Raw genomic sequence first — 54,194 nt, 5'->3', positions numbered from 1 at the left:
GTCTCGACGCACATATTGGTCTGGATGCCGCACAGCACGATCTCGCCGATCCCCCGCTCCCCCAGCCACGCGTGCAGGTCGGGGTCGCCGTAGAACGCGGAGTTCACATTCTTCGTCACCAGCAGGTCCGCCGCGGCCGAAGCGACCGCCTCGACGAGCGCATTGCCCGGATTCGACGGATGCAGCGGCGAGGACTCCGACCGCGAGTCGTGCCGCACGACGACGATGGGCTCCTGCGCGCGCGCCCATCGCTCCACGAGCGCGGCGACGTTCGCCTCGCACCCCGGATTGGTCGTCGGACCCCAGAAGTCCAGGTCGTCGAAGCCGCGTTGCATGTCGATCACGATGAGAGCTCGGGTCATGGCATCCATCCCATCACCTGCCGCAGATCGATGGATGCCTCATCCCGCCCTCATCCCGCCATTTCGGGCGACTCGCCACGAAGTCGGCGATCGACCCGCGCTTGTCGGCGGCTCGCCAGCGCCTCAGGCGGCCAGCGCCAGGTACGGCTCCCACCGCGGATCGGTGCGGTCGGTGCCGCGCACGGTCCACTGCGCCCCCCGCGGCGGATGCGGTGTGAAGCGCAGTTCCCACCCGATCTCGCCCGGCGTGCGGTCGCCCTTGAGGTTGTTGCAGCGCAGGCAGCATGCGACGAGGTTCTCCCACGAGTCCGCGCCGCCGCGCGAACGCGGAAGGACATGGTCGATCGTCGCCGCGGCCTTCGCGCAGTATGCGCACCGGTGGCTGTCTCGTCGCAGCACGCCGCGACGGGTGACGGGTATGCGGCGCGCGCCCGGCACTCGCACGTATCGTGTGAGCAGGATCACCGCCGGGCGTTCGTACGCCCGGCGAGGTCCCCGCACCGGTTCATCGTCGACCTGCTCGACGATGGTGGCCTTCTCGTTCATCACGAGCACCAGTGCCCGCTTGAACGACACGATCGCGAGCGGTTCATACCCCGCGTTCAGCACCAGAGTGCGCATTCGTCTTTCCTCTCGAACGGCCCGGGACGGCTTCTCGGTTATTCGACTGCCGACGTTCGAAAGGCGGAAAGGGCATGAAAAAAGCGCTGTCAGAAGACAGCGCTACGACGTCACGGTCAGACCGTGGCTCCCGCTCATGCAATGCCGAAGGACGTGGCGTCCGAGCGCATCCATGGTTCGAATGCGTGGTGAACTGCCCATCGGCTCTCCCTCCGCTTCTCTCAGCGTCGGGTTTCAGGCTAATGCACGCAGAACCGGCGCGGGTCGCGCACGTGTTAACGCCTCGTGGCGTGTCGGAGAACGGATGCTGCGCCTCGGCCCGCCAGGAAGGCCCGCGAAAGGTCAGCCGGCGTTGGCGACGAGCCACGCCCACGGGTCGACGACCGACCCGTTGATGTGCACCTCGAAGTGGCAGTGATTGGCGGTCGAGCTGCCCGTGCTGCCGACGAAGCCGATCAGCTGGCCGGCTTCGACAGTCTGCCCGGCCTCGACCTGGCGGGTGCCGTATGTCATGTGCCCGTAGAGCGTGTTCACCTGCTGGCCGCCGATGACGTGGTCGATCGTGATGGCGACGCCGTAGCCGCTGTAGCTCTCGGTCGAGACGCGCACGACGCCCGCGGCCGCCGCGTAGATCGGGGTCATCGCCGGGGCGAGCAGATCGACGCCCTGGTGGTAGCCCGAGTCCCACAGACCGCGGCCCTGGGTGAAGGTCAGAAGTGGCCACCGCACCTCGCCGCTGCCCGGTGAGACCATGGTGAGGTCGACGGGAAGCGAGGCGACGGTGTTCGCGAGTTCGGCGGCGCGGGCGGCAGCGGCCTCCTGCGCCTTCTTCTTGTCGATCTCTTCCTGAGTCGTGGCCGCATAGCTGCCGCGCGAGAGTTCGACCGGGACCGCGTCGGAGGCGACGAGGAGTGATTGCGCGTCGCCGGCGGCCACCTGCTGGAGGGTCACGGCCTCAGCGCTGGGGCGCAGCGCCCCGTAGGCGGGCAGTGCAACGGTCGCGACGAGTCCTCCGACGACGGTGAAGATCGCGAGGCTGCGGACCGGGCGTCCGGGTTTGCGGGACGGCTTCGGCGCGGTCGGGGCCGGTCGCGGTGCGGATCCGGTCGCACGACGCTCGGCGACGGGTCGCCGATCCCGATTGCGTCGGGTGAGACCCGCCGTGTCGGGCGCGGTCCCGTTCGAGATCGAGTCGTTTGCTTCGGCCAAACTTACCTCCGGCGCCTCTGCGCCGGAGCGCTGGCTCGTCGGCACTCGGTGTCGGGGCACGATGTGCGGCTTCACCACGTGGACGACGAGCCGGTGAGGCAATCCACGCGGGGTCCGCGGCGGGCTTCTCGCCGGTTGGACTGTTCGAGGCTACCCGAAGGTCACGATTCTGTCACGCCCAGAACCTGGCAGGTTGCTGATCGCGTCCGGCAGGTCAGGCGGATTCGTCGACGAGGAAGATGTGCGAGGCGACCTCGATGGGCAGTTCCAGGCCCTCGTCAGAGCCGTTCATCTCAACGAGGACATACCCCTCGGCGAAGCGGAAGTCACCCTTCGCGCCGGGCACGACGCCCGCCGTCTTCAGCTGCAGGAGCAGCTCGGGGTCGACCTGCACGGGTTCGGCGAGGCGGCGCACGGTTCCGGTGATCGGCGCGTTGCGCTCGTTGAGCAGCCGCACGAGTCCGACCACGCCCTGCTCGAACTGTCGCGCCGGCACGTCGCCGAGCTGGTCCAGTCCCGGAATGGGGTTGCCGTAGGGCGACTCGGTCGGATGCCCCAGCAGCTCGACCAGGCGCCGCTCCACCTGCTCGCTCATCACGTGCTCCCACCGGCAGGCCTCGTCGTGGACGTAGGCCCAGTCCAGGCCGATCACGTCCGAGAGGAGCCGCTCGGCGAGCCGGTGCTTGCGCATCACGTCGACGGCCTTCTGACGGCCGTTCACGGTCAGCTCGAGCCGACGATCGTCGGAGACCACGACGAGTCCGTCGCGCTCCATCCGGCCGACGGTCTGCGACACAGTCGGCCCGGAGTGCCCGAGCCGCTCCGAGATGCGCGCGCGCAACGGCACGATGTTCTCCTCTTCGAGCTCGATGATCGTGCGCAGATACATCTCGGTGGTGTCGATCAGGTCGGCCATATGCGGTGTCCTCGCCGTGAAGAAGGTGCTCCTGCCAGCCTATCCCGCGGTATCCGTCGCCCGGCCCGCGCCTCCCTAGAATCGAGGCATGCCACACATCGAACTTCCTCGCGAACTCCTGCCCGCCGACGGCCGATTCGGCTGCGGCCCCTCGAAGGTCCGCCCCGCCCAGGTCGCGGCGCTCGCGGGGGTCGGAGCGACGATCCTGGGCACATCGCACCGGCAGGCGCCGGTGAAGGATCTGGTCGGTCGCGTGCGCGCCGGCGTCGCGGAGCTGTTCCGCGCCCCGAGCGGCTACGAGGTCGTGCTCGGCAACGGCGGCTCGACGGCATTCTGGGACGCGGCGGCCTTCGGCCTCATCGACAAGCGCAGCCAGAACCTCGTGTTCGGCGAGTTCGGCGGCAAGTTCGCCGCCGCAGCCAAGACCCCGTGGCTCGAGGCGCCGGACGTCCGCAACGCCCCCGCCGGTCAGAGCACAGCCGCCGAGGCCGTCGAGGGCGTCGACGTGTACGCATGGCCCCACAACGAGACCTCCACGGGCGTGGCGACGACGATCCGGCGCGTGAACGGCGACGAGGGCGCGCTCACGGTGATCGACGCGACGAGCGCAGCGGGCGGCATCGACTTCACGCTCGGCGAGGCGGATGTCTACTACTTCGCTCCGCAGAAGAACCTCGGCTCCGACGGCGGCCTGTGGCTCGCGCTGATGTCGCCTGCGGCGATCGAGCGCATCGAGCGCATCGCCGCGTCCGGGCGCTACATCCCCGAGTTCCTCAGCCTCAAGAACGCGATCGACAACTCGCGTCTGAACCAGACGCTGAACACGCCGGCGATCTCGACGCTGTACCTGCTCGACGAGCAGCTCTCGTGGATCAACGACAACGGCGGGCTGCAGTGGGCCGATGCCCGCACCCGCGAGTCCTCGAACGCGCTGTACGACTGGGCCGAGGCATCCGCCGTCGCGACGCCCTTCGTCGCCGACCCCGCCGACCGCTCGTGCGTCGTGGTCACGATCGACTTCGACGAGTCCGTCGACGCCGCCGCGATCGCGAAGAGCCTGCGCGCGAACGGCATCGTCGACACCGAGCCCTACCGCAAGCTCGGCCGAAACCAGCTGCGCGTCGCGACCTTCGTCTCGATCGAGCCGGACGACGTGCGCCAGCTCATCCGCTGCATCGACTACACGCTCGAGCGCCTCTGACAGAGGCTTCAGGCCTCGTCGCGGTCGTCGTCCTCGTCGGCCGCGACGGGGCCTTCGTCGTTTTCGACCTCGTCGGCCGAGTCGTCGTCGCCTTCGTCGGACTCGTCATCGTCGGACTCGTCATCGTCGGACTCATCATCGTCGGACTCATCATCGTCCGACTCATCATCGTCCGACTCATCATCGACATCGTCATCGTCATCGTCGGACGGGTCTTCGTCATCCGAGCCCTCGTCGAACTCGTCGTCGGCCCCGGCGGCCAGCTCGAGGTCGACGCCGTCGACGTCGCCGGAGTGGAGGATCGCCGATCCGTCGACCTCGAAGTCGTCGATGTCGATGTCCTCGACGTCGGCCAGCTCGTCGTCGAGGTCGTGGTCGGTCTCGCCGGCGTCTTCATCTGCGTCCTCGCCGGCTGCTCGCAGCGCCGCCTGCGCGGACTGGTAGTCCGCGAGCCGCACCGCCCACGGCACCCACTCGGGTGCCAGCAGCGCGTCGTCGCCGGGCAGCAGCTCGACCTCGAGAACGGTGGGAGCGGCATCCGGAACCTGAGCGAGGCTCACCGTCCAGAACCACCCCGGATACCCCGCCAACAGGTTCTCGAAGCGCAGCGACAGCACGCCGTCCTGCGAGCTGTCGGCGGCGGCGAGCGCGCCGACCGTGGCTTCCGGGGTCACCTCGCGCAACGCGGCGAGCGCGAGGTCGAGCACGACGGTCTCGTCCATGGGCTCAGGCGTCGAGCTCATCCGCGACCTTGCGCAGCACCGCGGCGACCTTCTTCGAGTGGCCCGCGCTGGGGTAGCGGCCGCGACGCAGATCGGTTCCGACGTCGTCGAGCATCTTCACGACGTCCTCGATGATGATGGCCATGTCGTCGGCGGGCTTGCGGCTGCGCTTGGCGAGGCTCACGGGCGCCTCCAGCAGTCGCACGGACAGCGCCTGAGGGCCGCGCTTGCCGTCGGCGATGCCGAACTCGACCCGCTGGCCCTGCTTCGGCGCCGACGATCCGGCTGGCAGGGCCGTGGCGTGCAGGAAGACGTCCTGACCGTCATCGGTGGAGATGAAGCCGAACCCCTTCTCGTCGTCGTAGAACCTGACCTTGCCGGTGGGCATGCGAACCTCGCTTGAAAAGACCGCGAATTCGCGGGCATGACGGAATGAGGGATCCCTGCGATCCCACACCCCCAGCCTAGAGCACGCGCCGCCGCGATAGGCTTGCGTGGATGAGCACTCCCACCCCCCGCGAGGATGTCCCGATCCGCCGTGTCGATCGCATCCTGGCCTTCATGTCGCTCGGCCTACTCGTGCTCTCGGTCGTGTGCTTCTTCGCGATCATGATCGGCTCCGCGTCGGGGGCCGACTTCTCGTCCGGCGTCTGGCCCGTGCTCGGCGTGGTGGTGTACATCGCGCCCATCCTGGCCTTCCTTCTGCTCCTGACCGTGCTCATCATGAGCTTCGTCCGGAGGGCGCGCGCGAACCGAGGGGGCTGAATGCTCTCCGACGAGCGCACGCTCGCGGCCCGGCTGGCCTCTTTCGACGATGCCCGCCTCGCCGACACGCTCGTCGCGCGCGGCGCGTCCCCCGGCGCACCGTGGCTGGGCTTCTTCGACGCGGCCGCCGCGATGCTGGAGCCCGCATCCATCGATCGCGCGCTCACCCGTCTGCCGCGCGAGACGCTGCGCGAACTGCGCCGCGGCGCCACGCCCTCGCCGCTCGCGGACCGGTTGGCCCTGGTCGATGAGTCGGGTGCGCCGTTCGCGTCGGTGGCCGAGCGCCTCGCGGCCGCCGCGGCGGCCGACCCGGGGGCCTTCGAGCCGGATGCGACCGCAGAGGCTGTGGCGGCGAGCCAGACCGACGCGGACGCGGCTGCCGAGCGCGCCTTCACGAACCTCGGCGCGATGGCAGACCTCGTGCTCGCGGTCTCGGCGATCGCGCTCAGCCGCACCGGCACCGGCAGCGTCAGCGCCATCGATCGCCGGCGCCTGGTCGAGGCCGGTGCGATCGTCGACGCCGACGAACTCGACGATCTGGTGACGGCGGCCGCGGATGCGGGGCTGCTGCGTCCCGACGGGCGCCGATGGGTCGTCAGCGACGCCGGCCGGCAGTGGCTCGAGGCGAGCACCGCCCAGCGGTGGGTCACGCTCATCGCGGGCCTTCGCGACGCGCTGCCCCGAGCGCTGCGCACGCCGGGCGGCGGCATCCGCCCCCCGTCCGCCTGGCCGGGAGCCTTCCCGTTCGATCAGGCCTGGCCGGAGCGGGCGGCGGCGCTCGGGCGCATCGCGGTGCGGTTCGGCCTGCTCACCCCCGGCGGCGCCGAACCCGAGTGGACCCGTGCGATGCACGACGACGGCCAGATCGATCCTGCCGCTCTCATCGCGCGGATGCCCGCCGAGATCGACCGCATCTATCTGCAGGCCGATCTGACCGCGATCGCACCAGGCCCGCTCGCACCGCGACTCGACCTGCGGCTGCACCGCATCGCGCGGCGCGAATCGCGCGCGCAGGCATCCAGCTACCGGTTCAGCGCCGCCTCGATCGCCGCGGGCATGACCGAGGGTGAGACCGCCGAGTCGATCCGCGAGTTCTTGGCGGGCCTGTCGCTGACCGGCATCCCCCAGCCGCTGCAGTACCTGATCGACAGCACGGCGGCGCGGCACGGCCTGGTGCGCGTCACAGACGACCCGGGCTCGAGCGGAACCAGGGTGTCGTCGACGGATGCCTCGGTGATCGACGCGGTCGCGATCGACCAGGCGCTGCGCCCGCTCGGTCTCGTGCGCGACGCGGAGGCCCTCGTCACGCGCGTGTCGCGCGACGCCGTCTATTGGGCACTCGCCGATGCCCGCTACCCCGTCATCGCCGTCGACACGGAGGGCGCCGCCGAGTCGATGCACCGGCATCCGCCCCTGACATCGATCGAGGACGACTCACCGCTGGTGACCTACGCACGGCTCATCGCGGCGCTGCGCGCGGGCTCCGAGACCGAGTCCGAGGGTGCGTGGCTGGCGCGCGAGCTCGAGCTCGCGGTGCGGGCCAGGGCGACCGTCGTGGTCGTCGTGCGCATGCCGGACGCGAGCGAGCGCACGTTCACGCTCGAGGCGTCGGGGCTCGGCGGGGGGCGCCTGCGCGGCCGCGATCGCGGCGCCGACATCGAGCGCACCCTGCCGGTGGCGAGCATCGTCGAGGTGCGGCCCGTGAAGGCCGGCGAGCAGCGCTGACCCTGCCTCGCGAACCCGCCCGCGCGCCACGCGGGTAAACTGGGCCGTTATGGCTGACGGACCCCTCATCGTGCAGAGCGACCGGACCGTGCTGCTCGAGGTCGCGCACCCCGACGCGGAGTCCGCGCGTCACGAACTGGCGATCTTCGCCGAGCTGGAGCGGGCACCCGAGCACATCCACACGTATCGCATCACAAGGCTCGGCCTGTGGAACGCGCGCGCGGCGGGCCATGACGCGGACGACATGCTCGCCACCCTCGACCGCTGGACGCGGTTCCCCGTGCCGCCGTCGGTGTCGATCGACATCCGCGAGACGGTGGGCCGGTACGGGCGCCTCGTGATCGAGCGCCAGAGCCTTCCGGACCACGGCGACGGCACCCTGGTGCTGCGGTCGACGGATGCGGCGGTGCTGACCGAGGTCGCCAAGAACAAGCGCATCCAGCCCCTGCTGATCGCCCACCCCTCCCCCGACGTGTACGTGGTCGACGCGTGGGCGCGCGGTCACATCAAGCAGGAGCTGCTGAAGATCGGGTGGCCGGCCGAGGACCTCGCCGGGTACACGCCGGGGACGCCGCATCCGATCGATCTCGCGGAGGACGGCTGGAACCTGCGCCCCTATCAGCGCAAGGCGGTCGACACGTTCACCGAGGGCGGCTCGGGGGTCGTTGTGCTGCCCTGCGGTGCGGGCAAGACGCTCGTCGGGGCCGGGGCGATGGCCGAGACCAAGACGACCACGCTGATCCTCGTGACGAACACCGTCAGCGCCCGCCAGTGGCGCGACGAGCTGCTCAAGCGCACCTCGCTCACGCCCGACGAGATCGGGGAGTACTCCGGTCAGTCGAAGGAGGTCAAGCCGGTCACGATCGCGACCTATCAGATCCTCACCGCGAAGCGGAAGGGCCAGTACGCGCACCTGGCGCTGCTGGACGCGCTCGACTGGGGCCTCATCGTCTACGACGAGGTGCATCTGCTGCCGGCGCCCGTGTTCAAGCTCACCGCCGACCTGCAGGCGCGCCGGCGCCTGGGCCTGACCGCGACCCTCGTGCGCGAGGACGGCCGCGAGGGCGACGTGTTCAGCCTCATCGGTCCCAAGCGCTTCGACGCGCCGTGGAAAGAGATCGAGGCACAGGGCTTCATCTCGCCCGCGGTCTGCTACGAGGTGCGCGTCGACCTGCCGGCGGGCGATCGCCTCGAGTACGCAGCGGCCGCCGACGAGGAGCGCTACCGCCTCGCGGCGACCGCGCACGCCAAGATCGGCGTCGTGCGGCGGCTGGTCGAGCGCCATGCGGGCGAGCGGATCCTCGTGATCGGTCAGTACCTCGACCAGATCGACATCCTCGCCGAGGCGCTGGACGCCCCGAAGATCACGGGCGCGACCCCGGTCGACGAGCGCGAGCAGCTGTATCAGGCGTTCCGTGTGGGCGAGATCTCGCTGCTCATCGTGTCGAAGGTCGCGAACTTCTCGATCGACCTGCCCGAGGCATCCGTCGCGATCCAGGTGTCGGGCTCGTTCGGCTCCCGCCAGGAGGAGGCCCAGCGCCTCGGGCGCCTGCTGCGGCCCAAGCAGTCGGGGCACACCGCGAGCTTCTACACCCTCATCGCACGCGACACCGTCGATCAGGACTTCGCGCAGAACCGCCAGCGCTTTCTCGCCGAGCAGGGCTACGCCTACACGATTCTCGACGCGGACGGCCTGGCCGCCTGACGGGCTGACCGAGCGGGCGGATGCCTCAGCCCGCGGTCGCTGCGATCGTGGCGCCGATGCACACGCCCAGGCACGTGAACCACACGACGGGGCTGAACCACGTGTGGAAGGCCACGTTCGGCGGGAACCGCCCGCGAAGCGTGCCGATGATCGCGACGCCGTACGCCTGGAGTGTCGTGGCGGCCTCGGGCGCCAGGCGGCGCGCACGCGCGAGGAGCATGGCGTCGCCGAACCCGATGAACACGGTGATGATCGCGTAGGCGCCCCAGGCGGCGATGAGCGAGCCGCTTGCGATGAACCAGATCCAGCAGGCGAGGCCCGCGAGCATCATCGCGACGTGCGTGACGACCAGCTTCGCGCCCCGGCCGCGCGCATGCCGCAGCCAGCCGACGAAGAGCGTGACTCCGACGGCGCCCTGGATGAGCCACAGGATCAGCACGACGAACGCCATGGCGCCGACAATACTACGTCCGTAGTAGATTGTCACTACGAACGTAGTGCCCGATGGTAGGGTCGACGTCGTGGCCACCACCCGCGACCGTTCGCTCGCCGCCGCCGTCGACCTCGTCGGAACTCAGGGGGTCCGCGCGCTCACGCACACACGCGTCGACTCCGCTGCCGGGCTGCCGAAAGGGTCGACCTCGAACTGGTTCCGAACGCGCGACGCGCTCGTCGCCGGTGTGCTCGTGTGGATCGCCGAGCAGGAGCGCGCCGACCTGACTGCGGCGATGGCGCCCGCCCACACCCCCGACGAGGTGATCGACGCGCTCACCCGGCTGCTCGACGACGCGACGGGTCGAAACGCCGTGCGCACCCGAGCCCGGTACGCGCTGTTTCTCGAGGCGGCCGCGATGCCGGAGGCGCAGCCGACGATGCGGCAGCAGCGGTCGCTGTTTCAAGAGCGGGTGCGAGAACTGCTGACCGGTCTGCGCGCCCCCGACCCCGACACGGCCGCGCGCGCGCTCCTCGCCGTGGCCGCCGGGCTCATCGTCAATCGGCTGACCGTGGCCCCCGACGCGCCGCTGCGCCCGATCGTCGACCTCGCCGTGCGCGGATGTCTCGCATACTCACAGGGCGATGTCGCTGGGGCGGAGTAGACCTGTCGCATGTCAGAGCACAATCGCATCGACCTGATCGAGCTCCCCGCCGCAGACCAGTCCGCGCTTGAGGCGGCCCGCACGTTCTACGAGACGGCCTTCTCGTGGCAGTTCACCGACTACGGCGCCTACCTCGACACGGCCGACAGCGGCACGACGGCCGGGATCAACGCGATCGGCGACGACCACCAGCAGCGCATGCCGCTTGCGGTCGTGTACGTCACCGATCTCGAGGCTGCCAAGGCGCGGGTGACGGATGCCGGCGGCACGATCCTCCACGACAGCTACGCATTCCCGGGCGGGCGCCGGTTCCACTTCGCCGATCCCGCGGGCAATGAGCTCGCCGTCTGGTCTGAGGACCCCGACGCTCAGCGCGCGTAGCGCGCCGGCACGAATCCCTCATCGTCGGTGAGCGCCCCGGCGAGCGCGAAGCGCCGGTACCCCTCGGCGCGGACGGTGCCGGCGCCCACGACGAGCACGTCGGCCATCGTGCGCAGCACTGCATGACGGCCCGGTCGGTCTCGCCGCCCAGCGGCGCGCCGCTGGGCGCCGAGCGCCACCGCGCCGTCGGTGCTCTGCACGAAGCTCGCGCGCACGCGCAGCGCGGCCGGGCAGCGCGCACGCGGCGAACAGCACGTCAGGCGTGGGCATCAGCGTTTCCCTCCGGCCGCGTGTTGTGCAGCAGGAATGCCGGCTCGCGCCAGCCGAGGATCGCCTCGACCATGCGCATCGCCTCGACGGTCTCGCGCACGTTGTGTGCGCGCACGATGCGCGCCCCCTGCAGGACGCAGTACACCGCCGCCGCGAGCGAGCCGGGCAGGCGATCGCCGCGCTCGCGATCGAGGGTCTCGCCCACGAAGTCCTTGTTCGACACGGCGACGAGCACGGGCGCCCCGAGTCCGGTCAGCTCGCCGAGGCGCCGGGTCAGCTCCAGCGAGTGCCGCGTGTTCTTGTTGAGGTCGTGGCCGGGATCGAGGATGATCCGTTCCGGCGCGATCCCGTGCGCCAGCGCGCGCTCGCGCCGCTCGACCAGGAACCCGGCGACCTCAGCGACCACGTCGTCGTACTGCGGGCGCGGATGCTGCGTCCGCGGCTCGGCCAGGCTGTGGGCGATCACGACGCTCGCCCCGCCTTCGGCGATCACCTCGGCCATGCGCGGATCGCCAAGCCCCGTCGTGTCGTTGACGATGCTCGCCCCCGCCTCGATCGCCGCGCGCGCCACCTCGTGCCGAAAGGTGTCGACGCTCACCGCGATCGCCGGGGCGAGCGCGCGCACGACCGGCACGACGCGCGCGATCTCGACGTCCACGGGCACGGGCTCACCGGGAGCGAACTTCACGCCGCCGACGTCGACCATCGCGGCGCCTTCCTCGACCGCGGCCAGGCCCGCCGCGACGGCCGCGTCCAGGGCGAAGGTCGCCCCGCGGTCGTAGAACGAATCCGGCGTGCGGTTCACGATCGCCATGACCGCCAGTCGGCGGGAGAGCTCCATCGGCGCGCCGCGCGGCTCGACGGTGCTCTCCCAGGTCGGCGCCACCGGGTCGAGGGCCGTCACTGCAGGAGGCTCTCGAGCGGCACGTCCGGATCCGCGAGGGCGGCGGCATCCACGCGCTGCCCTGACCGGATCAGCTGCTGAACGGTCTCGCCTGCGTCCCACACGTTGACGTTCATGCCGCCGACCACGCGCCCGTCATCGGTCCACAGCGCGATGAACTCGCGCGCGCTGAGGTCGCCGCGGATCACCAGGCCCGCGTCCGACATGAGCGGCGGATACCCCGACAGCTCCATGCCGAGGTCGAACTGATCGGTGTAGAAGTACGGGATCGAGTCGTGCGACGCGCGGATGCCGAGCAGGCTCCGCGCCGCGACCGCACCGGAGCGGCGCGCGTTCTCCCAGTGCTCGCTGCGCAGATGCCGCTGGATCACCGGGTGGTACGCGTTGGCGACATCCCCTGCGGCGAACACGTGCGGGGCGCCGGTGCGCAGAGCGGCGTCGGTGAGGATGCCGTCGGACACCGCCAGGCCGGCGGCCTCGGCGAGCTTCGTGTTCGGCACGGCGCCGACCCCGATCAGCACCAGATCCGCGGGGACCGTCTCGCCGCCTGCGACGACGCCCGTCGCGCGGTCGGTGCCCGCGATGCGCTCCACGCCGACCGACGCGCGCAGGTCGACGCCGTGCTCGAGGTGCAGCCCCCGGAACATCTCTCCCATGCGCGCGCCGACTGCGGCGGCGAGCGGCACCGCGTCGCGCTCCAGGATCGTCACCTCGTTGCCGAGCGTGCGGGCGGATGCCGCGACCTCCATGCCGATCCAGCCGGAGCCGATCAGCACGAGGCGCCTGCCGCCGTCCTTGAGTTCGGCGCGCAGCGCATCCGCGTCGTCGAGCCGGCGCAGGGTGTGCACGCCGGGAAGATCCGCGCCCTCGATCGGCAGGCGCCGCGGTGACGCGCCGGTCGCCAGCAGCAGCGCGTCATAGGGCAGCGTCGTCCCGTCATCGAGGGTCACGGTCTGCGCCGCGGGGTCGAGCGCGGTCACCGCCACTCCCGTGGACAGGTGAACGCCGTTGTCGGCGTACCACTGCGCGGGATGCAGGATGACGGCGTCCGTGCCCTCTTCGCCCTGCAGGTAGCCTTTCGACAGCGGCGGGCGCTGATAGGGCGGATGCCTCTCCTCGGTCACGACCGTCACGTCGCCGTCGAAGCCCTCCTCGCGCAGCGTCTCGACCGCGGTTCCCGCGGCGAGGCCGCCTCCGACGATCACCAGATGAGTCATGAAGACCCCCTCTCCCGCATGACGGTACCTCTCGCATCACCCGATGGCCACGGGTTCGGGACCGCGCGGGCGCGCAGGCGGCGCAAGCGCCGACCCGTGCGCTTGGCGAGATCTCGATACACCGCCTTCGGCGGCCCGGTTGTCGAGTTCGCGCGAAGCGCGAGTATCGAGACACGATCTTGCGTCGGCACGCCTCAACGCGCGCTTCGCCCGCATTGACCCGTACCGACGCAATAATGGGCCTATGAGCGCACCTCGTATCCTCGTCGTGGACGATGAGCCGAACATCCGCGACCTTCTCATCACCAGCCTGCGATTCGCGGGCTATCAGGTTCGAGCAGTCTCCAATGGAGCGCAGACGATCTCGGCGGTGCTGGAAGAGGAGCCCGACCTGATCATCCTCGATGTCATGCTCCCCGACATGAACGGGTTCAGCGTCACCAAGCGGCTGCGCGGCGCGGGCTACACCGCGCCGATCCTGTTCCTGACCGCGAAGGACGACACCGAGGACAAGATCACCGGCCTCAACGCCGGCGGCGACGACTACGTCACCAAACCCTTCAGCCTCGACGAGATCGTCGCGCGCATCCAGGCGATCCTGCGGCGCACGATGCAGGCCGACGAGGAATCCGTGATCCGGGCGGGCGAGCTCACCATGGACCAGGACACCCACGACATCCGCGTGGGCGACACCTCGATCGACCTGAGCCCGACCGAGTTCAAGCTCCTGCGCTACCTGATGCTCAACCCCAACCGGGTGCTGTCGAAGTCGCAGATCCTCGACCACGTGTGGGAGTACGACTTCAACGGCGACGCCGGCATCGTCGAGAGCTACATCTCGTACCTGCGACGCAAGATCGACCCGCACTCGACCGAGCCGCTCATCCAGACCAAGCGCGGCTTCGGTTACATGCTCAAGGCCGGAAAGCCCGCCTGAGCGGCTGAAAGGGACGGTTCTGGCGCAGAAGACCGACACGATCACCCGGGTCTGGCGCGGAACGAGCCTGCGCGCGAAGGTCACCGGGGTCACCGTCGCGCTCCTGGCGATCGGCCTGCTCGCCGCGGGAGTGGGCACGATGGGATTCCTGCGCAACGCGCTGCAGGTCAGCCTCGACGCGCAGCTGGAGTCCCTCGCGCCCACCGACATCGCCAGCGGGCTCATCGACATCGAGGTCCAGAACGGCCAGGCCACGTTCTCGGCGAAGCCCGACGCGCCCAACACCCAGTACTTCGTGGCGATCTACGACGCGGAGGGCTCCCTGCGGGTCAAGGCGGGCGGCGACGGGCGCCAGACTCCGGTGTTCCGCGAGACCTTCACCCCCGCCGACCAGACCAGGCGGGGCACGGAGCCGTTCTGGCTCCCTGCCGAGGGCGGCGGAGCACCCTTCCGCGCGAGTGCCGACACGTATCCGATCGATGGGGTGAGCAGCCTCTTCACGCAGGTGGTCGCGCTGCCGACGGCATCCATCAACAGCACCGTCGCCGCGTTCTCGGGCATCTACACTGTGCTCGCGATCATCATCGTCGTCGCCAGCGCCTTCCTCACACGGTGGCTGGTGACGCTCACCTTCCGCAGCCTCGGTGAGGTCGAGACGACCGCCACCGCGATCGCCCAGGGCGACTTCCGTCAGCGCATGACCGACATCGAGCCGACGACCACAGAAGTCGGCCGCCTCAAGACAGCGCTCAACGCGATGCTCGACAGGCTCGACTCCGCGCTCGAGCACCGGGATGCCACGGTGCGGCAGATGCGCAGGTTCGTCGGCGACGCGAGCCATGAGCTGCGCACCCCGCTCGTGACCGTGCGCGGGTACGCCGAGCTCTACCGGATGGGGGCGATCTCGGGCCAGGACGAGACCGCGCAGGCGATGGACCGAATCGAGAGCGAGGCCAAGCGCATGGGCCTGCTCGTCGAGGACCTGCTCTCGCTCGCGCGGCTCGACGAACGCCGCGACGTGGTGATCGCGCCGGTCGATCTGCGCACGATCGCGCGCGACGCCGCTCTCGATCTGCGCGCGGCATCTCCGCAGCGACCCGTGACGATGATCGACACGACCTCGCTCGCCGCGCCCCCGGCGACGAGTCGGGCCGCCGAGCCGCCGACGACCACGGCGACGGCCGCGCGGCGCGTCGGCAGCCCGTCGGCGATCGCACGGGCGGGCGCGACGCTGTCGCTGCTGCGCCGAAAGCCCAGGCCCCTGCCCGCCCCGCGCGCGGACGGCACGCCCAGGCCCCCCGTCGCGCCGGTCGGCTTCGACCTGGCGCCGGATGCGGGTGACGGCATCCCGCCTATCGTCCTGGGGGACGAGAACCGTATCCGCCAGATCATCGCGAACCTCATCGGCAACGCGCGCCGCTTCACGAACGACGACGCCCCGCTCGAGCTTCGCGTGGGCATCGACGCCGAGTCCGCGGAGGGCTGGATCGAGGTGATCGATCACGGCGAGGGCGTGCCCGACCAGATCAAAGAGAAGATCTTCCAGCGATTCTGGCGCGCCGACACGTCCCGCGCGAGAGAGACCGGAGGCACCGGGCTGGGCCTGTCGATCGTCGCCTCGATCGTCGAGACGCTGCAGGGCTCGGTGCGCGTTCTCGACACCCCGGGCGGCGGCGCGACGTTCCGCGTCGGCTTTCCCCTCGATCAGCAGCGCGCGGCCGCGGAGCACCTCAACATCCGCACGCAGCCGCTCGAGCGCCTCCCCGGCCCACAGGACTGACTCCTCCTCCCCAGGCGTGCGTGCGTGGGCGGCATCCCCAGATCCACCCGAGATGACCGGCGGATGCCTCGCCCGCGCGTACCGTTGCCGACAACGATCCCCACCGAACCAGAGGAGTCACCACAATGGCAGTGTTCGCCGTCGACAGCGACGCGGTCCTTTCCGCCACCACCTCCGTCCGAGGCACCATCGACCGCCTGCAGGGCGAGACGCAGGCGATGATGTCGCAGCTCACCCACCTGCAGTCGACGTGGACCGGCGCCGGCGCCGCCGCGTTCCAGACCGTGATCGACGAATGGCGCACGACGCAGCGCCACGTCGAAGAGAGCCTCTCCGGCATCAGCAACGCCCTCGGCACCGCGGCCCGGCAGTACGCCGAGGCCGAGCAGTCGGCGATGAGCCTGTTCCGCTGACCCGCGGCGACGCGCTTCGCGCGAGAACGACGGATGCCCCGACCCAATGGGCCGGGGCATCCGTTCGTTGTTCGACTTGGCGTGGACCGGGTCTCGATACGCCGCCTTCGGCGGCTACTCGACCTTGACCCGAGCCGCATCAACGCCGCTGCGCGGCATTGATCCGTCTCGCGTCAAAAGTCCATGCCACCCGTGGGGTCGCCCGCCGGAGCGGCGACCTTCTCGGGCTTGTCGGCGACGACGGCCTCGGTCGTGAGGAACAGGCCGGCGATCGACGCGGCGTTCTGCAGCGCCGAGCGGGTCACCTTGGCGGGGTCGATGATGCCCTGCGCGAAGAGGTCGCCGTACTCGCCGGTCGCGGCGTTGAGGCCGTGACCCGCGGGCAGCTCCGACACCTTGTTCGCCACGACACCGGGCTCGAGACCGGCATTGAGCGCGATCTGCTTGAGCGGGGCCTCGATCGCGACGCGGACGATGTTCGCACCGGTCGCCTCGTCACCGACGAGCTCGAGCGCAGCGAGCGCCTTCTTGCCCGCCTGGATGAGCGCGACGCCACCACCGGCGACGATGCCCTCCTCGACGGCGGCCTTCGCGTTGCGGACGGCGTCCTCGATGCGGTGCTTGCGCTCCTTGAGCTCGACCTCGGTGGCCGCGCCCGCCTTGATGACGGCCACGCCGCCGGCGAGCTTGGCGAGGCGCTCCTGCAGCTTCTCGCGGTCGTAGTCGCTGTCGGTGTTGTCGATCTCGCGGCGGATCTGGGTCACGCGACCCTCGATCTGTGCGGCCTCACCGGCACCCTCGACGATCGTGGTCTCGTCCTTGGTGATGATGACCTTGCGCGCACGGCCGAGCAGGTCGAGGGTGGCGTTCTCGAGCTTGAGACCGACCTCCTCGGTGATGACCTGGCCACCCGTGAGGATCGCGATGTCCTGCAGCTGGGCCTTGCGGCGGTCGCCGAAGCCGGGGGCCTTGACGGCGGCCGACTTGAAGATGCCGCGGATCTTGTTGAGCACGAGCGTCGCGAGCGCCTCGCCCTCGACGTCCTCGGCGATGATGACGAGCTCCTTGCCGTCCTGGATCACCTTGTCGACGACGGGCAGAAGGTCCTTGATGTTCGAGATCTTCTGGTTGGCGATCAGGATGTACGGGTCTTCGAAGACCGCCTCCTGGCGCTCGGGGTCCGTGACGAAGTAGGGGTTGATGAAGCCCTTGTCGAAGCGCATTCCCTCGGTGAGCTCGAGCTCGGTGCCGAACGTCTGCGACTCCTCGACGGTGACGACGCCCTCCTTGCCGACCTTGTCGATCGCCTCGGCGATCAGCTCGCCGATGGTGGCGTCGGCGGCCGAGATGGACGCGGTCGCGGCGATCTCCTCCTTGGTCTCGACCTCCTTGGCCGAAGCGAGCAGCTCGTCGGAGATGGCCTTGACGGCCTTCTCGATGCCGCGCTTGAGGCTGATCGGGTCGGCGCCGGCGGCAACGTTGCGCAGGCCTTCCTTGACGAGTGCCTGGGCGAGGACGGTGGCCGTCGTCGTGCCGTCACCGGCGACGTCGTCGGTCTTCTTCGCGACCTCCTTGACCAGCTCGGCGCCGATCTTCTCGTACGGGTCGTCGAGCTCGATCTCCTTGGCGATCGAGACACCGTCGTTCGTGATCGTGGGAGCGCCCCACTTCTTCTCGAGCACGACGTTGCGACCACGCGGGCCCAGGGTCACCTTGACGGCGTCGGCCAGGATGTTGAGTCCTCGCTCGAGACCGCGACGGGCCTCCTCATCGAAAGCGATGATCTTTGCCATGTGTGTGTCGTCCCTCCCGGACGTGTGTCTTACGGAATTAGCACTCAACGAAGCCGAGTGCTAATCCATTCTGGCACTCGCCCATGGGGAGTGCAAGCCACGGGAGGCGCGCGGTGAAACGCGGCGACCACAACCGGCGGATCGGGCTACGCGAGGACGCGGACCGACTCCGCCTGCGGGCCCTTCTGCCCGGTGCCGACGGTGAACTCGACCCTCTGGCCCTCTTCGAGAACGCGGAACCCGGTCATATCGATGCTCGAGTAGTGGACGAACACATCCTGGCCGTCGACGACCGTGATGAAGCCGTACCCCTTCTCTGCGTTGAACCATTTGACGGTGCCCTGGGTCATGCGAAATCTCCTGTGCTGCGCGGTGACTGGCCCCAATAGTAGGCACGCAGAGCCGGGCCGTTCCGTCCGGTGGCCCACTGTTGACACGGGTGAACCCAAGTGTTTACCGCGCTGAAACACACGGCCGCGACGGCCCTTCCCGCAGGCTCAGGGCGCGGGCGTATCGCCGGGCGCAGGAGCGATCCGGTCCAGGCCCAGCACGACCACCAGCTGTCGCATCTGACTCTCGTCTTCGGGCGTGTTCGGGTCGTCCGGCGGCTGATAGGTGGCGTCGAGCACCGTGCGCGCGCCGCCGATCACGCCCGCGAGGCCCGCCGCTGCGGCCTCGTCGCCTGGGAAGGCGTAGTACACCGTCGTCTCGGGGAAGTCCGTCGACCCGGCGCCGCTGGCCTGCACCGAGGCGGCCGGCCAGCCCGCGGCGACGATGTCGTCCTTCACCTGGGTCGCCAGGCCCGACTCGGGAGTGGCGTTGAGCACGACCACCTGGAAGGTCGTGTCGATGACCGGGGTGACCGCCGGTGTCGGCTCGACCGTCGGCTCGGGAGTGGGGAAGAGCACGACGCGCCCCTGCATGATGAGGGTGCCGAAGATGCCGAGCACGACGAGCACGACGGTGGCGAGCACCGCCCACAGGAACACGACCCACCCGCGCATGCGGGGGTTCTCTGCTCGATGGGCGCCGACGCGGCTCGAATCCGCCTGAAGTTCGTCGAAGCGATCCCTCGGGTAGGTCGTTTTCGGCATCCCCCGATGCTACCCGGCGACCCTGAAGCATCCCAGCGCGCACGCCGCTCCCGCGGGACCCGGCGCCGCAAGGGTCAACGGGCGACCACGCGCGGCGCGCGGTGCGCGTCGCGCATGCGCCGCAGGCGCCCCACCAGCATCGGGTCGTGCTCCTGCGCGGCGGCGTCGTCGATCAGGCGACCGAGCAGCTGATAGTACCGCGCGGGAGACATGCCGAGCTCGGCCAGGATGGCCTCCTCCTTCGCGCCGGCGTGTCGACGCCACTCCGCCTCGAAGTCGAGGATCGCTCGGTCACGGTCGGTCAGGGCCACCGTTCCACGCTACGTCGTCGCCGCGCTGCCGCCCGCGCGCCACGCCACCCACGCCCCGAGTGGGTCGACCGCGGCCAGCGCAGCGCCGTCCAGGGCGAGCACGAACCCGTCCCAGGCGGTGGGATCGACACGCGGCTCTCGCCCTCGCAGCGCCTCGAGGTCGGCGTGCAGCGACGGCGGGTCGATCGTGATCCAGCGGGCTCCGGCGGCTTCGATCGCCTCGGCCAGCGCCAGGCGGCCGGCGCGCGGGATGTGCGGCAGCACCCCCGGAGTCGTCACCACGAGCGTGGCCTCGCGCGGTGCGCGGGCGGCGAGGTCGGCGAGCACGCCCGGGGCGGTCGCATCGCCCCGGACCAGGAGCGCCGGCTCCTCCCGCGCGACCTCCAGCGCCGCCTCGATGCGCTCCGCGCGCCCCTCCTCCCCCGGCCACACGAGGGTCGTGAGAAAGCGCCGATCCGCCGGGTCGGCCGCGTCGAGCGGGTCGAGGTCGATGCCGGAGCGCCACACGATCTCGGGCAGCGCGAGGCGCGGCATCCGCTCATCGAAAGAGAGCCCGCTGGACAGCACCGCGCGCGAGGGGCCGGATGCGGGGTCGAGCGACACCGCGACTGCGTCGCCGCGATAGCGGTACGAGTAGCGGTCGGGAAAGAGGCACAGCCCTGCGCTCGCACCGACCTCGACGAGCGCGATCGGACCGTCGATGAGCGCCAGCGCGGGCAGCAGCGCCGCGCACCGCAGGGGCTCGTTCGTCTGCAGCCGGCGCCGCGCGCACTCCCCGACCACCGCGTCGGCGTGCGCCGACACCCACTCCGCCCACTGCGCGAAACCGCCTTCGGGCGCGCCGAGCAGGCGCGTGACGGCGAACACGAGGGGCGGCTGGCGGTGGCCTGCGGGGATCCGGGACAGGATGCCGCGCACCCGCGCGTCACCGGCGACCCCGCGCGCCCACTGCTCGTACAAGGCCGAGCGTCCCGCCGCCTCGTCGCGCGCGAAGCGCTCGAAGCGCTCGGCGACGGCGGCTGAGGCATCCGGATCCATCGCTCCATTGTCTCTATTCACACCCCGGGTCTGTCGCCGCCGGACCGCATGCGCGCGCAGTCGGGTTGAATAGAGGGGAACCAGGAGGAGACATGACCTACGCGGTGGACAAGTCCGACGACCAGTGGCGCGCCGAGCTCTCGCCCGACCAGTTCGCGGTGCTGCGCGAGGCCGGCACCGAGCGCCCGTGGACGGGCGAACTGCTCGACGAGAGCCGCGCCGGCCTCTACACGTGCGCGGCGTGCGGCGCGGAGCTCTTCCAGAGCGGCACGAAGTTCGACTCGCACTGCGGCTGGCCGAGCTTCTACGAGTCGATCCGCCCCGAGGCGGTCGAGCTCATCGAGGACCGCAGCCACGGCATGCTCCGCACCGAGGTGCGCTGCGCGAACTGCGGCTCGCACCTGGGGCACGTGTTCCCCGACGGCTTCGGCACGCCCACCGGCGACCGCTACTGCATGAACTCGATCTCGCTCGCGTTCACGCCCGAGTCATGACCGGCTCCGCTCTCGAGGCGGTGCGCGCGCGCCGGTCCTGGTCGAAGGTGACAGATGCCGCGCCCACCCACGCCGAACTGCTCACGCTGGTCTCGGCGGCCGGTCGCGTCGCCGACCACTCGTCGCTGCGTCCGTGGCGGCTGATCGAACTGCGCGGCGCCGACCGCGAGCGGCTCGGCCGCGCGATCAACAAGGCGAACGACGAGAAGGGCTCGTCGTCCAAGCCGCTGCGCGCGCCTCTGCTCATCGCCGTGGTCGCCAGCTACAAGAAGAGCGGCAAGGTGCCTCGCTGGGAGCAGGAGGCCGTCGCCTCGGGCGTCGCGCACGTGCTGAGCCTGCTGCTGGACGAGGCCGGATGGGGCGTCATCTGGCGCACCGGCGACTACACCCGCTCGAAGGCGGTCGCCAAGGCGCACGGGCTGGAGGCGAGCGAAGAGCTGCTCGGCTGGCTGTACGTCGGCGGCAAGCCCGCCCGCGAGCGCCTCGGGCGGCGCAAGGCCGTCGATGCGCGGCGGCACGTCTCGCGCATGCCCGGGGGCAAGGGCACCAAGCGCGCCTCGGGCGCGACCGTCGAGCCCGAGGGGCTGTAGCGCTCAGCGCGCCAGGCGCCGCCACGGCACGGTGGCGACCACGACCGACAGCAGCGCGACGGTCACCATCAGGACCTCTTGAAGGATGCCGGCCGCGCCCGCTCTCGGCCACACCGCGTCGAGGACGACCGAGGTCACGAGCTGCCCGCACACCGCCGCGAGGCCGAACAGCAGCACACCGGTGTGCGCGACGAGTGCGGCCGACAGGAAGATGTACACCACGCCGACGGCTCCGCCGGTGTACAGCCACGCCTCGGTCGGCACGGAGCGCGGCGGGCCCACCGATGAGACGTGCACGAGGGCGGCGGCCACCAGGATGAGCGACCCGCCGATGAAGTTCACGAGCGTCGCGGTGAGCGCAGTGCCGACGCGCTGGCGCAGTCGGCCGTTCGTCGCCTGCTGCCAGGCGATCCCGATGCCCGTGACGAACGGCATCACCAGCATCCAGAGCGGGATGCCGGCCACGCCGTCGCCGACGAGCGACAGGGCCACCGCGGCCAGGGCGAGCGCACCGCCGACCAGCCGCGGGACGGTGACGGCGACGACCCCGGCCGGTCCGTAGCCCACGCGGTCCAGCACGAGTCCGCACAGGGTCTGGCCCGCGACGACGCCGACCGTGAACAGCGAGACCCCGATCACCGCGACCGCCAGGCCCTGCGTCGCGACGGTGAAGGCCCCCGCGGCGCCGCCGACCAGCATCCACCACGGGATCGTGCGCTCGCGCATGCCTGCGGCCAGTCGCGCCGCACCCCGGCGCCCGGCAGGCAGGATCGCGGACAGCACGATCAGCAGCACCAGTCCCGAGCCGAACGAGATCGCGGCCGCGACCAGTCCGTCGCCCAGGCGCAGTCCGAGCTGCCCGTTGATCCGCGCCTGCACCGCCGTCAGCACGCCGACGAGCGCGGCCCCCGCGAGGGCGAGCCCGGCAGGGAGGCGGTGCGAAGTCATCCTTCCATCTTGCCCGTCGCGGCGCGCGGCCCCGACCGCGTGAGCGACGTGGGATGCCCCGGCTACCCTTGTCGGATGGCTCGATCTTCCCGCAGGACGTGGCTGCTGGCCTGGCTGCCGGCAATGGTGCTCGTGATCGTGATCGCAGGGGTCGTGTTCACCACGATCGCCGTGCAGAACTCGTGGTGGGCCGAGGAGAAGCCCGAGGCCTCAAGCGAGCAGAAGGCGTCCGACGGCTCCACGATGCTCACCGACGCGGGGTTCGACTACGCGAACGTCGAAGGCGTCGTGCGCGTGCGCATGGGCGCCGGCGGGCCGTCGGCGACCGACCTCGGTCTGCCCGCGACGGGCCAGAAGGACGCCGAGTTCCGGCGACCCGTCCGCACGGTCGTCGCCGCCGGCGACGACGTCTTCGTCGTCGACGACGTCGCGACGCTGTCGGCCTCGTCGCGAAACGACGAGCTCACCTCGGTGTCGATCCGGCTGGACCGCGTCTCGACCTGGCAGAACGCGCTGACCGCGCTGCGCTCAATGGCGGACGGGCTCGGCTGGAACCCCGCCGAGATCGACGCGCTCGACGACGGGCTCGCCGAGTTCAACCGCGACAGCGACGGCGACACGTTCACCGCGGTGATCACCGCCCAACACGACGAGGTGACCGTGACCGCAACGCTCGTGTTCGACCGCGCGAGCGGAGCGACGCCGGTGCTGATCACGTTCGCGCTGCGGGAGTGACGCGTCCGCGCGCTGCGGGAGTGACGCGTCCGCGCGCTGAGCGGCCGCCATGGAGCCGACTACGGGACTTGAACCCGTAACCCCCTAATTACAAGTTAGGTGCGCTACCAATTGCGCCAAGTCGGCAGGTGACCCAGTCTAGTGGGCCACCCCGGATGCCCCCGTGCCTACGAGCTCGGCGTCGGCGTGGGGGTGGGCGTCGCGGTCGGGGTCCTGTAGTACGCGTCGCTCGAGATCGTGAGCACGAACTGCGCGAACTCCTTCGGGTCATCGGGCGCGCCGACGTAGGGCGTGCCGTTGACGAGGATCATCGACGTGCTGGTCAGCGCGACGCCCTTGGTGTCGGGAAGACCCTGGAGCGCGCGTTCGGTCGCGGACTTGACCCAGCCGACGTACTTCTGGTTCTCGATGCAGTCGCGGACCTGCTTCGCCGGGACCGCTCCCGTTCCTTGGGCGAGGTCGGCGAGCTCCTTGTCGGAGAAGCCGCTGGCGTCCACCTCGGGCTGTTCGGTGAGCAGCTCGTTGTTGAACGCGAAGAACGAGTCGGGCGAGTAGGTCGCCACGCAGGCGGCCGCGCTCGCAGCGCGCAAGGAGTACTTGGTCCCGTTGGACTTGGCCGTGAGCATCGCAACCGGGTAATAGGTGAGGGTCGCCGCGTCCTGGTTCACCCAGTCGGTCAGCTGCTGCACGTTCGCGACTTGGAAGTCGCGCGCACCCGTGGCGAGGTAGTCGACGTACACGCGGATGTCTACCGTCGGGCGCGCGGTGGGCGAGGCATCCGGCGTCGGCTCGGCGACAGGCGTCTGCACCTCGAGGGTCGCGGCGCTCTCTTCGATGGACTCGGCCGCGGCTTGGGTGTCCGAGGCGACGCCGGTGACGGACGACACGGTGAACCCGTCGTCCTTCACGTTCGCAGGGCTCGAAGTCGGCTTCGAGACCGACGTCGACACGACCCAGGTCACGACCACGGCCGCGGCGGCGATGACGGCGACCAGCAACGTCACCAGCGACACCCGGCGAATGGCCCGGGCCCGCGACTGCTGCGCCTGCACCAGTTGAGCCTTCTCTCGCACAGCATGGCGGCGATCGCGCGTGGCGGGCACGTTGGGTGTTTCGTCGTTCGACATAGAACCTCTTGAACGCTTCAGGAGCCTGGGGCGGGCGGACCGCCCCGGTGAAGCGGTCGAGACCGATGCTAGTGAGCCACCCTGGGAAATGCCCAGAGAGTCTCTCCGTCCTACCCGTGCGATACTGTGTGAACGCCCGACGTCGGGCCGCGGGACAAGCCCCCGCTCATCCTCACTACGGATCGTCCGGCACGTACCTGCCGGTGAAGGAGAAGAAACAATGGCGTCCGTCACGTTCGACAACGCAACCCGTCTGTACCCCGGGGGCACCCGCCCCGCCGTCGACAAGCTCAACCTCGAGGTCGGCGACGGCGAGTTCCTCGTTCTGGTCGGCCCCTCGGGCTGCGGAAAGTCCACCTCGCTGCGCATGCTGGCCGGCCTCGAAGAGGTCAACTCGGGCCGCATCCTCATCGGCGACCGCGACGTCACCGACGTCCCGCCGAAGGACCGCGACATCGCGATGGTGTTCCAGAACTACGCGCTCTACCCGCACATGACCGTCGCCGAGAACATGGGCTTCGCCCTGAAGATCGCCGGTGTCGGCAAAGAGGAGCGCGCCGCGCGCGTCCTCGAAGCCGCGAAGCTGCTCGACCTCGAGCCGTACCTGACCCGCAAGCCCAAGGCCCTCTCGGGCGGTCAGCGTCAGCGCGTCGCGATGGGCCGCGCGATCGTCCGCCAGCCGCAGGTGTTCCTCATGGACGAGCCGCTGTCGAACCTCGACGCGAAGCTGCGCGTGCAGACCCGCACGCAGATCGCGTCGCTGCAGCGCCGCCTCGGCGTCACCACCGTCTACGTCACTCACGACCAGACAGAGGCGCTCACCATGGGCGACCGCATCGCGGTGCTCAAGGACGGCCTGCTCCAGCAGGTCGGCAGCCCGCGCGACCTGTACGAGAAGCCGAACAACGTGTTCGTCGCCGGCTTCATCGGCTCCCCCGCGATGAACCTGTTCCCGGCCGACCTGGCCGAGGGCGGCGTCCGCTTCGGCAACGCCGTCGTGGGCGTCGAGGCCGACACGATCGGCAAGGCGCACGGCAGCCAGGTCACGGTGGGCGTCCGCCCCGAAGACATCATCGTGAACCCGGCCGACGGCCAGGGTCTGACGGTCGATGTCGACCTCGTCGAAGAGCTCGGCGCCGACGGCTACCTGTACGGGCACACCGAGGTCGCCGGCAAGCGCACCGACTTCGTCGCGCGCGTCGACGGCCGTCGTCACCCGAACGCCGGCGACAAGGTCGTCCTCGCTGCGGTGCCCGGCCACGTGCACGTGTTCGACGACGAGTCGGGCGAGCGCCTCACCGACAAGGCCATCGCCGCGGCGTAACAATCGATCGGTTCGCGTACGGCGCGGGTGGACACTCTCCGCCCGCGCCGTACGCGCCTTCGGGGGTGGGCGGAATGTCCGAAGCACTCAAGTTCACGGCACGCAGCGTCGATCCCGGGCTGCTGACTCTCCCCTGGTCGACGCCGCTCGCGGAGTGGCCGTCGAGCACGATCGTGTACCTGCCGAAGGGCATCTCGAGGCACCTCGTGCGCTTCGCGAACCTCTCCGGCCGTGTGGTCGCGATCAAAGAGACCACCGAGGCGATGGCGCGTCGCGAGTACGACATGCTCGGCAACCTCGCACGGCTGGACTCCCCGTGCGTCGAGCGCGTCGCGGTGGTCGCCGGGCGGGAGGATGCCTCGGGCGAGCCCCTTCCCGCCGCCCTGGTCACCGCGCACCTGCGCTTCTCGCTCCCCTACCGAGCGCTGTTCACCCACGTGCTGCGTCCCGACACCGCGACCAGGCTCGTCGACGCGCTCGCCGTGCTGCTCGTGCGCCTGCACAACGTCGGGTTCTTCTGGGGCGACGTGTCACTGTCGAACACCCTCTTCCGCCGCAGCGCCGGCGCCTTCGCCGCGTACCTCGTCGACGCCGAGACCGGCGAGCTGCACGAGAGCGGCCTGACGCGCGGCCAGCGCGAGCACGACCTCGATGTCGCGCGCACGAACATCGCCGGCGAGATCATGGACCTCGAGGCGGGCGGTCGGCTCGAGGGCGGGGTCGACGCGCTGGCGATCGCCGACGGCATCGTGTCGTCGTACCGATCCCTGTGGGGGGCGCTCACCGACCAGGAGACCTTCTCACCCAGCGAGTCGTGGCGCATCACCGAGCGTGTGCGCCGGCTCAACGAGATGGGCTTCGACATCGGCGAGATGTCGATCGAGGCCGCGATGGACGGCACCCGTGTGTCGATCCAGCCCAAGGTCGTGGACGCAGGCCACCACCAGCGACGGATGCTGCGCCTCACCGGACTCGATGTCGAAGAGAACCAGGCTCGACGCCTTCTCAACGACCTCGACGAGTACCGCGCGCGGCGCGCCAAGGACGACGAAGACGAAGAGATGGTCGCGCACGAGTGGCTCACTCGCGTCTTCGAGCCGGTCGTGCGGTCGATCCCGTGGGATCTGCGTTCCAAGCTCGAGCCGGCCGAGGTCTTCCACCAGGTGCTCGAGCACCGCTGGTACATGTCGCAGGCCACTGAGCGCTCGGTCCCGCTCGCGGAGGTGCTCACGAGCTACATCGACGGCGTGCTTCGCCATCGGCGCGACGAGGCGATCGTGATGGGGCCGCTCACCGAGGCGATGACCCTCCCGATCCGGATCCACGACGGGTCGCTCGACGAACAGGACGACGAAGACGACGAGTCGGACTCCGTCGACTGGCGCGACCTGGTCTGAGGCCGCGCCCGCCGCGCGTCAATACCCGACGGTGAACCGCTCGCGCCGGTGCCTCGGGTTCTCGATCTCATCGATGAAGGCCTTGCCGAGGTCGGGAGCCGAGATGTACGACACGCCCTCGTCGTCGCGCACGACCACGTCGCCGCCGTCGCGGTAGACGCCTCGGCGTTCGCCGGGGTTGAAGGAGCCGAAGGACTCGGCCGGATGGATGAAGAACCAGTCCAGCGACTCGGGGCTCTGCTGCAGGCCCTCGAGAATGTCGATGGCCGTCTGCGCCTCGGGCTTGTACTCCTCGGGGAAGCCGTCGTCGATCAGACGCGGCCCGCCCGGGGCGGTGAGCGAGCCACCCGCCCCGCCGATCACGCCGAGGCGGGTGCGCGAGCCGGTGAGGGCGTCGGCGAGGGTCAGCACCGCCGAGACGTACACGTCGGCCATGTCTCCGCGCGGCGCCGCGGCGACGATGATCGCGTCGGCGCCTTCGAGCTCGGCGATGAGGCCGGGAACGTCGAGCAGCGTCCCTTCGACGTACGTCGCGCCGTGCACGCGCTCACCGGCGGGTTTGCGCGCGACCGACACCATGGTGTGCCCGCGGCTCACCCCCTCGGCGACGATGCTGCTGCCGGCGTAGCCGGTGCCTCCGATGACGGCGATGCGTGCCATGTGTCAGTCCTTTCCTGAGCGGAGCGTGGAGACCTGGTAGAGCGCGACCGATGCCGCGATCCCCGCGTTGAGAGACTCGGTGGTCGCCGAGATCGGGATCGACACGACCTGATCGCAGGTCTCGGTCACCAGGCGTGACAGTCCCTTGCCCTCGGATCCGACCACGATCACGACGGGGCGGTCGGCCAGTTCGAGCGCGGGGAGCGACACGTCGCCGCCGCCGTCGAGCCCGAGGACGAACACGCCCTGCTTCTTGAACTCCTTGAGCATGGACGTGAGGTTCGCGGCGATCGCGACCGGAACGCGCGCAGCAGCCCCCGCGCTGGTCTTCCACGCCGCGGAGTTCACCCCCGCGGAGCGCCGCTGCGGCACGATGACCGCCTGGCCGCCGAACGCGGCCGTCGAGCGGATGATGGCCCCGAGGTTGCGGGGGTCGGTGACGCCGTCCAGGGCGACGAACAGAGGCACCTCGCCGCCTGCGATGACGCTCTCGAGGAGGTCCTGCGGGTGCGCGTACTGGTAGGGCGGCACCTTGAGCGCGACGCCCTGGTGCACGCCGTCGAACCCGGCCATGCGGTCCAGTTCGGGGCGGGTGACCTCGAGCACCGGGATCTCGCGGTGCGACGCGATTGCGAGCATCTCTTTCACGCGGTCGTCCATCTCGACGCGCTGGGCGATGTAGAGGGTCGTCGCGGGGATCTTCGCGCGCAGCGCCTCGAGCACCGAGTTGCGACCGGTCACGGTCTCGGTGTCGTCACTGGCCTTGGACCGCGGCGTGCGGTTCACGTTCGTCTGCCGCGGCTTCGGCTTGCCGCCGGCCGCCGCGTAGCGCTCGGCCGCGGCCTTGCGCTTGCCGGCGACGTGCCACGCGCGGTCTTCGGCCTTGGGTGTCGGGCCCTTGCCCTCGAGCGCCTTGCGGCTGTGGCCGCCGGTGCCCTTCTGGGGGCCCTTCTTCTTGCTGTTGCCCGCTCCGGGGCGGCCTGGCTTAGCCATTGAAACTCCAATGCGTCCCGTCGGGACCGTCTTCGAGGGCGATGCCGGCCGCCGCGATCGCGTCGCGGATGCGGTCGGCCGCCGCCCAATCCTTGTCTGATCGCGCCTGCGCGCGTTGGTCGATCATCGACTGCACGAGCCGGTCGAGAGCGGATGCCTCGGCCGCGGCATCCGCCGACGCGCCGGCGACATCACCGCCGTCGAGCCCGAGCACCGCGGTCATGGCGCGCACCGCGCCCAGCGCCGCCACCGCGCCGGCGAGATCGCCGGCGTCCAGCAGCGCGTTGCCCGCGCGAACGGTCTCGTGCACGATCGCGAGGGCCTGCGGCACGCCGAGGTCGTCGTCCATCGCCGCGGCGAATGCCCCGGGCAGCTCGCCCGGCGTGAGAATCCGGGGGTCAGCGGACGCCGCACGCAGCACGCGCTGGCGGAACGTGCGGATCCGTTCGAGCGCGGCCTCGGCCTCGTCGAACGTCGAGTCGGTGATGTCGAGGCTGGATCGGTAGTGCGCGGCGGCGAGCGCGTAGCGCACCACGAGTGGGTCGCGGGTGCTCAGCACGTCGTCGGCGAGGATGAAGTTGTAGAGGGACTTCGACATCTTCTGGCCGTTGACGGTGACCAGTCCGTTGTGCACCCAGTAGCGGGCGAAGGCGTCACCGGCCGCGGTGGACTGCGCGAGCTCGTTCTCGTGGTGCGGGAAGCGCAGATCGAGCCCGCCGCCGTGGATGTCGAACTCGGCCCCGAGGTAGCGGCGCGACATCGCCGAGCACTCGATGTGCCACCCGGGCCGCCCCGGTCCCCACGGGGACTCCCAGGTCCCCGAGGCCGGCTCGTCGGGCTTGGCGCCCTTCCACAGCGCGAAGTCGCGCGGGTCGCGCTTGCCGCGGGGCTCGGCGTCCTCGGTGGGCTCCATCGCATCCAGGCTCTGGCGCGTCAGCGACCCGTAGGCGGGCCACGATCGCACATCGAAATAGACATCGCCCGCGGCATCCGGAGTCGTATACGCGTGCCCGGCCTCGATCAGCCGCGCGATCAGCTCGTGCATCTGCGGAATCGACGCCGTCGCGCGCGGCTCGTACGTCGGCGGAAGGATGCCGATCGCGGCATACGCGCGCGAGAACTCGAGCTCCATGCGGTAGGCCAGCGCCCACCACGGCTCGGCGGGCGTCGCGTTGGCAAGCACCTTGTCGTCGATGTCGGTGACGTTGCGCACGAAGGTGACGCGGCCGAAGCGGTGAACGAGCCAGCGACGCAGGATGTCGAAGCTCAGCGCGCCGCGCAGGTGACCGATGTGGGGCCCCGACTGCACCGTCGGGCCGCACACGTAGATCGTGACGTTCTCGGGGTCGACCGGCACGAAGTCGCGCAGGGTCTGCGCCTTGGTGTCGTAGAGCTGAACGGTCACCGGTCAAGCCTACCGGCCGAGTTTCGGGTAGAAATGTGAGTCGTGCACATCCTCGCCGTGATCGCCGCCGCGGTCCTGTTCGGCACCACCGGCACCGCGCAGGCGCTCGGCCCCGAAGGCACCACGCCCCTGTCGGTCGGGGTCACGCGACTGGTCATCGGCGGCACGGCCCTGGCCGCGATCGGATTCGCGCTCGCCCGACGGCACCGGCAGCGCACCGGCTCCCCCGCGCGCGGCGCGACCGCGCGCGATCTGGCACTCATGGCCACGACGGGCGTGTGCCTCGCCGCGTACCAGCCCCTGTTCTTTCTCGGCACCGCGCGCAACGGCGTCGCCGTGGGCACGGTCATCGCGCTCGGGTCGGCGCCCGTCATCGCGGGGATCATCGAGTGGGCGCTCACGCACAGGCGTCCGGGCGGCACGTGGATGATCGCGACCGCGCTCGCCGCGATCGGGGTGGTGATGCTCGGAGTCGGCGGCGACGCCGGGTCGATCGCGGGCGCCGACCCCGTCGGCATCCTCGGCTCGATCGGCGCGGGTGCGTCGTTCGCCGTCTTCGCCAACGCGCAGCGCCGCCTCATGGACACCGGATGGGACCCGTTCACGGTCGCGGGGGCGATGGGCGCGACCTCCGCGATCGTCGCCGCGCTCGCGCTGCCCTTCGTCGACCTGGCGTGGCTGGCGACCCCCGCGGGCGTGGCGATGTCGCTGTGGCTCGGCATCGCGACGATCGCGATCGCGTACACGCTCTTCACGTGGGGGCTGCTGCGCCTGTCGGCCGCCACGGCCGCGACCCTGACGCTCGCCGAGCCGATCACCGCGAGCCTGCTCGGGATCGTTGTGCTGGGCGAACGGCTCAGTCCCCTCGCGATCGGCGGCCTCGTGGTGCTTGCCGCGGGACTGGTCCTGCTGGCGTGGGGCGCCCGCACTCCGCGCGACCCCCGGCCGTACGCGATCGAGGCGTGAGCCCAGGAGACACCATGGACATCGAGATCCGCCTGGACGATCTGTCCGGCCCGCTGACCCAGGCGCTCATCGCGGCGCACCTCGCCGGCATGCACGACTCCTCACCCGCCGAGAGCGTGCACGCGCTGGACCTCGACCGGCTGCGGCATCCGTCGATCACGTTCTGGTCCGCGTGGGACGGCGATCAGCTCGCCGGGATCGGAGCGCTCAAGATGCTCGATGAGCGAAACGCGCCCGAGCAGCGCGCCGAGATCAAGTCGATGCGCGTGGACGAGAGCTACCTCGGCACCGGCATCGGGCGACGGATGCTGCGCCACATCGTCGCCGTGGCGCGCGGGCGCGGCTGCACCAGTGTGTGGCTCGAGACGGGGTCGACGGTCGAGTTCGTGCCCGCGCGGGCGCTGTACGCGTCGGAGGGCTTCGTGGAATGCGGGCCGTTCGGCGACTACGTCCACGACCCGTACTCGGTGTTCATGACGCTCGATCTGACGCGCGCCGGCGTCTGAATCGGTGCGTCACGCGGGCGTGAGCAGCGCGACCGCCACCGCCTCGACGCCTTCGCCTCGGCCGGTGAACCCGAGTCCGTCGGTCGTCGTGGCCGACACCGAGACGGATGCCCCGCCCAGCGCCTCGGACAGCGCCCGCTCGGCCTCGGCCCGGCGGGTCGCCAAGCGCGGGCGGTTCGCGCGCACCTGCACGGCGACGTTCCCGATGCGCCAGCCCGCCTCGCCGACGAGCCCCAGCGTGCGCGCCAGGAACGCCTCCGCGTGGGCGCCGGCGTACTCGGGGTGGTCGGTGCCGAAGTGCGTGCCGATGTCGCCGAGGGCGGCTGCAGACAGCAACGCGTCGACGATCGCGTGGGCCACCGCGTCCCCGTCGGAGTGCCCCGACAATGCCGGCTCGCCCGGCCATTCGAGGCCCGCCAGCCACAGCGGGCCCTCGCGGCCGAACGCGTGCACGTCGGCGCCCACGCCGACCCGCGGCGCGCGCGGGGCCTGGTCGAGCGAGACCGGCAGCGGCGGCAGCGGTGAGTCCTCGACGAGCGCGCGGGCGCGGTCGAGATCCGCCGGGGTGGTGATCTTGAACGCCAGGGCCGAGCCCTCGACCGAGCCGAGCGGATGCCCCGCCTCCGCCATCAGCGCGGCATCGTCGGTGTACTCCTCGTCGGCCGCCTGGTAGGCGGCCTCGAGACCGGCGCGCTCGAAGCCCTGCGGGGTCTGCGCGGCGGCGAGTTCGGAACGGTCGACGACACCGGTGATGAGGTCGCCGTCGACGCGCTTGATCGTGTCGATCACCGCAAGCACCGGCACGATCCCCCGCTCGGTGCGCTCGACCGCCTCGATCACCCGGTCGAACACGGCGGGGGGCGTGAGCGCACGCGCGGCGTCGTGGACGAGCACGGTCTGCACGGTCGGCAGCAGAGCCGAGATCCCCGCGGCGACGGACCCCTGGCGTGTCGTGCCCCCCGTGGTGACGCGGACGAGATCTCGCGAGACGCCGGCGGCGTCGGCCGCCTCGAGCAGATCGGTCTCGGCGGCGCCCTCTCGCCCCGCGGGCGCCACCACGACGACCTGAATCGGCGTGCCGGTGCGAAGGACTCCGTCCAGAGCGTGTCGCAGGATGGTGTGCCGGCCGAGGCCGACGAACGCCTTCGGCGCGTCGAGGCCGAGCCGTGTGCCGGATCCCGCGGCGACGACGATCACCGCCACGCGGGGACTGGGGGTGCTGTTCACACCCCGAGGGTATCCGGTGCGGTCGCAGGCACGCGTCAGGAGGCGAGGACCTCATCGAGGATGACGCTCGCGCGCTCCTCGTCGGTCTTCTCAGCCAGCGCCAGCTCAGACACGAGGATCTGCTTCGCCTTCGCGAGCATGCGCTTCTCGCCGGCCGACAGTCCGCGATCCTGATCGCGGCGCCACAGGTCGCGCACGACCTCGCTCACCTTGATGACGTCACCGGAGGCGAGCTTCTCGAGGTTCGCCTTGTAGCGGCGGGACCAGTTGGTCGGCTCTTCGGTGAAGGGCGCGCGAAGCACCTCGAAGACGCGTTCGAGCCCCTCTTTTCCGATCACGTCGCGAACGCCCACGAGGTCGACGTTGTCGGCCGGAACCTCGATGGTCAGGTCGCCCTGCGTGACGCGGAGCTTGAGATAGACCTTCTCTTCGCCTTTGATGATGCGGGTCTTCACTTCCGCGATCGTCGCTGCACCGTGGTGCGGATAAACGACCGTCTCGCCAACCTCAAAAAGCATGCAGTTATGTCCCTTCGGCAACGGACAGCATACCACAGGCGACATACGCTAAGGTTCGCCACTTGGGAATCGATGGGTCGGCACAGGGCCCTGACGGCCCATAGAATGAGGGTGTCGCTGTCGCAGGGCTCTTGGGAGGATCCGTGGGTAAATCGCGTCTCATCGCGTCGCTGGCCGTCACGTTCGCCGTCGCTGTGGCGACCACCGGCTGCAGCATGCTCGCGCCGCAGGCGACCACGATCCCCTACTCGCCGTCGGACGGCGTGAACGTCCCCGACTCGGGCCCGCTCGAGGTGCGCAACGCGCTGATCGTCGCCGACGAGGACGGCCGTGACGGCAACCTCATCGCCGCGATCGTCAACGACACCGACCGGTCGCAGACGCTCACCATCGAGTTCGGCGAGCCCGCCGTCAAGGCCACTGTGCCCGTGCCCGCCCGCTCGGTGGTCAGCCTCGGCACCGAACGGGAGCCGCTTCTGCTCGAGGGCATCGACGCCGATCTCGGCTCGAACCTCGAGATTCACTTCCAGTCGGGCGACCACACCGGCGCGCTCGTCGCAGTCCCGGTGCTCGACGGAACCCTGCCCTACCTCGCCGACCTCGCGCCCTGACCCGCGCCGGCAGGCCGAGCGGGCACCTCAGGCCTCGAAACGGTACCCCAGGCCGCGCACCGTGAGCAGCATCACCGGCTCGGCCGGGTTCTGCTCGATGCGCGAGCGGATGCGCTTGATGTGCACGTCGAGGGTCTTGGTGTCGCCGAAGTAGTCGGTCCCCCACACCCGGTCGATCAGCTGGCCGCGCGTGAGGACGCGACCGGCGTTGCGCATCAGCACCTCGAGCAGCTCGAACTCCTTCAGCGGCATCGCGATCTCAGCGCCGTCGACGGTGACCGTGTGGCGGTCGATGTCGAGCGTGACCCGCCCGCCCGAGAACACGCGCTCATCGAGATCGGCCTCGAGCGTCGCGATCCGGCGCAGCACCGCCCGCATGCGCGCGAGCAGCTCCCGGGCCGAATAGGGCTTGGTGACGTAGTCGTCGGCGCCGAGCTCCAAGCCAACCACGATGTCGACCTCGGAGTCCTTCGCGGTGAGCATGATGATCGGCACGGCCGACGTGGCGCGCACCTGTCGGCACACCTCGGTGCCCGGCATCCCCGGCAGCATCAGATCGAGAAGGATGATGTCTGCTCCGCGCTCGCGGAAGGAGGCCAGCGCGGACGGGCCGTCTTCGGCGGTCTCGACCTCGTACCCTTCGCGGCGGAGCAGGTAGGCGAGCGGGTCGGCGAGGTCGGGCTCGTCCTCCACGATCAGGACGCGGGTCATCGGGTCTCTCCGTTCGTACGGGTGGGCGACGCGGGCGGCGCGGGCTGCGCGACCGGTCGCTTCTTCTTCTTGCGGCGGCGTTTGGACGTGGGCTCGAGGTCGGGCGACTCGATGAGCGGCAGGCGGATCGTGAAGGTCGAACCGCGCCCGGGACGTGACCACAGACGCACCTCGCCCCCGTGCCGCTGCACGGCGTGCTTGACGATCGACAGCCCGAGGCCGGTGCCGCCGGTGCGGCGCGAACGGGCCTGGTCCGCGCGGTAGAAGCGCTCGAACACGCGGTCCTGGTCGCCCTCGGCGATGCCGATGCCGCGGTCGGTGACGGCGATCTCGACGATGCCGTCGACATCTTTGACGCCCACGCCGACCGTCGAGCCCTTCGTCGAGTAGGCGATCGCGTTCGCGATGAGGTTGCCGAGGGCTTCGGCGAGGATCTGCGCGTCACCGCGCACGTAGAGGCCGCGGCGGCCTCCGCGGGTGATCTCGACTCCGGCGGAGTCGGCCTGGATCGCGTGCGCGTCGACGGCGGAGGCGACGACCTCGTCGACCGAGACGTCGCGCATCTCGGTGAGCTCGTCAGCCGCCTGCAGCCGCGAGAGGTTCATGATGCGCGACGTGAGCAGCCCCAGACGCGACGCCTCGCCCGACAGGCGCCCCGCGAAGATGCGCACCTGCTCGGGGTCGTCGGCGGCGGATTCGATCGCCTCGGCCAGCAGGCTCACCGCGCCGACCGGGGTCTTCAGCTCGTGGCTCGTGTTCGCGACGAAGTCGCGCCGCATCTGCTCGACGCGCTCGCGCTCGGTGATGTCGCGCAGGGCCACCAGCGACAGGCGGGGCGAGATGCGGGTCGCACGCGCCGTCACGAGCCGCAGCTCGGAGGGCGACGTGCCGCGACGCAGCCGGAGCGTCTCGATCGCGGGGGCGTCGGCATCCCTGGTCCTGCGCACCAGCGCACGCAGTTCGTCCGAGCGGATCGCCGACCTCTCGACGAGCCCGAACGGCTCGGCGGCGGCAGAGGAGGCGAGCACCGTGCCCGACGCGTCGACGACCGCCACCGCGTCGTCCATCGCTCGCAGCACGGCCGAGACACCCTCGGGCACGGCCGACGACGCATACGCGCGTGAGCGCTCGCGGGCCCGCAGCGAGGCGAAGACCACGGTCGCCACGGAAACCCCGATGATCACCCCAATGGCCAGCGCGAGCAGCGCAAGCTGCGTTGTCTGCATGCGTTCCAGCGTAGAGTGCCGCGGGAGCGCTCCTCTGCCGATGTCCGTCCGGTGCAGGGGGCCACCGGTACTATTCACTCGCACGGCACCGTTCGTTAACCTTCGCTGACGACAATCGCGAAGGTCGCGAAGCGGCCGTCCGCCCCCGTCACAGAAAAGGTGCTGCGATGCGCGAAGTCTTCCACCAGTCGCTCGAGGACGTCCAGAACCGGCTCGTCGAGATCTCCGAACTCGTGACGGTGGCCATCGACAAGGCCACCCGAGCGTTCGAGTCCAGCGACGTCGCGCTGGCCGAAGAGGTGATCGAGAACGACTCGGTGATCGACGAGAAGGCAGTCGCCCTCGACGAGATCGCGATCGAGATCCTCGCGCGCCAGCAGCCGGTGGCCCGCGACCTGCGCATCGTGGTGGCCGCGCTGCGCATCAGCGCGTCGCTGGAGCGCATGGGCGACATCGCCGAGCACATCGCCCAGCTCACCCGCATGCGCTTTCCCGAGCGCGCGATCCCCAAGGGCCTCAAGTCGACCTTCACGAAGATGGGCCGGCTCGACGTCGAGGCCGCCCGCCAGCTCACCGAGGTGCTGCGCACGCAGGACCTCGATCTCATCGAGCCGATCCGCACCGCCGACAACCAGATCGACGACCTGCACGTGAGCGTCTTCGAGAAGGTGCTCAGCGACAGCTGGCAGGGCGAGGCCGCCGCGACGGTCGACGCGACCCTCGCCAGCCGCTACCACGAGCGGTTCGCCGACCACGCCGTCTCGGTGGCCAAGAAGGTCGTCTACCTCGCCACCGGCGACTGGACGGCCGACACCGACGTGATCGCGAGCGAGCCCTCAGCCTCGATCGCCGAATAGCCGCAGGTCCCGCGCAGGCACGACGTACGTCACTTGCCCTGGTTCGCGACCGCGGCCGCTCCCGCCGCGGCCGCCTCGGGGTCGAGGTACGCACCCGGAGCGACGGGTTTGAGGTCTTCGCCGATGCGGTAGACCAGCGGGATGCCGGTGGGAATGTTGAGCTCGGCGATGTCGGCGTCGCTGATGCCGTCGAGGTGCTTCACGAGACCGCGCAGCGAGTTGCCGTGCGCGGTGACCAGGACGGTCTTGCCTGCCTGCAGATCAGGGACGATGTCGCTGAACCAGTACGGCAGCATCCGGTCGATCACGAGCTTGAGTGACTCGGTGCGCGGGATCTCGCCGTCGATGTCGGCGTAGCGCGGGTCGTCGACCTGGCTGAACTCGCTGTCGTCGGCCAGTGCGGGCGGCGGCACGTCGAAGGAGCGGCGCCACAGCATGAACTGCTCCTCGCCGAACTCATCGAGGGTCTGCGCCTTGTTCTTGCCCTGCAGCGCGCCGTAGTGGCGCTCGTTGAGACGCCACGAGCGCTTCACCGGGATCCAGAGGCGGTCGGCGGCCTCCAGGGCGATGTTCGCGGTCTGGATCGCGCGGGTGAGCACCGAGGTGTGCAGAACATCGGGGTGCAGGCCCGACTCGGCGATCAGCTCGCCGCCGCGACGCGCCTCGGCTTCGCCCTGCTCGGTGAGGCGGACATCGACCCACCCCGTGAACTGGTTCGACTTGTTCCATGCGCTCTGGCCGTGGCGGAGCAGGATCAGCGTGTAAGGCTCGGTCATGCGCCCATGATATCGGCGGGCGAGTGTGCGCGCTGTGGGTCAAGATGGTCCCATGGCGTCGTCTCCGGTCGGGCAGGTGACGCGCGGAACGACGGGAACGAACCGCCTGCGCCGCGTGGACCGATGGATCGCGCGCCACCCCGCGCTGCGCCGCGCGGCGGACCCGCTCGTGGTCGACCTCGGCTACGGCGCGAGCGGTGTGACCGCCCTCGAACTGCACGCGCGGCTGGCTCGCGCGCGCGGCGACGTCGAGGTGCTCGGGCTCGAGATCGAACCGTCGCGGGTCGCCCGCGCGCGCCGACAGCTCGCCGACGTGCGGGCCGGGCGGACCCCCTTCGCACCCGACGCGCGGGTGTCGTTCGCGCTCGGCGGGTTCGAGGTGCCGGTGCCGCACGGACGCCGTCCCGCGGTCATCCGGGCGATGAACGTGCTGCGCCAGTACGACCAGGCGCAGGTGCGGGACGCGTGGGCGCAGATGGCCGCACGCCTCTCGTCTGACGGGCTGCTGGTGGAGGGGACGTGCGACGAGCTCGGCCGGATCGTCACGTGGGTGGCGATCGACGCCGACGCGGCGCCGCGGACGCTGACCCTCTCGCTGCGCCTGGCCGCAGGCGCCGGCGCGTCCGCGGGGGGTGAGGCGTGGCATCCGTCGATCGCCGCGGAGCGGCTCCCGAAGGCGCTGATCCACCGCAACGTGCCCGGCGAGCCCGTGCACGGCCTGCTCGCGGACCTGGACCGCGAATGGGACCGGTCGGCCGCACTGTCGCCGTTCGGGCCCGTGCACCGCTGGCAGGCCGCCCTCGGCGCGCTGCGCGAACGGGGCTGGCCGCTCGTGGAGCGCTCGCGCTGGCGGCTGGGCGAGCTGACCGTGCCGTGGTCCGCGGTGGCGCCGCGGTGAGGTGAGCGTCAGTCCGCGCGCGCGCGGCGCCCCAGGCGCGGGATGCGCGGAATGGATGCCGTCGCCCCGGCCTCCGGCGGGACGATCACCTGCTGCGCCGCCGCGATGAGCCCGCCCTCGGACTCGACGACGAGATCGGCCTCGACCGGTGTGGACCGACGCACCAGGGCCAGGGCGATCGGCCCTTCCTCGTAGTGCAGCGCGCTGGAGGTGATGACTCCGACGGCGTCGTCGCCGCAGCGCACGGGATCGCCGCGGCGGGGCAGGACGCTGTCGCTGCCGTCGAGGTGCAGCGCGACGAGGCGCCGCGGCGGATGACCGAGGTTGTGCACCTTGGCGACCGTCTCCTGTCCGCGGTAGCAGCCCTTGTCCAGGTGCACGGCCGTGCGAAGCCAGTCGACCTCGTGCGGAAGCGTGCGCTCGTCGACCTCGCTGGACCGGCGCGGACGCCACGCGGCGACCCGCAGCGCATCGGCGGCGACGGTGCCGGCCACGCGCAGCTCGCCGTCCGCGGCGGCGCGCGCGATGCGGGCCTCTTCGTCTCGCGTGACGATCGCCTCGGCCCACTGCCGCCCTTCCCCGGGGTGCGGCTCGACGTGCGCGTACGCCCAGCCGCCGATCGCGACCTGCGGCCACCGGTCGCGCCACACGAGCGGCACGCCGTGCGGCGCGGCGGGCTCGACGAGCCTGAGCGCAGCGGGCGCTCCCCCGACGACGGCGAACTCGTCGCCGGCATCCTGCGGGTCGACGCGCAGCCGGAAGCGCATCCTGCGGAGCCAGCCGAGCAGCCCCTCGGCGAAGGCCGCGTCGGCGATGAGCCACGTGGTGGTGCCGTCGTCGATGACGGATGCCTCGTGCTCGACGTGCCCGTGCGGGTCGAGCACGAGCATCTCGGCGCTCACGCCCGGCTCCAGGCGCGTGAGCGCCTGCGATGTGAGGGAGTCGAGCCAGGACAGCCGGTCCTCGCCGGTGACCGTCAGCACCCGCCGGTCGCCGAGCGGCGCGATGGCCGCGCCCGCCGCGAGGTCGCGCTGCTCGGCCAGCGGCGAGCCGACGTGCTGCAGCACGCCGGCCTCGACGATCGCGCCGGGAACGGCCGAGAACGCAGAGGCCATCATTCGGCCCGGGCCAGCCGCGCCGACGCGTGCGACGACAGATCGGAGCCGAGGGCCGCGGCATCCCACGCCCACAGCAGGTGGTTGTCGACGAGCCCGTACATGCGGGTCGCGGCCGAGTAGGCTTTCGCGCCCGCGGTGCGCACGACGGCGTCGGTGGCGATGTCGATGCGCGGCCCGCGGATCTGGCCGAGGTACAGCTCGCTGACGCCGTCGGCGTGCACGAGCGAGACCTCGATGTCGAAGCCGCCCTCGGGGGTGCGCAGCGCTTCGACGTCCGAGGCGGTGCGCACGACGGGCGCCGAGCGCGCCGGCAGCAGGCCCGGCCCGGGGTCGGCGTCCGTCGCCGGCCGCGAGAGCCGCCAGAAGCCCATCTCGGCGACGAGCGGGGTGCGTGCGTCGGCGCCGCCGAGCAGCCATGCGTTCGCGGAGTAGTTGAGGTAGTCGCCGCCGTCGTGGCTGAAGCTCACGCGGTGCGCGAACTCACCCGAGAAGTGATGGCCGGATGCCTCGTAGTCGATGACTCCCGTGCCCTCCCACACGCCGATCAGCCACGCCAGCGGCGCGAGGTCGGCGGGAAGGTCTGTCGGCAGATCGAGCACGACGGGCCGCCCGTCAGCGCTGGCCGCGGTAGAGGTTCCAGACGACGACACCCGAGGTGAACGCGATGGCCAGCGACGCGAGCGCGAGCAGGCCCACGAAGAAGAGTTCGAGCGCGACGAGATCCATGAGGCCACTTTACCCGGTCGCGCGCCGTCGTCGGGCCGGGGATCGGGTGGTGCGTCAGGCTCGTGCGTCAGGTGGGCAGGAGCCGCGACAGCCCGAATCCGAGGCCGACCAATCCCAGCACGAGGAAGGCGCCGACGGTGCTGAGCGCCGCACGGCGCAGGAACCCGTCGGATCGCCCCTTCCAGAACTGGACGACGAACGAGGCGATGACGCACACGCCCATCGCCACCGCGATCCACTGGCCGCGCGCGTGGACCGGCACGATGACGCCGATCACGACTCCGAAAAGAGCCGCCAGAACCCACACGGCGATCACTCCGCCGAGCGGGCGGCGGGGCACGAGTTCCGGTGCGGTCACCCCTCCATTGTGACGCAGCACCGCGTTGCGTGTCTCGCCCGGCGCACGGCCGTGTCGCCACACCGTACACTTGGGATCACAGCGCGCCCCGGCGCCAGGGAGGATCCCCGTTGGCACAGCTTCTGGTTCTGAGCTCCACACACGGAGGCGGCGCCGTTCTGCCCTCACTGGAGCTGCTCAGCCATCGCGTGCGCCAGATCGCGGCCGAGCCCGCGCAGCTCGTCAACGCGCCGAGCGCCGATGTGATCTTCGTCGACGCGCGCGTCGACCTCGTCGGCGCGAAATCGCTCTGCAAGATCCTCAACACCACGGGGCTCGACGCCCCTCTCCTGCTCGTGGTGACCGAAGGCGGCCTCACCGCGGTGTCGACGGACTGGGGCGTCGACGACGTCATCCTCGTCACCGCGGGCCCCGCCGAGGTCGACGCCCGCATCCGTCTCGCGATCGGGCGCATGACCAAGGACCAGGGCTCCAGCCGCATCCAGACCTCCGGCATCACGATCGATGAGGCGTCCTACTCGGCGAAGGTGCACGGCCGGCCGCTCGACCTCACCTACAAAGAGTTCCAGCTCCTGCACTTCTTCGCGACGCACCCGTCCCGCGTCTTCACGCGCGAGCAGCTGCTCAGCGAGGTCTGGGGCTACGACTACTTCGGCGGCACGCGAACGGTCGACGTGCACGTGCGTCGCCTGCGCGCGAAGCTCGGCGACCTCGAGCAGCTGATCGGGACGGTTCGCAACGTCGGCTACCGCTTCAACGTCTACGAAGAGGACCAACTGCCCGCCCCGCGGGCGCACACCGACGCGTAGCGCTCGTCGGGCATCGGTTGCGCGCACGTCATCACGCCCTGCAATGATGAATGGATGATCGAACAGGACGTACTCGACACCGGGCTCGGTGACGCGGACGACGACGACTTCGACCACGACGTGGCGTTCGACTCGCAGCTTCCCGACGACCGATACCTCGACCGCGAGCTGAGCTGGCTCGCATTCAATCAGCGCGTCCTCGAGCTCGCCGAGGACCCGACGCTCCCCCTCCTCGAGCGGGCGAACTTCCTCGCGATCTTCGCGAGCAACCTCGACGAGTTCTTCATGGTGCGCGTCGCGGGCCTGAAGCGCCGCATCCTCACCGGCCTCGCCGTCGCCACGAACGTGGGACGGGCCCCGCAGGACGTGCTCGCCGACATCTCGGCCGAGGCGCACCGCCTGCAGCTGCGCCACGCCGAGACCTGGCTCACCCAGGTGCAGCCCGGACTGGTCGCAGAGGGCATCCGGATCGTGTCGTGGAACGACCTCACCGCCGCCGAGCGCTCCACCCTCACCGATTACTTCCACGACCAGGTCTTCCCGGTGCTGATGCCGCTCGCGGTCGATCCGGCGCATCCGTTCCCCTACATCTCGGGTCTGTCGCTCAACCTCGCTATCCGCATCCGCAACGCCCGGACCGGGCGCCAGGAGTTCGCGCGCCTGAAGGTGCCGCCGATGCTCCCCCGTGTGGTCGAGGTGTCGCGCGACGAGTCCGGCGCCCGCTACCTCGCACTCGAAGACCTCATCTCGAACAACCTCGGTGACCTGTTCCCCGGCATGGAGATCCTCGATCAGCACGCGTTCCGCCTGACGCGCAACGAGGACGTCGCGATCGAGGAGGACGAGACCGAGAACCTGATCCAGGCGCTCGAAGCCGAACTGCTGCGTCGCCGCTTCGGGCCGCCGATCCGTCTCGAGGTCGGCCTCGACATGGATGAGGTCACCCTCGCGCTGCTGCTGAGCGAGCTCGGCATCACCGAGCAGGAGGTGTACCGGCTTCCCGGCCCCCTCGACCTGCGGGGGCTGTTCGACCTGTCGAGGGTCGACCGGCCCGACCTGCGCTTTCCTCCGCACGTGCCCACCACCGCGATGGCGTTCCAGCCCGGCGACAACAACGAGAAGACCGACATCTTCGCGGCGATCCGCGAGGGTGACGTGCTGGTGCACCACCCGTACGAGTCGTTCGCAACGAGCGTGCAGGCGTTCCTCGAGCAGGCGGCGAAGGACCCGCACGTGCTCGCCATCAAGCAGACGCTCTACCGCACGTCGGGCGACAGCCCCATCGTCCAGGCGCTCATCGACGCCGCCGAGGCCGGCAAGCAGGTGCTCGCCCTCGTCGAGGTGAAGGCGCGGTTCGACGAGGCGGCGAACATCGTGTGGGCGCGCAAGCTCGAGAAGGCGGGCGTCCACGTGGTCTACGGTCTCGTGGGGCTCAAGACCCACTGCAAGCTCGCGCTCGTCATCCGCGAGGAAGACGGCGTGCTGCGCCACTACAGCCACGTCGGCACCGGCAACTACAACCCCAAGACCAGCCGCATCTACGAGGACTTCGGCCTGTTCACCATCGACGGCGAGGTCGGTCGCGACCTTACGCGCCTGTTCAACGAACTCAGCGGCTATGCCATCGAGAAGAAGTTCAAGCGGCTCCTGGTCGCGCCGCTGCACCTGCGCAAGGGTCTGCTGCGACTCATCGAGCGCGAACGCCGCAACGCGGTCGCGGGCAAGCCCGCGGGCATCCGCATCAAGGTGAACTCGATGGTCGACGAGCAGATCATCGACGCGCTCTACCGGGCCAGCCAGGCCGGTGTGAAGGTCGACGTGTGGGTGCGCGGCATCTGCTCGCTCAAGCCCGGCGTGCCCGAGATGAGCGAGAACATCACCGTGCGCAGCATCCTGGGCCGGTACCTCGAGCACTCGCGCATCTTCGCGTTCCACAACGACGGCGATCCCATGGTGTACATCGGCAGCGCCGACATGATGCACCGCAACCTCGACCGGCGCGTCGAAGCGCTCGTGCGCGTGGTGGCCCCCGGTCACGTGGCCGAACTGATCGCCCTCTTCGACCGTGCGATGGCCGACACCACGAGTTCGTGGTGGCTCGGGCCCGATGGCGAGTGGGCGCGGCACCGCACGAGCGAGTCCGGCAAGCCGCTCGTGGATCTGCAGGACCGCACGATGACGAGCGTCCACCGCCGGCGCCGAGCGCGGGCGGTGCGATGACGGACGTCGCCGTCTACGCCGCCGGCGGCGTCGTCTGGCGCGAGGTCGAAGGCAAGATCATGGTCCTGCTCATCCACCGCACCCGCTACCGCGACGTGACGATCCCCAAGGGCAAGGTCGACCCCGGCGAGATGCTCGCCGAGACAGCCGTGCGCGAGGTGTTCGAAGAGACCGGCATCCGGGTCGCCCTCGGCGTGCCGGTCGGGGTCTCGCGCTATCGCATGCCGAACAAGCGGCTGAAGATCGTGCACTACTGGGCTGCCGAGGCGACGGAGGCCGCGATCCGCGCGTCAGCGTTCGTGCCGAACCGCGAGATCGCGGCGCTGGAGTGGGTGTCGCTGCGCAAGGCCCGCGGACGCCTCAGCTATCCGGTCGACGTCGAGATCCTCGACAACTTCGTGCGCCTCGTCGACGAGGGGGTGCTGCGAACCTTCCCGATCATCGCGCTCCGGCACGCCAAGGCCGTCTCGCGCGAGGGGTGGAAAGGCAAGGACCGCAAGCGCCCGCTCACGCCGCGCGGGGCCGCTCAGGCCCAGTCGCTGGTGCGGCCGCTGGCGGCGTTCGGCGTGCAGAAGATCGTGTCGAGCCCGGCGGTGCGATGCGTGGCGACCGTCGAGCCTCTCGCGGCGGCGGTCGGGGTCAAGATCACCGAGACGAAGCTGATCAGCCAGGATGCCTGGGACGAGGGCGAGTCGGACGCCCGCACGATCATCGGCCAGCGGGTGCGCTCGCGCAAGCCTGCGATCGTGTGCAGCCACGGACCGGTCCTGCCCGAGATCCTGAGCGAGCTGGCCCTTGCCACCGGCACCCTCCGCGGCTCGTATCTCGGCAGCGCGTCGGCTCTCGAACCCGGCGCGTTCTCGGTGGCGCACCTGTCGGTGGAAAACCCCGGCTCGGGCATCGTGATGATCGAGACGCACGAACCCAAGACATAGCCGCCCTGGGCCGTTCACCTTCCGTTCACCTCTTCACTCCCGTTGCGTAACGGTCGCTGTCTAGCTTTCCTGACGTGCCCCGCACCGGGCAGCAATCCACGAAACCCATAAGGATTCACACAGTGAAGATTTCACGCCTCGCCCAGCTGGGCGCCGTCGCCGCAATCGCAGCACTTTCGCTGACTGCGTGCGCTTCGAACGAGCCGTCCGGGCCCGCTGAGACCCCGGCCGACACGGCCGAGGTGCTCTCGGGCATCCTGAACGGTTCGGGTGCGACCTCGCAGCAGGTCGCCATCCAGGCCTGGACCTCGCTGATCCAGACCGCGAACCCCGACCTCACCGTCAACTACGACCCCCAGGGCTCCGGCACCGGCCGCGAGTCCTTCCAGTCCGGCGCCGTGCAGTTCGCCGGCTCGGACCGCGCGTTCACGGCCGACGAGATCACCGCCGGCCCGTTCGACGCCTGCGCCGACGGCAGCGACCTCGTCGAGATCCCCGCGTACATCTCGCCGATCGCGATCATCTTCAACATCGACGGCGTCGACGAGCTCAACCTCGACCCGGCCACGCTCGGCGGCATCTTCGCCGGCACGATCACCAACTGGAACGACCCGGCGATCGCCGCCACGAACGAGGGCGTCACGCTCCCCGACCTGCGCATCTCGCCGGTCCACCGCTCTGACAAGTCGGGCACGACCGGCAACTTCACCGACTACCTGTCGGCGACGGCCGAGGATGTCTGGACCTACGGCTCGGTCGAGGAGTGGCCCATCGAGGGCGGCGAGGCCGCACAGGGCACGTCGGGTGTCGTGAACGCGGTCAAGGGCGGTCAGGGCACGATCGGCTACGCCGACTCGTCGCAGGCCGGCGGCCTCGCCTCGGTCCTCGTCCAGGTGGGCGACGACTGGGTGGGCCACTCGGCCGAAGGCGCCGCGATCGCCGTCGACGCCTCGCCGTTCGAGGACGGCCGCGCCGCGAGCGACCTGTCCATCAAGATCGACCGCAACACCACCGAAGCCGGCGCCTACCCGGTCGTGCTGATCAGCTACCTGATCGGCTGCGCCGAGTACTCGGATGCCGCGATCGCGCCTCTCGTGAAGGGCTTCTTCTCGACTGCGATCAGCGCCGAGGGCCAGGACTCCGCTGCGACCAACGCCGGCAGCGCCCCCATCTCGGACGCCCTGCGTGAGAAGTCGCAGGCCGCGGTGGACGCTATCGTCACGGAGTAAGACAATCCCAGAGGTTTCGGGGGCGGCGCAGGCCGCCCCCGAAACCGCGTCCGCAGGAACCCACACCGAGAGAGCCCCATGACCGCGACATCCGCTCCGCCGACGCAGAGCGCGAAAGCCAAGCAACGGCCCGGAGACATCTGGTTCTCGGGTTCTGCGCTCTTCGCCGGATGCATGATCCTTGCGACGCTCGCCGCGGTCGCGATCTTCCTCATCATCCAGTCGCTGCCCGCCATCGGCGCGACCAGCGACGACGCCTCACTGCTGACCAGCAACTTCTGGGCCTACGTCGGGCCGCTGCTGTTCGGCACCATCTGGGCGGCCTTCCTCGCGCTGCTTCTGGCCGTGCCGCTGTCGCTCGGCGTCGCGCTGTTCATCACGCACTACGCACCGCGCAAACTCGCGGCCGGCCTCGGCTATGTCGTCGACCTTCTCGCCGCCGTGCCCTCCGTGGTCTTCGGCCTGTGGGGCATCCTCGTGCTCGCCCCAGCCGTGCAGCCCGCCTACACGTGGCTCAACGCCAACATGGGGTGGTTCCCGCTCTTCGCGGGCGACGTGTCGGCGACCGGCCGCACGATCTTCACCGCCGCGATCGTGCTCGCGGTGATGGTGGTCCCGATCATCACGGCCATCTGCCGCGAGATCTTCCTGCAGACCCCCGTGCTGCACGAAGAGGCGGCGCTCGCCCTCGGCGCCACCCGCTGGGAGATGATCCGCATGGCCGTGCTGCCGTTCGGCCGCTCCGGCATCGTGTCGGCCTCGATGCTGGGCCTGGGCCGCGCGCTGGGCGAGACGATGGCCGTGGCGATGGTGCTGTCGGCCACCGGCACCGTCACCTTCGAGCTCTTCACCTCGACCAACCCGTCCACGATCGCGGCGAACATCGCACTGACCTTCCCCGAAGCGTACGGCGTGAACATCAACGTGCTCATCGCGACGGGCCTCATCCTCTTCATCGTGACGTTCGCCGTCAACGCCCTCGCGCGCTGGGTTGTGAACCGTCGCAAGGAATTCTCGGGAGCGAACTGACATGACGATCACAGCTCCTCCTCCCCCGCGCGTGGCGCACAGCGACGCGTCGCTGCACAGCGGAGTGCTCGCACGATGGGTCCCGTGGGCGCTGGTGGCGGCATCCGTCGTCGTCGTCCTGGGCGTGTTCACGGTCGTCGCGATGTCGTCCGGCGAAGCCTTCAACGTGGCCGGCTGGCTCGTCGTGTCGGCCATCGTGTACCTCGTGCTGGTCGCCGTGGTGTCGGGCATCGTCGAGGGTCGGCGCAAGGCCGTGGACCGCCTTGTGACGGCCGTCGTGACGATCGCCTTCCTCATCGCGATGGTGCCGTTGATCTCGGTCGCATGGACCGTGGTCGCCAACGGCCTCGCCCGCTTCGACGCCGACTTCTTCTCGATGTCGATGCGCAACGTGGTCGGCGAGGGCGGCGGCGCTCTGCACGCGATCATCGGCACGCTGCTCATCACGCTCGCCGCGGCGGTCATCTCGATCCCGATCGGCCTGATGACCGCGATCTACCTCATCGAGTACGGCGAAGGCAAGCGCGTCGCGAAGGGCATCACGTTCCTCGTCGACGTCATGACCGGCATCCCGTCGATCGTTGCGGGTCTGTTCGCGTACGCCCTGTTCGCGATCTTCCTCGGCCCCGGCATCCGCCTCGGCATCATGGGCTCGATCGCACTCGCGGTGCTCATGATCCCGGTCGTGGTGCGCTCGAGCGAAGAGATGCTGCGCCTCGTGCCGAACGAACTGCGTGAGGCCTCGTACGCGCTCGGCGTGCCGAAGTGGCTGACGATCGTCAAGGTCGTGCTGCCCACTTCGATCGCCGGCATCACCACCGGCGTCATGCTGTCGATCTCGCGCGTCATCGGCGAGACCGCCCCGCTGCTGATCACCGCGGGCTTCACCAACAGCATGAACTACAACCTGTTCGACGGGCGCATGCAGACCCTGCCCGTCTTCACCTACACCGAATACGCCAACCAGGGCATTCCCGCCGAGGCGTACGTCGACCGCGCGTGGGCGGCGGCGCTCACCCTCATCATCATCGTGATGGCGCTGAACCTGATCGCGCGCCTCATCGCCAAGTTCTTCGCACCCAAGTCCGGTCGCTGACCACAACCCGAAAGTACGAGTCGTGTCAAAAAGCATCGAAGTCAACGACCTCAACGTCTACTACGGCGACTTCCTCGCCGTGGAGGGCGTCTCCCTCTCGATCGAGCCGCGCAGCGTGACCGCCTTCATCGGGCCCTCCGGCTGCGGCAAGTCGACGTTCCTGCGCACCCTCAACCGCATGCACGAGGTCATTCCCCGCGCGCGTGTGGAGGGCGAGGTGCTGCTGGACGGCGAGAACCTGTACGGTCAGGGCGTCGACCCGGTGGCCGTTCGCCGCCAGGTGGGCATGGTCTTCCAGCGCCCCAACCCGTTCCCGACCATGTCGATCAAAGAGAACGTGCTGGCCGGCGTGAAGCTCAACAACCGCCGCATCTCGAAGTCCGACGCGGACGCGCTGGTCGAGAAGTCCCTGCGCGGCGCGAACCTGTGGAACGAGGTCAAGGATCGCCTCGACAAGCCCGGCTCGGGCCTCTCGGGCGGCCAGCAGCAGCGTCTGTGCATCGCCCGCGCGATCGCGGTGTCGCCCGACGTGCTGCTGATGGACGAGCCGTGCTCCGCGCTCGACCCGATCTCGACCTACGCGATCGAGGAACTGATCGGCGAGCTCAAGCAGGAGTACACGATCGTCATCGTGACGCACAACATGCAGCAGGCCTCACGCGTCAGCGAGAAGACGGCTTTCTTCAACATCGCCGGAACCGGCAAGCCCGGCAAGCTGATCGAGTACGACCAGACGAACACGATCTTCACCAACCCGTCCGTGCAGGCCACCGAGGATTACGTCTCGGGTCGATTCGGGTGACGGTTCTGCCGGCGATCCCCGGCCGCGCCGTGCGTGCCGTCGCATCGCGGTGTCGACCGATCGATCGCCTCGAACTGCTTGAGAGGGATGCTGACGCACAAGGTCGGCGGAAGCGAGATTGCTGCTGGATGAATAGGGCTATCTGGTCGGTTCACGAGTTCCGTCTTCGTCGCTCGTGGATCCGGAGGTGACGCCACCGATCGCGCGCCAGGCGACCCGCAGCACGTCGATCACAACGTCAGGATCAGCTCCCGCGGCTTGCGCTTCGGCGACCAGTTCGCGGATCCGTCGCGTGACAGTCAAGGGGAGGCGCGCCGCCGACTCGGCGACCCGTGTGCCCGCAGCGGTGCGGGTGACGACCAGTCCGTCCTGTTCGAGCATCCTGTACGCCTTCGCGGCGGTGCCCGGTGCCACGCCCAGGTCAGCAGCGGTCTGACGCACGGTAGGCAGGCGCTCGTTCGCGCCAAGCTGGCCGGAGACGATCAGACCGCGGAACTGTCGGTAGATGTCGGTCGTCGGGCTGCCGTCGTCGGTCGCGGACAGTATCGGGTTCGCGGTCACTGCTCCGACTCCATTGCCTCAACGAGTTCGCTGCTCTTGGCGTCAGCCGAAGGTTCGGTCGTGCCTCGACGCAGTTCGCTGGCGACGAGAAAGAGGAGGGTGAACGCAACGATCTCGATGGCGGGAGCCAGCCAGCCGGCCACGGCGCCCAACTCCGCAAACCGCCAGACCGCCTCGTACGGGTTCCCCCCGTTCTGGCCCTCGATCACCAGTTGCCAGGTCGAGCCCGCAGAAGCGATCAGTCGCCACGCCCCAGCCAGAGCGAGCAGCATCCCTGCCGTGGCGATCGAGACCGTGCCGCTCGCCACCTCTGCGCGAAGCGCGCGTTCCGAGGACACTGTGTCGGGCCGAATGAAGGCACGCGCGGCGTTGAGATGCAGCACCGCCCCTGTCGCAGCGATCAACGCCCCAAGGGCGATCAGCACCGGCACTCCGAACGCCCACCCGTAGAACCAGAGCCGGATCGGATCGATCGCACCCTCGTTCGGAATCGGGATCTCGAGCCAGATGTATCGGCCATGGTCATCAGCGACTGAAGCCACGCCCGCCGCGATCGTCGTCCCCACCAGAACGACCAGCACGATCCCGCAGACGATCAGTCCCACACGCGGCCCGAACGTTGTCCAACTCCGCCGAACCCCCGTCACAACCGGAGACTCGGACGCAGCTGACCCCCTCAAGAGGACCAGAGCAGCCAACACCACGATCGCGAGGAAGCTCGACGCGAGCGGGGTTGCGAAGCGCCACCACGACACGACATCAACCAGATTCAGCAGGTAGCCGCGGATCACGTTCTCGGCAGCGAACACAACAATCACGGCAAGCGCCGCTATCCCGAGAATGCGGCGCTCAGGCATGTACCGCGATCTGACCGACCTGGCCGCCGCCTCTGAGAGCGAAACCAGCTCACGACGCCTGCCGCGCGCGCCGACGAACACCAAGAAGACGCCAGCAGCCAGCACGGCAAGAGCGAGCGACACGAGCGGTGAGGAGAACGCCGCACCCACCCAGTCGATCAGACCGAAACCTCTCGCACCGAAACGTGTCATCGTGCCTCCTAAAGATCTTGTGCCACAGTTCTATCACAACTTGTATCGCGTGTGGAGTACAAGATTCCCTCAGCGACCTGCGCCGCCCCGTCAAGAACATCGCAACGCACCGGCGAGGGTGCTCCACGACTGGCACATCGCACAGCACGCTGTGCTCGGCGCACTGGCACGGCACGCGCACCTGTGCTGATGCCCGGCCCCGCCGCGCGGGGGCGGAGAGCGACCCCGACAGGCCGCGGTGCGGCATCCGTCACCGGCGCGTCGGCGACGTTCTCCGACGACTGGCCCGCGGGTCAGTCCCGCGGGCTCAGCAGGTACTCGTTGACGGATGCCGTCAGCTCGGCGTCGATCGCAAGCGCGGCGCCGTCCACCTCGGCCACGGGCGCGGCCAGCCGCAGGCTCGACACCAGCCACGCGGCATCCGCCTTCGCCAGCGCCGTGACCGGGAGCGTTTCGTACGCCGTCTCGAACCCGCGGCGCGCGAGCTCGGCGAACAGGCTCACCTGGGTCGTGCCATGCAGGATGCCGGCGCCTGGCTCGGGGGTGACGAACCGGCCGCCCGACCGCAGGATCAGCGACGACGTCGGCCCCTCGAGCAGGAAGCCGTCCGACGACACGAAGATCGCGTCATCCGCTCCCCTGCGCTTGGCTTCGCGCAGCGCCGCCATGTTCACCGCGTACGAGAGGGTCTTGGCGCCGAGCAGCAGCCACGGAGCGCGCGCGGGGGTGTCGATCGCGTAGCCGCGGTCGAGCGTGACCACGCGGACGCCGCGTTCGCGGGCTGCCGTGCTGTCGGGCGCGGGCGCCGCGGTCACCCACGCCGTCGGGTACGCACCGTGATCGAGACCGCGACTCAGGATCAGCTTGATGACGCTCTCTCCGGCCGGGCATCGCGCCGCGGCGGCGACGATCGCCTGCCGCCACTGGGGCACGTTGGGCGCCGTCAGGTCGCAGATGCGCGCCGACTGCACGAGGCGCTCCAGATGCGCCGTCGTCTCTTGCGGGTGCCCGTCGACGACCCCGATCGACTCGAAGATGCCGTCGCCGCGCTGCGCGCTGAGCTCGCCCACGCTGAGTGCGGGCTCGGACGCGTCGATGACGGTGAAGGTCTCGGTGAAGTCGAGGCGAGGGTCGTCGGATGCCGCGGGCTCGAGCACGAGAGCGAAACGCCAGGTCATCCAGCGATCCTAGGGTACGGCGATGGCCTGTTCGCGCGGGAATCCCGTGCGCGCGGGAATGCTCCGGCTCGGTGAGCCGTTATGATTATTCGGCCGGGCCGCAGTAACCCCGGGCTCCAATATCTGCCGCTGCGAGCGGCCTCGCGCCGAGAGGCGTTCTGCGGCCCGGCACTCTCTTCGACGGGACGCAGAACGCCTCTCCCGCGCAGCGGCCCACAGCACCGCGGCGTTCTGCGGCCCGGCACTCGCTTTGACGGGGTGGGTTGCCCCGCGGGCGCTCCTCAGGTGAGCGCGTCCATGCGCCACAGCGCGGCGCAAGCCGAGAGGTCGCCGGCGTAGGTGGACAGGCGCAGGGCCCGCGTGGTGAGGGCTGAGGCGCGCTCGGGCTCGGTGGGCTCGTAGTCGTCGGCGAGGTGGCTCGCGCCGGATGCCTGCACGCGGGCGAACGCGGCCGCTCGATCGAGCGCGACGGCGAAGTCCCCCTCGAACAGGCCGCGCAGGATCGTGTCGACGAGTGTGACGAGTTCTTCGGGGCCGGCGGGCGTGGGCGCACCGGCGATGACGTCATCGGCCGACGGCAGCTCGACGCGTCCGCGCGCGTAGAGCAGGGCGGCGGTGTTCGAATCGTCGTGGATCATGAGCTGCAGCAGGTACAGGCGCCACAGGGCTCCGGGCAGGGACCGCGAGGGCGCGCGAGACCAGAGTTCGGCGATGTCGTCGATGCCGTGGTCGTCGGTGAACGCGACGAGCCTGTCGACGATCGCGGCGTCGGGTTCGTGGCGCACCCGCCGCAGGAGGGCGCTCGCGGTGGCGTGCGCGATGCGCGAGACCTCGGCGGGGTCTTCGGCGGCGAACAGCCGGTCGAACAGTTCGGCCGACCGCCTGACAGGCTTGTGGAATTCCCTCGAGTCGCTCACCCGTTCCAGGGTACTCGCGCGTCGGGGGTGGCTCACTCTGTGGGAAGCTGGACGATCGGCTCACCCGTGGGCGCTTCGTCGGCCGCCCCGCCGGCCTGCTCGACGGTGACGGTGAGGGTGTCGCCCATCGTGACGGGGATCGAGAGCACGACGATGGTGTGTTCGCCGGTGGTGACCGCGTCGAAGACCGCGGCCGACACGGTCTCGCCGTCTCGCGTGATCCACGCCTCGAACGCCTCGTCGGCGCCGATGGCGGGCAGCCGGTTCGCGGCGATCACGGCCTCGCCGAGCGACTCGGACCAGTACACGGTCGCGGTGCCGCCACCGGACACCTCGTTCGTGACCGACCGAAGGTCGGGCGCGGCCCGCACCTGGCTGAGTGCCGCAGCTTCAGGGGTGCGGTGCAGGAGGTCGCCGAGCCGTGCGGCGCCGAAGCCGGCGATGAGCAGGACGACGACGGATGCCACGAGGATGGCCAGCCCGCGCCCCCAGCGCCGCCGCTCGATGGCCTGCTGGGTGGTGGTCGTGGGCGCGGGCTCCACCACTCGTGGCGTGAGTTCCGGCATGGTCGGCTCTGCGGGCTCGCGCGAGGCGGCCTCCGGCTGTTCCGGCTGCTCCGGTTGCTCCGGCTGCTGATCGTCCATGCCGCCCCCGGTCGACGCGTTTCAGGTCCGACTGTAATCGCCGCGGCATGCGTCCGTCCCGCCCACGCGCACGCCGGTGCGGTCACGACGGCCCCGACGCCCCATTAGGCTTGTAGGCACGGGCCTGTAGCTCAGTTGGCAGAGCATCGGACTTTTAATCCGCGGGTCGAGGGTTCGAGCCCCTCCGGGCCCACCGTCGATTACCCGCACGACCGGGTCGAGGCATCCGCTGGGCTGTCACTCCCCGCTGCCGATCAGTTCGGCGCCCTTGTGCGCGAGTTCGGCGAGTGCGCGCTCGCTCGTGTCGGCGTGCACGCCCTCGACCAGGTCGGTGAGCACCCGCACGTGCATGCCGTGCTCGATCGCGCCGAGGCCCGAGGCGAGCACGCAGTAGTCGGTGGCGAGGCCCACGACGTCGACGTCGACGATGCCGTGCTCATGCAGCAGGTCGCTCGCGGTGCGGCCGTCGTCGTCCACCCCCTCGAAGAGCGAGTACGCGGGCTTGCCCTGCCCCTTCTTGAGGTGGTGCGTCACGCGTGCGGTGTCGAAATGGTCGTCGTACTCGGCGCCGGGGGTTCCGGCCACGCAGTGCGGGGGCCACGAGTCGACGAAGTCGGGTTCGGCCGCGAAGTGACCGCCGTTGTCACCTTCGCCGTCGTGCCAGTCGCGGGACGCGACGATGATCTCGTAGTCGTCGGCGTGCTCCGCGAGAAAGCGCGTGATGCCCGCGGCGACGGCATCGCCGCCCGTGACGCCGAGCGCTCCCCCTTCGGTGAAGTCGTTCTGCACGTCGACGATGAACAGCGCCTTTGTCATGTGTCGAGCGTACGACCCTCGTCCTGGCGCGCAACCCTCGACGGCCACCGGCTCGCCCGCCCGAGGTCGTATCAGAGGCGGCGCGAGCACACCGTCACCGACGACGACCACGACCGCGGGGACGCTGTCGGCGCCCAGGAATGCCTGCGCCCGCGCCTAGATGAGTGAGTCCGATCGTCTTCAGTGGTCGTAGGCGATGAGGGAGCGTTTGGCGGGGGCGCCGGTGACCCAGTTGTGCCAGATGCCGGCGGCGAGGGCGAGGAGTCTGGCGGCGACG

60 protein-coding genes, 2 tRNA genes and 1 pseudogene (1 of these 63 running past the window's edge) are annotated in these 54,194 nt (G+C 70.2%); 27 read left to right on the top strand and 36 right to left on the bottom strand.

The annotated features are described in order from the left end of the window. The 4 genes from AB1K54_RS14195 to AB1K54_RS14180 all read right to left on the bottom strand — a co-directional run. A protein-coding gene (locus AB1K54_RS14195; protein ID WP_371203416.1) for a cysteine hydrolase family protein crosses the window boundary here: on the bottom strand, nt 1–362 show its 5' portion. 202 nt of this gene lie to the left of the window's left edge; the window shows 362 of its 564 coding nt (coding positions 1–362); it begins with the start codon at nt 360–362; the stop codon falls past the left edge of the window. Nucleotides 363–485: 123 nt separating this feature from the next. Further along, complete coding sequence (locus AB1K54_RS14190) at nt 486–983, bottom strand: HNH endonuclease (protein WP_371203415.1); 498 nt, start codon at nt 981–983, stop codon at nt 486–488. Between the two features lie 342 nt (nt 984–1,325). Next, nucleotides 1,326–2,192 (bottom strand): M23 family metallopeptidase, encoded by an 867-nt coding sequence (locus AB1K54_RS14185; protein WP_371203414.1) that lies wholly within the window; start codon nt 2,190–2,192, stop codon nt 1,326–1,328. 214 nt (nt 2,193–2,406) lie between these two features. Then, complete coding sequence (locus tag AB1K54_RS14180; RefSeq protein WP_371203413.1) at nt 2,407–3,108, bottom strand: metal-dependent transcriptional regulator; 702 nt, start codon at nt 3,106–3,108, stop codon at nt 2,407–2,409. Between the two features lie 88 nt (nt 3,109–3,196). Between AB1K54_RS14180 and serC the strand changes: the two genes are divergently transcribed. Further along, entirely contained in the window at nt 3,197–4,309 is a 1,113-nt protein-coding gene (serC, locus tag AB1K54_RS14175; protein WP_371203412.1) for a phosphoserine transaminase, read from the top strand. Nucleotides 4,310–4,317: 8 nt separating this feature from the next. Here the strand turns inward: serC and AB1K54_RS14170 are convergent, their stop codons facing one another. Both AB1K54_RS14170 and AB1K54_RS14165 read right to left on the bottom strand, forming a co-directional pair. Next, on the bottom strand, nt 4,318–5,052 hold the full coding sequence (locus AB1K54_RS14170; protein ID WP_371203411.1) for a DUF3027 domain-containing protein: 735 nt from the start codon (nt 5,050–5,052) through the stop codon (nt 4,318–4,320). Then, nucleotides 5,036–5,419: a cold-shock protein gene (locus AB1K54_RS14165; protein WP_371203410.1), complete on the bottom strand. Its 384-nt coding sequence runs from the start codon at nt 5,417–5,419 to the stop codon at nt 5,036–5,038. The genes AB1K54_RS14170 and AB1K54_RS14165 overlap by 17 nt, the downstream gene beginning before the upstream one ends. 110 nt (nt 5,420–5,529) lie before the next feature. Between AB1K54_RS14165 and AB1K54_RS14160 the strand changes: the two genes are divergently transcribed. The 3 genes from AB1K54_RS14160 to AB1K54_RS14150 are packed head-to-tail and all read left to right on the top strand — an operon-like array spanning nt 5,530 to nt 9,226. Beyond that, nucleotides 5,530–5,796, top strand: a complete 267-nt coding sequence (locus tag AB1K54_RS14160; protein WP_371203409.1) for a multidrug ABC transporter ATPase — start codon at nt 5,530–5,532, stop codon at nt 5,794–5,796. After that, complete coding sequence (locus AB1K54_RS14155; protein WP_371203408.1) at nt 5,797–7,521, top strand: helicase-associated domain-containing protein; 1,725 nt, start codon at nt 5,797–5,799, stop codon at nt 7,519–7,521. A 49-nt stretch (nt 7,522–7,570) separates the two neighbouring features. Continuing rightward, complete coding sequence (locus AB1K54_RS14150; protein WP_371203407.1) at nt 7,571–9,226, top strand: DNA repair helicase XPB; 1,656 nt, start codon at nt 7,571–7,573, stop codon at nt 9,224–9,226. 25 nt (nt 9,227–9,251) lie between these two features. Here AB1K54_RS14150 and AB1K54_RS14145 read toward each other — a convergent pair whose 3' ends face one another. Beyond that, nucleotides 9,252–9,713 (bottom strand): hypothetical protein, encoded by a 462-nt coding sequence (locus AB1K54_RS14145; protein WP_371203406.1) that lies wholly within the window; start codon nt 9,711–9,713, stop codon nt 9,252–9,254. Nucleotides 9,714–9,747: 34 nt separating this feature from the next. Here AB1K54_RS14145 and AB1K54_RS14140 point away from each other — a divergent pair, with 34 nt between their 5' ends. Together AB1K54_RS14140 and AB1K54_RS14135 are read left to right on the top strand one after the other, a co-directional pair. Then, nucleotides 9,748–10,323, top strand: coding sequence for a TetR/AcrR family transcriptional regulator (locus AB1K54_RS14140; RefSeq protein ID WP_371203405.1), 576 nt, complete (start codon nt 9,748–9,750; stop codon nt 10,321–10,323). A 9-nt stretch (nt 10,324–10,332) separates the two neighbouring features. Next, on the top strand, nt 10,333–10,704 hold the full coding sequence (locus AB1K54_RS14135; protein WP_371203404.1) for a VOC family protein: 372 nt from the start codon (nt 10,333–10,335) through the stop codon (nt 10,702–10,704). Here the strand turns inward: AB1K54_RS14135 and AB1K54_RS14130 are convergent. Genes AB1K54_RS14130 through AB1K54_RS14120 form a run of 3 tightly spaced genes read right to left on the bottom strand, consistent with a single transcriptional unit; the run spans nt 10,692 to nt 13,095 of the window. After that, nucleotides 10,692–10,904, bottom strand: coding sequence for a hypothetical protein (locus AB1K54_RS14130; RefSeq protein WP_371203403.1), 213 nt, complete (start codon nt 10,902–10,904; stop codon nt 10,692–10,694). The genes AB1K54_RS14135 and AB1K54_RS14130 overlap by 13 nt on opposite strands. Nucleotides 10,905–10,960: 56 nt before the next feature. Next, entirely contained in the window at nt 10,961–11,815 is an 855-nt protein-coding gene (gene folP / locus AB1K54_RS14125) for a dihydropteroate synthase (RefSeq protein ID WP_371203436.1), read from the bottom strand. A gap of 59 nt (nt 11,816–11,874) precedes the next feature. Then, nucleotides 11,875–13,095: an NAD(P)/FAD-dependent oxidoreductase gene (locus AB1K54_RS14120; protein WP_371203402.1), complete on the bottom strand. Its 1,221-nt coding sequence runs from the start codon at nt 13,093–13,095 to the stop codon at nt 11,875–11,877. 244 nt (nt 13,096–13,339) lie between these two features. Here AB1K54_RS14120 and AB1K54_RS14115 point away from each other — a divergent pair, with 244 nt between their 5' ends. From AB1K54_RS14115 to AB1K54_RS14105, 3 genes are all read left to right on the top strand, one after another. Beyond that, nucleotides 13,340–14,032: a response regulator transcription factor gene (locus tag AB1K54_RS14115; protein WP_371203401.1), complete on the top strand. Its 693-nt coding sequence runs from the start codon at nt 13,340–13,342 to the stop codon at nt 14,030–14,032. A 139-nt stretch (nt 14,033–14,171) separates the two neighbouring features. Further along, complete coding sequence (locus tag AB1K54_RS14110) at nt 14,172–15,812, top strand: ATP-binding protein (RefSeq protein ID WP_371203400.1); 1,641 nt, start codon at nt 14,172–14,174, stop codon at nt 15,810–15,812. 125 nt (nt 15,813–15,937) lie between these two features. Continuing rightward, nucleotides 15,938–16,225 (top strand): WXG100 family type VII secretion target, encoded by a 288-nt coding sequence (locus AB1K54_RS14105; protein WP_371203399.1) that lies wholly within the window; start codon nt 15,938–15,940, stop codon nt 16,223–16,225. A 173-nt stretch (nt 16,226–16,398) separates the two neighbouring features. Here AB1K54_RS14105 and groL read toward each other — a convergent pair whose 3' ends face one another. From groL to AB1K54_RS14080, 5 genes are all read right to left on the bottom strand, one after another. Continuing rightward, nucleotides 16,399–18,018 (bottom strand): chaperonin GroEL, encoded by a 1,620-nt coding sequence (gene groL, locus AB1K54_RS14100; RefSeq protein ID WP_371203398.1) that lies wholly within the window; start codon nt 18,016–18,018, stop codon nt 16,399–16,401. Between the two features lie 146 nt (nt 18,019–18,164). After that, complete coding sequence (locus tag AB1K54_RS14095; protein ID WP_371203397.1) at nt 18,165–18,368, bottom strand: cold-shock protein; 204 nt, start codon at nt 18,366–18,368, stop codon at nt 18,165–18,167. Between the two features lie 147 nt (nt 18,369–18,515). Then, entirely contained in the window at nt 18,516–19,112 is a 597-nt protein-coding gene (locus AB1K54_RS14090; protein ID WP_371203396.1) for a LytR C-terminal domain-containing protein, read from the bottom strand. Between the two features lie 74 nt (nt 19,113–19,186). Then, nucleotides 19,187–19,423, bottom strand: coding sequence for a DUF3263 domain-containing protein (locus AB1K54_RS14085; RefSeq protein ID WP_371203395.1), 237 nt, complete (start codon nt 19,421–19,423; stop codon nt 19,187–19,189). Nucleotides 19,424–19,432: 9 nt separating this feature from the next. Continuing rightward, nucleotides 19,433–20,461, bottom strand: coding sequence for a DUF2332 domain-containing protein (locus AB1K54_RS14080; RefSeq protein WP_371203394.1), 1,029 nt, complete (start codon nt 20,459–20,461; stop codon nt 19,433–19,435). 92 nt (nt 20,462–20,553) lie between these two features. Here AB1K54_RS14080 and msrB point away from each other — a divergent pair, with 92 nt between their 5' ends. Both msrB and AB1K54_RS14070 read left to right on the top strand, forming a co-directional pair. After that, nucleotides 20,554–20,955, top strand: a complete 402-nt coding sequence (gene msrB / locus AB1K54_RS14075) for a peptide-methionine (R)-S-oxide reductase MsrB (RefSeq protein ID WP_371203393.1) — start codon at nt 20,554–20,556, stop codon at nt 20,953–20,955. Next, nucleotides 20,952–21,545, top strand: coding sequence for a nitroreductase family protein (locus AB1K54_RS14070; RefSeq protein ID WP_371203392.1), 594 nt, complete (start codon nt 20,952–20,954; stop codon nt 21,543–21,545). The genes msrB and AB1K54_RS14070 overlap by 4 nt, the downstream gene beginning before the upstream one ends. Before the next feature lie 3 nt (nt 21,546–21,548). On the opposite strand, the gene AB1K54_RS14065 is transcribed toward AB1K54_RS14070, so the two are convergent. Beyond that, on the bottom strand, nt 21,549–22,493 hold the full coding sequence (locus AB1K54_RS14065) for a DMT family transporter (protein ID WP_371203391.1): 945 nt from the start codon (nt 22,491–22,493) through the stop codon (nt 21,549–21,551). A 75-nt stretch (nt 22,494–22,568) separates the two neighbouring features. Here AB1K54_RS14065 and AB1K54_RS14060 point away from each other — a divergent pair, with 75 nt between their 5' ends. Beyond that, on the top strand, nt 22,569–23,228 hold the full coding sequence (locus tag AB1K54_RS14060; protein WP_371203390.1) for a hypothetical protein: 660 nt from the start codon (nt 22,569–22,571) through the stop codon (nt 23,226–23,228). A 50-nt stretch (nt 23,229–23,278) separates the two neighbouring features. Here AB1K54_RS14060 and AB1K54_RS14055 read toward each other — a convergent pair. Both AB1K54_RS14055 and AB1K54_RS14050 read right to left on the bottom strand, forming a co-directional pair. Further along, nucleotides 23,279–23,354, bottom strand: a tRNA-Thr gene (locus AB1K54_RS14055). 41 nt (nt 23,355–23,395) lie between these two features. Then, nucleotides 23,396–24,355 (bottom strand): DsbA family protein, encoded by a 960-nt coding sequence (locus tag AB1K54_RS14050; RefSeq protein ID WP_371203389.1) that lies wholly within the window; start codon nt 24,353–24,355, stop codon nt 23,396–23,398. Between the two features lie 220 nt (nt 24,356–24,575). On the opposite strand from AB1K54_RS14050, the gene AB1K54_RS14045 reads away from it, so the two are divergent. Further along, nucleotides 24,576–25,679, top strand: a complete 1,104-nt coding sequence (locus tag AB1K54_RS14045) for an ABC transporter ATP-binding protein (protein ID WP_371203388.1) — start codon at nt 24,576–24,578, stop codon at nt 25,677–25,679. A gap of 74 nt (nt 25,680–25,753) precedes the next feature. Beyond that, the gene (locus AB1K54_RS14040; protein WP_371203387.1) at nt 25,754–27,076 is read left to right on the top strand and encodes a DUF4032 domain-containing protein; all 1,323 of its coding nucleotides are present in this window, start codon (nt 25,754–25,756) and stop codon (nt 27,074–27,076) included. Between the two features lie 18 nt (nt 27,077–27,094). Here the strand turns inward: AB1K54_RS14040 and AB1K54_RS14035 are convergent, their stop codons facing one another. The 3 genes from AB1K54_RS14035 to cysS are packed head-to-tail and all read right to left on the bottom strand — an operon-like array spanning nt 27,095 to nt 30,134. Continuing rightward, nucleotides 27,095–27,736 carry an NAD(P)-dependent oxidoreductase gene (locus tag AB1K54_RS14035; protein ID WP_371203386.1) on the bottom strand — a complete coding sequence of 214 codons (642 nt, stop codon included), beginning with the start codon at nt 27,734–27,736 and terminating at the stop codon, nt 27,095–27,097. Nucleotides 27,737–27,739: 3 nt separating this feature from the next. Beyond that, nucleotides 27,740–28,729: a 23S rRNA (guanosine(2251)-2'-O)-methyltransferase RlmB gene (gene rlmB / locus AB1K54_RS14030; protein ID WP_371203385.1), complete on the bottom strand. Its 990-nt coding sequence runs from the start codon at nt 28,727–28,729 to the stop codon at nt 27,740–27,742. Then, entirely contained in the window at nt 28,722–30,134 is a 1,413-nt protein-coding gene (gene cysS / locus AB1K54_RS14025) for a cysteine--tRNA ligase (RefSeq protein ID WP_371203384.1), read from the bottom strand. The genes rlmB and cysS overlap by 8 nt, the downstream gene beginning before the upstream one ends. 42 nt (nt 30,135–30,176) lie before the next feature. Between cysS and AB1K54_RS14020 the strand changes: the two genes are divergently transcribed. Then, nucleotides 30,177–31,100 carry a DMT family transporter gene (locus AB1K54_RS14020; protein ID WP_371203383.1) on the top strand — a complete coding sequence of 308 codons (924 nt, stop codon included), beginning with the start codon at nt 30,177–30,179 and terminating at the stop codon, nt 31,098–31,100. Between the two features lie 14 nt (nt 31,101–31,114). Continuing rightward, nucleotides 31,115–31,606, top strand: coding sequence for a GNAT family N-acetyltransferase (locus AB1K54_RS14015; protein ID WP_371203382.1), 492 nt, complete (start codon nt 31,115–31,117; stop codon nt 31,604–31,606). Between the two features lie 9 nt (nt 31,607–31,615). Here AB1K54_RS14015 and ispD read toward each other — a convergent pair whose 3' ends face one another. Both ispD and AB1K54_RS14005 read right to left on the bottom strand, forming a co-directional pair. Then, nucleotides 31,616–32,833 (bottom strand): 2-C-methyl-D-erythritol 4-phosphate cytidylyltransferase, encoded by a 1,218-nt coding sequence (gene ispD, locus AB1K54_RS14010; protein WP_371203381.1) that lies wholly within the window; start codon nt 32,831–32,833, stop codon nt 31,616–31,618. A 35-nt stretch (nt 32,834–32,868) separates the two neighbouring features. Beyond that, a complete protein-coding gene (locus tag AB1K54_RS14005) occupies nt 32,869–33,351 on the bottom strand; it encodes a CarD family transcriptional regulator (protein WP_179488954.1) in 483 nt (160 codons plus the stop codon). 143 nt (nt 33,352–33,494) lie between these two features. On the opposite strand from AB1K54_RS14005, the gene AB1K54_RS14000 reads away from it, so the two are divergent. Continuing rightward, on the top strand, nt 33,495–33,962 hold the full coding sequence (locus tag AB1K54_RS14000; RefSeq protein WP_371203380.1) for a DNA modification methylase: 468 nt from the start codon (nt 33,495–33,497) through the stop codon (nt 33,960–33,962). A gap of 27 nt (nt 33,963–33,989) precedes the next feature. Here the strand turns inward: AB1K54_RS14000 and AB1K54_RS13995 are convergent, their stop codons facing one another. Beyond that, nucleotides 33,990–34,673, bottom strand: a complete 684-nt coding sequence (locus AB1K54_RS13995; RefSeq protein ID WP_371203379.1) for a response regulator — start codon at nt 34,671–34,673, stop codon at nt 33,990–33,992. Then, nucleotides 34,670–35,899 carry a sensor histidine kinase gene (locus tag AB1K54_RS13990; RefSeq protein ID WP_371203378.1) on the bottom strand — a complete coding sequence of 410 codons (1,230 nt, stop codon included), beginning with the start codon at nt 35,897–35,899 and terminating at the stop codon, nt 34,670–34,672. The genes AB1K54_RS13995 and AB1K54_RS13990 overlap by 4 nt, the downstream gene beginning before the upstream one ends. Before the next feature lie 167 nt (nt 35,900–36,066). Here AB1K54_RS13990 and phoU point away from each other — a divergent pair, with 167 nt between their 5' ends. Beyond that, complete coding sequence (gene phoU / locus AB1K54_RS13985; RefSeq protein WP_371203377.1) at nt 36,067–36,756, top strand: phosphate signaling complex protein PhoU; 690 nt, start codon at nt 36,067–36,069, stop codon at nt 36,754–36,756. A gap of 29 nt (nt 36,757–36,785) precedes the next feature. Here the strand turns inward: phoU and AB1K54_RS13980 are convergent, their stop codons facing one another. Then, nucleotides 36,786–37,532 carry a phosphoglyceromutase gene (locus AB1K54_RS13980; RefSeq protein WP_371203376.1) on the bottom strand — a complete coding sequence of 249 codons (747 nt, stop codon included), beginning with the start codon at nt 37,530–37,532 and terminating at the stop codon, nt 36,786–36,788. 52 nt (nt 37,533–37,584) lie between these two features. Here AB1K54_RS13980 and AB1K54_RS13975 point away from each other — a divergent pair, with 52 nt between their 5' ends. Continuing rightward, on the top strand, nt 37,585–38,430 hold the full coding sequence (locus tag AB1K54_RS13975) for a class I SAM-dependent methyltransferase (protein ID WP_371203375.1): 846 nt from the start codon (nt 37,585–37,587) through the stop codon (nt 38,428–38,430). A gap of 8 nt (nt 38,431–38,438) precedes the next feature. Here AB1K54_RS13975 and AB1K54_RS13970 read toward each other — a convergent pair whose 3' ends face one another. The 3 genes from AB1K54_RS13970 to AB1K54_RS13960 form a co-directional block, all read right to left on the bottom strand. Beyond that, nucleotides 38,439–39,545, bottom strand: a complete 1,107-nt coding sequence (locus AB1K54_RS13970; RefSeq protein WP_371203374.1) for a folate-binding protein YgfZ — start codon at nt 39,543–39,545, stop codon at nt 38,439–38,441. Continuing rightward, nucleotides 39,545–40,147 carry an FABP family protein gene (locus AB1K54_RS13965; protein WP_371203373.1) on the bottom strand — a complete coding sequence of 201 codons (603 nt, stop codon included), beginning with the start codon at nt 40,145–40,147 and terminating at the stop codon, nt 39,545–39,547. The genes AB1K54_RS13970 and AB1K54_RS13965 overlap by 1 nt, the downstream gene beginning before the upstream one ends. A 194-nt stretch (nt 40,148–40,341) precedes the next feature. Further along, nucleotides 40,342–40,632: a hypothetical protein gene (locus tag AB1K54_RS13960; RefSeq protein ID WP_371203372.1), complete on the bottom strand. Its 291-nt coding sequence runs from the start codon at nt 40,630–40,632 to the stop codon at nt 40,342–40,344. A 110-nt stretch (nt 40,633–40,742) separates the two neighbouring features. Between AB1K54_RS13960 and AB1K54_RS13955 the strand changes: the two genes are divergently transcribed. The 7 genes from AB1K54_RS13955 to pstB all read left to right on the top strand — a co-directional run bounded on the left by AB1K54_RS13955 (nt 40,743) and on the right by pstB (nt 48,752). Beyond that, complete coding sequence (locus AB1K54_RS13955; protein WP_371203371.1) at nt 40,743–41,441, top strand: DNA-binding response regulator; 699 nt, start codon at nt 40,743–40,745, stop codon at nt 41,439–41,441. Between the two features lie 54 nt (nt 41,442–41,495). Further along, nucleotides 41,496–43,661 carry an RNA degradosome polyphosphate kinase gene (locus AB1K54_RS13950; protein ID WP_371203370.1) on the top strand — a complete coding sequence of 722 codons (2,166 nt, stop codon included), beginning with the start codon at nt 41,496–41,498 and terminating at the stop codon, nt 43,659–43,661. Further along, entirely contained in the window at nt 43,658–44,596 is a 939-nt protein-coding gene (locus tag AB1K54_RS13945) for an NUDIX domain-containing protein (RefSeq protein ID WP_371203369.1), read from the top strand. Before AB1K54_RS13950 ends, AB1K54_RS13945 begins: the two co-directional genes overlap by 4 nt. A 122-nt stretch (nt 44,597–44,718) precedes the next feature. Further along, nucleotides 44,719–45,825, top strand: a complete 1,107-nt coding sequence (locus tag AB1K54_RS13940; protein ID WP_371203368.1) for a phosphate ABC transporter substrate-binding protein PstS — start codon at nt 44,719–44,721, stop codon at nt 45,823–45,825. 78 nt (nt 45,826–45,903) lie between these two features. Continuing rightward, a complete protein-coding gene (gene pstC, locus AB1K54_RS13935) occupies nt 45,904–46,854 on the top strand; it encodes a phosphate ABC transporter permease subunit PstC (protein ID WP_371203367.1) in 951 nt (316 codons plus the stop codon). A gap of 1 nt (nt 46,855) precedes the next feature. Next, nucleotides 46,856–47,950: a phosphate ABC transporter permease PstA gene (pstA, locus tag AB1K54_RS13930; protein WP_371203366.1), complete on the top strand. Its 1,095-nt coding sequence runs from the start codon at nt 46,856–46,858 to the stop codon at nt 47,948–47,950. A 22-nt stretch (nt 47,951–47,972) separates the two neighbouring features. Next, nucleotides 47,973–48,752, top strand: a complete 780-nt coding sequence (gene pstB, locus AB1K54_RS13925) for a phosphate ABC transporter ATP-binding protein PstB (RefSeq protein ID WP_371203365.1) — start codon at nt 47,973–47,975, stop codon at nt 48,750–48,752. A 138-nt stretch (nt 48,753–48,890) separates the two neighbouring features. Here pstB and AB1K54_RS13920 read toward each other — a convergent pair whose 3' ends face one another. The 5 genes from AB1K54_RS13920 to AB1K54_RS13900 form a co-directional block, all read right to left on the bottom strand. Beyond that, on the bottom strand, nt 48,891–49,313 hold the full coding sequence (locus tag AB1K54_RS13920; protein ID WP_371203364.1) for a GntR family transcriptional regulator: 423 nt from the start codon (nt 49,311–49,313) through the stop codon (nt 48,891–48,893). Next, entirely contained in the window at nt 49,310–50,362 is a 1,053-nt protein-coding gene (locus tag AB1K54_RS13915; RefSeq protein ID WP_371203363.1) for a hypothetical protein, read from the bottom strand. The genes AB1K54_RS13920 and AB1K54_RS13915 overlap by 4 nt, the downstream gene beginning before the upstream one ends. A gap of 293 nt (nt 50,363–50,655) precedes the next feature. Next, entirely contained in the window at nt 50,656–51,540 is an 885-nt protein-coding gene (locus AB1K54_RS13910) for an aminodeoxychorismate lyase (protein ID WP_371203362.1), read from the bottom strand. A gap of 281 nt (nt 51,541–51,821) precedes the next feature. Continuing rightward, nucleotides 51,822–52,457 (bottom strand): DNA-directed RNA polymerase subunit beta, encoded by a 636-nt coding sequence (locus AB1K54_RS13905; protein ID WP_371203361.1) that lies wholly within the window; start codon nt 52,455–52,457, stop codon nt 51,822–51,824. Between the two features lie 32 nt (nt 52,458–52,489). Next, complete coding sequence (locus tag AB1K54_RS13900) at nt 52,490–53,101, bottom strand: anti-sigma factor domain-containing protein (protein ID WP_371203360.1); 612 nt, start codon at nt 53,099–53,101, stop codon at nt 52,490–52,492. 120 nt (nt 53,102–53,221) lie between these two features. On the opposite strand from AB1K54_RS13900, the gene AB1K54_RS13895 reads away from it, so the two are divergent. Continuing rightward, nucleotides 53,222–53,294: transfer RNA gene (locus AB1K54_RS13895), tRNA-Lys, on the top strand. 44 nt (nt 53,295–53,338) lie between these two features. Here the strand turns inward: AB1K54_RS13895 and AB1K54_RS13890 are convergent. Continuing rightward, complete coding sequence (locus AB1K54_RS13890) at nt 53,339–53,917, bottom strand: isochorismatase family protein (protein ID WP_371203359.1); 579 nt, start codon at nt 53,915–53,917, stop codon at nt 53,339–53,341. 180 nt (nt 53,918–54,097) lie between these two features. Then, nucleotides 54,098–54,194, bottom strand: a pseudogene (locus AB1K54_RS13885) (IS982 family transposase); the annotation flags it as partial.

Source organism: Microbacterium sp. BWT-B31 (genome assembly GCF_041379855.1).
Lineage (GTDB): Bacteria > Actinomycetota > Actinomycetes > Actinomycetales > Microbacteriaceae > Microbacterium.
The sequence above is the reverse complement of the archived record's forward strand: the minus strand, read 5'-3'. Positions and strand labels throughout refer to the sequence as shown.

Bases quoted from the DNA above. Each gene is read 5' to 3' on its own strand.
- AB1K54_RS14190 (WP_371203415.1), bottom strand. From the start codon at position 983: ATGCGCACTCTGGTGCTGAACGCGGGGTATGAACCGCTCGCGATCGTG.
- AB1K54_RS14180 (WP_371203413.1), bottom strand. From the start codon at position 3,108: ATGGCCGACCTGATCGACACCACCGAGATGTATCTGCGCACGATCATC.
- serC (WP_371203412.1), top strand. From the start codon at position 3,197: ATGCCACACATCGAACTTCCTCGCGAACTCCTGCCCGCCGACGGCCGA.
- AB1K54_RS14170 (WP_371203411.1), bottom strand. From the start codon at position 5,052: ATGAGCTCGACGCCTGAGCCCATGGACGAGACCGTCGTGCTCGACCTC.
- AB1K54_RS14165 (WP_371203410.1), bottom strand. From the start codon at position 5,419: ATGCCCACCGGCAAGGTCAGGTTCTACGACGACGAGAAGGGGTTCGGC.
- AB1K54_RS14160 (WP_371203409.1), top strand. From the start codon at position 5,530: ATGAGCACTCCCACCCCCCGCGAGGATGTCCCGATCCGCCGTGTCGAT.
- AB1K54_RS14155 (WP_371203408.1), top strand. From the start codon at position 5,797: ATGCTCTCCGACGAGCGCACGCTCGCGGCCCGGCTGGCCTCTTTCGAC.
- AB1K54_RS14150 (WP_371203407.1), top strand. From the start codon at position 7,571: ATGGCTGACGGACCCCTCATCGTGCAGAGCGACCGGACCGTGCTGCTC.
- AB1K54_RS14135 (WP_371203404.1), top strand. From the start codon at position 10,333: ATGTCAGAGCACAATCGCATCGACCTGATCGAGCTCCCCGCCGCAGAC.
- folP (WP_371203436.1), bottom strand. From the start codon at position 11,815: ATGGAGCTCTCCCGCCGACTGGCGGTCATGGCGATCGTGAACCGCACG.
- AB1K54_RS14120 (WP_371203402.1), bottom strand. From the start codon at position 13,095: ATGACTCATCTGGTGATCGTCGGAGGCGGCCTCGCCGCGGGAACCGCG.
- AB1K54_RS14115 (WP_371203401.1), top strand. From the start codon at position 13,340: ATGAGCGCACCTCGTATCCTCGTCGTGGACGATGAGCCGAACATCCGC.
- AB1K54_RS14110 (WP_371203400.1), top strand. From the start codon at position 14,172: ATGGGATTCCTGCGCAACGCGCTGCAGGTCAGCCTCGACGCGCAGCTG.
- AB1K54_RS14105 (WP_371203399.1), top strand. From the start codon at position 15,938: ATGGCAGTGTTCGCCGTCGACAGCGACGCGGTCCTTTCCGCCACCACC.
- groL (WP_371203398.1), bottom strand. From the start codon at position 18,018: ATGGCAAAGATCATCGCTTTCGATGAGGAGGCCCGTCGCGGTCTCGAG.
- AB1K54_RS14095 (WP_371203397.1), bottom strand. From the start codon at position 18,368: ATGACCCAGGGCACCGTCAAATGGTTCAACGCAGAGAAGGGGTACGGC.
- AB1K54_RS14090 (WP_371203396.1), bottom strand. From the start codon at position 19,112: ATGCCGAAAACGACCTACCCGAGGGATCGCTTCGACGAACTTCAGGCG.
- AB1K54_RS14080 (WP_371203394.1), bottom strand. From the start codon at position 20,461: ATGGATCCGGATGCCTCAGCCGCCGTCGCCGAGCGCTTCGAGCGCTTC.
- msrB (WP_371203393.1), top strand. From the start codon at position 20,554: ATGACCTACGCGGTGGACAAGTCCGACGACCAGTGGCGCGCCGAGCTC.
- AB1K54_RS14070 (WP_371203392.1), top strand. From the start codon at position 20,952: ATGACCGGCTCCGCTCTCGAGGCGGTGCGCGCGCGCCGGTCCTGGTCG.
- AB1K54_RS14065 (WP_371203391.1), bottom strand. From the start codon at position 22,493: ATGACTTCGCACCGCCTCCCTGCCGGGCTCGCCCTCGCGGGGGCCGCG.
- AB1K54_RS14060 (WP_371203390.1), top strand. From the start codon at position 22,569: ATGGCTCGATCTTCCCGCAGGACGTGGCTGCTGGCCTGGCTGCCGGCA.
- AB1K54_RS14050 (WP_371203389.1), bottom strand. From the start codon at position 24,355: ATGTCGAACGACGAAACACCCAACGTGCCCGCCACGCGCGATCGCCGC.
- AB1K54_RS14045 (WP_371203388.1), top strand. From the start codon at position 24,576: ATGGCGTCCGTCACGTTCGACAACGCAACCCGTCTGTACCCCGGGGGC.
- AB1K54_RS14040 (WP_371203387.1), top strand. From the start codon at position 25,754: ATGTCCGAAGCACTCAAGTTCACGGCACGCAGCGTCGATCCCGGGCTG.
- AB1K54_RS14035 (WP_371203386.1), bottom strand. From the start codon at position 27,736: ATGGCACGCATCGCCGTCATCGGAGGCACCGGCTACGCCGGCAGCAGC.
- rlmB (WP_371203385.1), bottom strand. From the start codon at position 28,729: ATGGCTAAGCCAGGCCGCCCCGGAGCGGGCAACAGCAAGAAGAAGGGC.
- AB1K54_RS14015 (WP_371203382.1), top strand. From the start codon at position 31,115: ATGGACATCGAGATCCGCCTGGACGATCTGTCCGGCCCGCTGACCCAG.
- AB1K54_RS14005 (WP_179488954.1), bottom strand. From the start codon at position 33,351: ATGCTTTTTGAGGTTGGCGAGACGGTCGTTTATCCGCACCACGGTGCA.
- AB1K54_RS13995 (WP_371203379.1), bottom strand. From the start codon at position 34,673: ATGACCCGCGTCCTGATCGTGGAGGACGAGCCCGACCTCGCCGACCCG.
- AB1K54_RS13990 (WP_371203378.1), bottom strand. From the start codon at position 35,899: ATGCAGACAACGCAGCTTGCGCTGCTCGCGCTGGCCATTGGGGTGATC.
- phoU (WP_371203377.1), top strand. From the start codon at position 36,067: ATGCGCGAAGTCTTCCACCAGTCGCTCGAGGACGTCCAGAACCGGCTC.
- AB1K54_RS13980 (WP_371203376.1), bottom strand. From the start codon at position 37,532: ATGACCGAGCCTTACACGCTGATCCTGCTCCGCCACGGCCAGAGCGCA.
- AB1K54_RS13975 (WP_371203375.1), top strand. From the start codon at position 37,585: ATGGCGTCGTCTCCGGTCGGGCAGGTGACGCGCGGAACGACGGGAACG.
- AB1K54_RS13970 (WP_371203374.1), bottom strand. From the start codon at position 39,545: ATGGCCTCTGCGTTCTCGGCCGTTCCCGGCGCGATCGTCGAGGCCGGC.
- AB1K54_RS13950 (WP_371203370.1), top strand. From the start codon at position 41,496: ATGATCGAACAGGACGTACTCGACACCGGGCTCGGTGACGCGGACGAC.
- AB1K54_RS13945 (WP_371203369.1), top strand. From the start codon at position 43,658: ATGACGGACGTCGCCGTCTACGCCGCCGGCGGCGTCGTCTGGCGCGAG.
- pstC (WP_371203367.1), top strand. From the start codon at position 45,904: ATGACCGCGACATCCGCTCCGCCGACGCAGAGCGCGAAAGCCAAGCAA.
- pstA (WP_371203366.1), top strand. From the start codon at position 46,856: ATGACGATCACAGCTCCTCCTCCCCCGCGCGTGGCGCACAGCGACGCG.
- AB1K54_RS13915 (WP_371203363.1), bottom strand. From the start codon at position 50,362: ATGACACGTTTCGGTGCGAGAGGTTTCGGTCTGATCGACTGGGTGGGT.
- AB1K54_RS13910 (WP_371203362.1), bottom strand. From the start codon at position 51,540: ATGACCTGGCGTTTCGCTCTCGTGCTCGAGCCCGCGGCATCCGACGAC.
- AB1K54_RS13900 (WP_371203360.1), bottom strand. From the start codon at position 53,101: ATGGACGATCAGCAGCCGGAGCAACCGGAGCAGCCGGAACAGCCGGAG.
- AB1K54_RS13890 (WP_371203359.1), bottom strand. From the start codon at position 53,917: ATGACAAAGGCGCTGTTCATCGTCGACGTGCAGAACGACTTCACCGAA.